We start from the raw sequence: 55,217 nt of genomic DNA on the forward strand, positions 1-55,217 counted from the left end.
TCGACCGGCAGCGAGAACACATAACCCTCGCTGCGCACGGTCTTGATGTAGGCCGGTTCGCGCGCATCATCGAGCAGACGCTGACGCAAACGGCTGACCAGCAAATCGATCGAGCGGTCGAACAGATCAGCGTCACGGCCCTGGGTCAGATTGAGCAGTTGATCGCGGCTGAGCACCCGTTGCGGGTGATCGAGAAACACTCGCAGTAAACGGTATTCGGCGCCGCTGAGGGCGACCATGGTGCCGTCCTTGTCCAGCAAGTGACGGGCCGAGGTGTCCAGTTGCCAACGGCCGAAAGCCAGCAAGCGACCGGCCTCGGTGACCACCAGATTCGGCGGCAGCATCCGCGTGCGGCGCAGCACGGCGTTGATCCGCGCGAGCAATTCGCGGGCAGCGAACGGCTTGGTCAGGTAATCGTCGGCGCCCATTTCCAGGCCGATGATGCGGTCGGTTTCATCGTTGCGCGCGGTCAGCATCAGTACCGGCGTGGCCTTGTGTTTGCCCACGCGCAGTTCGCGGCACAGCTGCAGGCCATCGTCGCCGGGCATCATGATGTCGAGCACGATCAGGTCAACGGTGTTGGCTTCGAGAAAGCTGCGCATCTGCCGGCCATCGGCGACCACCGTGGTGCGCAGGCCGTTTTTCTTCAGGTAGTTGCCCACCAGTTCACGGATCTCGCGGTCGTCGTCGACGATGAGAATGTGATCGACATGTTCCATCGGGTTCGAACCTCTATCAAAGGGGAATGCCGTGCAGTCTATCGAGCCTCGCGCGGCTCGCCTGCCTGCCTTTGTATTGCAGTGTATCTGCCGTGACAACGGATACATGAACACGCAAAAACGCAGTTTTTTCAGGGTTTTGTATCGCTGTGTATCCCCCGCCGACCGGGATACACAGCGATTGAAAGGTGGCTTTTCCTGACACAGACGCGATACCTCGCGAGCCTCAAATAGGCTCCATCGAGGCCCACACAGATCGCCTCGGCTCAAACCCCCTGAAGCCTTGAGGAAAACGCCATGAACAACAAATCCGTAATCGCCGCCTGCCTGTTTGCCGCGCTGAACATCTGCACGCTGTCGGCCCGCGCCGAAGCAGCTGTCACCCCGCAAACCTACACCTACGGCACCCACCTGGATATCCAGAAAGTGCTCTCGCTGAAACAGGACAACTCGGTGAATTGCGGGATCGTCGAGGCGCGCATGACCTACCTCGATTCGGCCGGTCAGACCCGCGTGCTCGATTACAGCAAATTTGCCGACGGCTGCAACAACGACAACTAAGTCATCACTCTTTATAGAAGGAAACAGCCATGAACAACGTATCGCGCTTTTTGACTGCCATCGTTTTCTCTCTCGCCGGCGTTGCCGCCCATGCCAATGCTGCGGTTGAACAGCATAGCTGCCACAGCAGCACCTGCTTCCAACTGACGCCAGTGGCCAAGCAGGGCAGCGATGGCTTGATTGCTGCGGACGGCTCCAGTCGCACGCCACAGGGCCAGATGGTTGCCGAGAACGGCGCCAGCCGTACGCCGCAGAGTCATTGGCTGGAAAGCCAGAGCGCCTGAACGGCTCATCACGTTCATTGATCAAGGGTGAATCACTATGTACCTCATCGCATTCCTCGGCGGTCTGCTGACCGTGCTCAGCCCCTGCATCCTGCCGGTGGTGCCGTTTCTGTTTGCCGGCGCCCAACGCAGCCGCACTTCGATTCTGCTCACACTCGGTGGCATGGCCCTGACCTTCGCGCTGATCTCAAGCCTCGCTGTGGTCAGTAGCGAATGGGTCATTCAGGCCAGCAACAGCAGCCGTTACATTGCGCTGATCGTGATGAGTGTGTTCGCCCTGTCGCTGATATCGGCGCGCATCGGTGACTGGCTGACACGTCCCTTTGTGATGCTGGGCAACCGCCTTGACCCGGATACTCGGAAAAAGACCGGGCCGATGGGTTCGATCATGCTCGGCGTGGCCACGGGGCTGCTGTGGGCACCGTGCGCCGGGCCGATCCTCGGCGTGATTCTCACCGGTGCCATGCTGCAAGGCGCCAACGCGCAGACCAGTCTGTTGCTGCTGGCCTACGGCGCCGGCAGTGCGCTGTCGCTGGGTACGTTGATTTTCACCGGACGCGGCTTGGTCAATCACCTGAAACCGTCGATCCCGTTCACCGGTTGGTTGCGTCGTGGTGCCGGAGTTGCGGTACTGGCGACGGCAGCGGTGATTGCTACTGGCTTCGACAAAACCTTGCTGGCGAACACCTCCTCTGAGGGTGTGGCGAGTGTCGAAAAAAGCGTTCTGGAAAATGTGCCGAAAGTGGTCGACTACTTCATCAGCAAAGTCCGCGCGGACTCGCCGATGGAGCAGGGCAAAGGCGCGATGCCATCACTGGCCGGTGCAATGCAATGGCTGAACTCGCCCGAGCTGAGCGCCGAGTCCCTGCGCGGCAAAGTGGTGCTGGTGGACTTCTGGACCTACGACTGCATCAACTGCCAGCACACCCTGCCGTACGTCAAAGACTGGGCGAAGAAATACGAGAAGGACGGTCTCGTGGTGATCGGCGTACACACCCCGGAATACGGCTATGAGCGGATCATCGACAACGTCAAGGATCAGGTGAAAAAGCTTGGCATCACCTACCCGGTGGCCATCGACAACAACTATGCGATCTGGCGCAACTTCGACAATCAGTACTGGCCGGCGCATTACCTGATAGACGCCAAGGGGCAGGTGCGTTACAGCCACTTCGGCGAAGGTCGCTACGAAGCGCAGGAGCAGATGATCCAGCAGTTGCTGCAAGAGGCAAAGGCGCCTGCGGCCTGATCAGCAACAGCAATGGCTCAGAGGTCGCGGACCATGAGCCATTGTTCGTTATCCCAGGCGCGAAAACGCTCCAGGACTTGCCAGCCGCGCTTGGCGTAGTAGTCCTGCTTGTTCTGCGTGTGCAGATACAGGCGCGCAAAGCCGCAGTCTTTCGCCTCCTGACAAATCCCTGCAATCAAACGTTCCGCCAGCCCTTGCCCGCGTGCTTCAAGGCTGACGAACACACAGGCCAGCCATGGGCCGAGGTCGGGACGCAGGTCGAGGTCATCGCGTGCCAGCGCGGCGCCGCCGAGCAGATGTTCACCGTCCATGGCGATCAGGCAGGACCAGTCGCCATTGCTTTGCCCCTCGGCAAATTCACGCTGCCATGCGGCCAGCGGGTGATCGACGTATTCGTAGGGGAATTGTTCGTGGATCCATTGAGCATAACGGTCGCTGTGGTGCAGGTGATGAGCGAGCCAATCGATTTGCAGTGACATCAGTCGAATCCGTTCCAGAAGCGAGAACGCATCAGAAACCAATCCCCGAACATTGGCAATCCTCAAGGTGTTCCAGACCCTTTACAGATTTCCACCGCTCATCGGCAAACCCCCGGTTTTACGGGGTTGCCAGACGATTGGCAGGGACGCCGAGCGGTCTCGGCGCGATAGTGCGTGAGCAGGGTCACTGCCGGCCTTGCCCCATAACAAGAGCGCGAGGTTGCCATGCCTAAATTCGTGATTGAACGCGAGATTCCAGGGGCCGGGAAGCTGTCGGAAGCAGAACTCAAAGCTGTGTCGCACAAGTCCTGTGACGTGTTGCGTGAACTCGGCCCGCAGGTGCAATGGCTGCAGAGCTATGTCACCGCAGACAAAATCTATTGCGTGTACATCGCGCCGGATGAAGAGCAGGTGCGTGAACACGCCAAGCTTGGTGGCTTTCCTGCCAACAGTGTGGCGCGTGTGATGACGGTCATTGACCCTACTACGGCCGAATAATCACTGATCCAATTTGTAGCGGAGCTCACTGTCATGAGTACCCCGATTGATCTGACTGCCCTGAAGGAACGCCAGAAAGTCGCCTGGGCCAGTGGCGACTACGCCGTGATCGGCACCACCCTGCAAATTGTCGGCGAAAACCTCGCCGAAACCTGCGACCTGCGTTGCGACGAGGAGGTGCTGGATGTCGCTGCCGGCAACGGTAATGCAACGCTGGCGGCGGCGCGGCGCGGTTGCCTGGTCACCTCGACCGATTACGTCGCAGCACTGCTGGAACGCGGCCAGGACCGTGCCCGTGCGGAGCATCTCGATGTGACGTTTCAGGTCGCCGATGCTGAGGCACTGCCGTTCGCCGACGAGAGCTATGACGCCGTGCTGTCGACCTTTGGCGTAATGTTCGCGCCGGATCAGGACAAGGCCGCTGCCGAACTGGGCCGGGTTTGTCGTCGTGGCGGGCGGATCGGTCTGGCCAACTGGACCCCGGAAGGTTTCGTTGGCCAGATGTTCAAGATTCTCGGCCGGCATCTGCCGCCACCTGCCGGTGCACAACCGCCGTCGAATTGGGGCTCCGATGCGTGGCTGCACAAGCATTTCGATGACCGCGATTTTCTGCTGCGCGTGACGCGGCGCGAGTTCAATTTTCGCTATCGCTCGGCCGCGCATTTCATCGATATTTTTCGCCATTGGTACGGGCCGGTGCACAAGGCCTTCGCGGCACTGCCGCCGGAGAGCGGGCAGGCGCTGGAAAATGATCTGGCGGATTTGCTCAACCGTTTGAACCGGGCGGGGGAGGCTTCGCTGGTGGTGCCGAGTGAGTATCTGGAGGTGGTGATCACCAAACGCTGAATGAAGATCCCTGTAGGAGTGAGCCTGCTCGCGATAGCGGTCTTTCAGTCAAAAATATTCAGCTGACAGACCGCTATCGCGAGCAGGCTCACTCCTACATTGGATGTGTGTTGGATTCTGGAGCCTATTTCACCTGCGGCCGATCAAACCACTCCAGCGCCGTGCGCCAGATGCAGATCCCCAGAAAGTACGCCGACATCAGTAACCACAAGCCCATCACCAACGGGTTGATCACCGGATGGTTGAGTACCAGCGACAAGCTGCACAGCAGCCAGATCGCCGTCACCGCAATGTTGATCGGCATGAACCGGCGTACCCGGAACGGGTGCAGGAACTTCATCCGCGTCACGGTCAGCAGCGCCAGACCAATCACCGTCAGAAAAGTGATCCACGGCCCCGGCCCGATGATGTAAAGGCACAGCGCGACCACATTCCACGCCGCCGGAAACCCGACAAAGTAGTTGTCCTTGCTCTTCATATTGACGTTGCAGAAGCAGAACAGCGACGACACCAGAATCAGCGACACGGTCAGCAGCAGGGTGTAATCGGGCAACGGAATGTAGCGATAGATGAACAGTGCCGGAATGAATACATACGTCAGGTAATCGATCACCAGATCAAGGATCGAACCGTCGAAGCTCGGCAGCACCGATTGCACGTTGACCTTGCGCGCCAGCGCGCCGTCAAGTCCGTCGACAATCAGCGCCACGCCCAGCCACATCAGGCAGTGGGTCGGCTGGTTTTCCAACAGGGCGAGGGTGGCCAGAAAAGCGGTGACCACGCCAGTCGCGGTAAAACCATGGGCGCCCCATGCTTTGAGCCTGGCGATGTGTACGGTCGATATCACGGGGGCGTTCTCCAGAAAGTGAAGCAAGCCGGGTATCACCCTTGGGCAACAAGGGCGCCGGCAAACCGAGTCGGGGTTGCAGCTATCGACCGGTCTGGCCGGGATAAGGTTCACCATTGATCAATCTTAGCTGGCCGGCGAAAAAATACGCGGGCGAAATCCGCCAAGGCCTTGAGTGTCAGCCAAACGGTGCTGGCGCTATGGCTTAAGGGGTCTATCGTTGCCAGACGCAGTCACTGCCAATGCTTGAGGATGACGTCATGAACACCAGCGATTTGCTTGAACAACTGCTGCGAGGCCAGGCCCCGGCAGGTCAACAATCTCCTGCGTCTGCCGGTTCGGGTCTGGGCGGCCTCGGTGGCTTGCTGGGCGGCCTGCTCGGTGGCGCGGATTCGACCGGTACACGCGGCGGCGCGCCGGCGGGCGGGTTGGGTGGATTAGGCGGTTTGCTCGGTGGTTTACTCGGCGGCGGTGCTGGTGGTGGCCTGGGTGGCGCGTTGGGTGGGGCGCTGGGCGGCGGGGGCGGTACGCAAAGTCGTTCCGGCGGCACCAATTATGCGGCGCTGGCATCGCTGGGAATGATGGCCTTTCAGGCGTATCAGGCCTGGCAACGCAGCCAGGCCAGTTCGGCACCGCAACAAACGCCGCAAACGGCTAACCTCCTTGCCGGCCCGGAAATCGAAGAACACAGCCACGCGGTGCTGCGTGCTTTGATCGCGGCGGCCAAGGCTGACGGTCGTATCGATGAATCCGAGAAACACCTGATCAGCAGCGAAATCGGCAAACACACTGATGATCCGCAGTTGCAGCAATGGCTCGACGCCGAAGTCGCCAAGCCGCTGGACCCCGCCGAAGTGGCACAGTCAGCCAATGGTGACCCCGCCGTCGCCGCCGAAATGTACCTGGCCAGCGTGATGCTGGTGGATGACCAGCAGGACGCCGAGCGCAGTTATCTGGATGAGTTGGCAGCCGCGTTGAATATCGACCCGCAGTTGCAGGTGCATCTGGAACAGCAGGCCAAAGGCCAGGCCTGAAAGAAAAATCAAAAGATCGCAGCCTTCGGCAGCTCCTACAGGGTGTACATCATTCCATGTAGGAGCTGCCGAAGGCTGCGATCTTTTGATCTTCAAAACCAGATGGCATCCCATAACGGGTAGTCCCCCACACGCCGAGCCAATCCGGCGCGCAACGGGTTCATGACGATGTATCGGGCCGCCGCTTTAAGGTCTTCATCACGACGCAACGCCCGGTCGTAGTAACCGCGTTGCCATAACCGTCCCTGACTGCCGCGCTTGAGATTGATCGAACGACAACTGCGCGATTTCACGCGGCACATGAGCGCTGCCAATGAACCTTGTTTCAATTCAATCAGCCAATGCAGATGATCCGGCATCACCACCCACGCCAGCGACTGAACCATTCCCTCGTCATTGGCTGCACGCATTTGCTCTACCAGCAGTCTTCCCAAACGCCAATCCGAAAACACTGACTGACGTTCGTAAACGACGGCGGTGAGCAGATAAATACGTCCAGCCTCGCTATAACGTCCCTTGCGCAATCCACACGCCTTCGCAGCAACAGGCATTCCTTTGCCCTCCCAAAAACATCGTTCCTGAACGTTAGCCATCCCTCACCGTTACGCGAACTCAACCCATTGCACGATGTAACCCCGTAGGAGCTGCCGAAGGCTGCGATCTTTTGATCTTGTTTTTAAAATCAAAAGATCGCAGCCTTCGGCAGCTCCTACACGGTTATTCAGTGCATTTGACGGCCGTCCGTCCGGGCAATTTTCACGTCGATTGAATTTTTCGCAGGCACCGCCTCTCTGCTGCTTTAGAGGCGTGTGGAACAGCGTCCTGCCAACCGACCGAGAATTTTGCCATGACTGTCCTGACACATCTGCAGGCTGCGCCTGCCCAACCGCATCTTATGAATGCCGCCGGGAACATCCGCCAGGTTTATGAAGCGTTGTTGCGCGATGACGATTCCCTGGACCTTGCGCAGGCGTTTTTGCAGGAGCAACTGCAACACGCCGCGCAAATTAGCGATGCGTTGCCTGAAGACCCGACAACGTGGCACGCCTGGGTGGCCGAACATTGCGCCGATGTCGCCCGGCAATACGCCGACTATCTGCAACAACGCAAGGCTGGCGGGCCTCGGCAATTCTTCCGTGGCAAGGCGCAGGCGCTGTATTTCCTGCAAGCGGTGGCACCGACCAAACTGGTCGACGGTGCGTGGCTCTATGGTCTGTTGCCACGCTGGCAGGACCCGCGTTTCCAGGGCCTGCTGCGAACATTTCTGGAAGAACTGGGCGAAGGCAATCCAGCGCAAAACCACGTGGTCATCTACCGCAAACTCCTCGCCGAGCATGACTTGCAGGACAGCAGCGCAATCGCTGATGAGCGCTACCTGCAAGGCGCGATACAACTGGCGCTCGGTGTCTGTGGCACTGATTACTTGCCCGAAGTGATCGGCTACAACCTCGGCTATGAACAGCTGCCGTTGCACTTGTTGATCAGCAGCTACGAACTCAGCGAACTGGGCATCGATCCGTACTATTTCACCCTGCATGTGACCATCGACAATGCCAGCACCGGCCATGCGCAAAAAGCCGTGCAGGCCGCGCTCGATCTGCTGCCGCTTGAGGCCGATCGCACCGAGTTTCTGCGCCGGGTCGCGCTGGGCTATCGGCTCAACGATCTGGGGCAGGGCAGTCGCGCGATCATCGAAGGTTTCGACCTTGAGCACGAGTTGCTGGCGATGCTTGAGCGCAAGTGTCCGTTCGCCCAGCACATGCATTCCGATTACTGCCGCTTCGAAGGGCAGACCGTCAATCAGTGGCTGGCTGCACCGGAGCAATTGCCCGGTTTTCTTCAGGCGCTGCAGAACAAAGGCTGGATCAAACGCCACGAAGACCCGCAGGCCAGCCGCTTTTGGCAACTGATCGCGGGCGACGGTGCGGCGATGTTCGGTGTGTTCAATGCCTACGAAAAACAACTGGTGCACGACTGGATTGCCGGCGACTGGACGTCGTCGGATAAAACCAGACCCGCTCGGCGGCACACTCAGACTGCCGCGGCCATTGAGGGGCTTGAACAGGATCCCGACGTACAGGCGCTCAACGCCGCGCTGCAAGGTCAGGATGCCTTGGCGCAGATGGCGATTCTGATCCCCTGGCTCGCCCCGGCCCGCCATGCACACCCGGCCGGGTTGCTCGCCACCCGGCGTTTTATCGAACTCAAATCCCGTTTGCCTTAAGGACCTTGCCGATGAATCAGGAAGAACAACTCTGCCCCAACGACCTCGTTCTGCTGCACCTCGGCCGGCGCTTGTTGGCAGACGGATATCGGTTCACCACGCCGACGCCGTTGACCCATCAACGGGTCAACCAGCGTGACGAGGGCCAGATGGCCGACTCTTTGCGCGATGTGTTCGGCTGGTCGCGGCCATTCGCGCCGGGGTTGTTGTCGGCCGATGAACAGCGGCAATTGCAAGATGCGCAGGTCATTGATAGTTACGAAGGTCAGCTGAAGAGTCGCGTGCGCTGGTCAAGCCTGGATGATTTGCTGTTCGTGCATTCGGCATTCCCCACCGAGGCGGCGGATGCGGTGTTTTTCGGCCCCGACACCTACCGTTTCGCGCAACTGATCCACGCCCACCTGCAGCAGAACTTCGCGCCGATCCAGCGTGCGGTGGATATTGGTTGTGGTGCTGGCGTCGGTGCGATTGTGATCGGCCTTGCCCGTCGCGAGGCGCAGGTGCTGGCGCTGGACATCAACCCTGCGGCGCTGCGTCTGACCGCGATCAATGCGGCGCTGGCAGAGGTCGCCAACGTCGAAGTCCGCGCCAGTGATCTGTTGCAGGGCGTCGATGGCGAGTTCGATCTGATCGTCGCCAACCCTCCGTACATGGCCGATACGGCTGAGCGCGCCTACCGCCATGGTGGCGGGACGCTGGGGGCAGGGCTTTCATTGCGCATCGTCGAACAGGCCTTGAATCGACTGGCGCCGGGCGGCTCGCTGCTGCTCTACACCGGCGTGGCGATGGTTGATGGTCGCGATCCGTTTCTCGACACCGTGCTGCCACGACTCGATGAACAGCGTTTTGGCTGGACGTACCGCGAACTCGATCCGGATGTCTTCGGCGAGGAGCTGCTCAACCCTGGTTATCAACGGGTCGACCGGATCGCCGTGGTGGCGTTGACCGTGACCCGGATAGGCTGAAGCAAGGCAGGTGCGCGATGAGCAGAAACCTTGACGACTACAACCGCATGCGCGACTTCTCGTCGACGTCCGAGCCGGCCGCCGTCAAGCGCTCCGGGCGTAAAGCCGCCACGGATCACGCGTTGCAGTTCTGCATCCAGAAGCACGACGCTTCGCACCTGCATTACGATTTTCGTCTGGAACTTGATGGCGCCTTGAAGAGCTGGGCGGTGCCGAAAGGGCCGTCGCTCGACCCCAAGGTCAAGCGTCTGGCGGTGCATGTTGAAGATCATCCGCTGGATTACGCGACGTTCGAGGGCAGCATCCCCGAAGGGCATTACGGTGCTGGCGATGTGATCGTCTGGGATCGCGGTGTGTGGATTCCGCTGGAAGATCCGCACAAGGCCTACGCCAAGGGCAAGCTCAAGTTTGAGCTGCAAGGCGAAAAGCTCGGCGGCATCTGGAATCTGGTGCGCACGCACATGCCGGGCAAGAAGGAGAACTGGTTTCTGATCAAACATCAGGACAGCGCCGCTCGCCCGCAAGATGATTACGATGTGTTGGTCGCCGAGCCGGACAGCGTGCTGAGCGAGCGAACCCTTGTAACCAAGCCCAAGTTGGCCGCGGAGCAAAGCAAACCGCCGAAAAAGGCCCCGGCCAAGGCGCGCAAGCAAGCGACCGGCAAGCTAACCGGCGCGCACAAGGCGAAACTGCCGACGCAGCTCAAGCCGGAACTGGCCACGCTGGTCGACAGCGCGCCCGAAGGGCAGTGGAGCTACGAGATCAAATTCGATGGCTACCGGATCATGGCGCGGATTGATCATGATCAGGTGAAACTGTTCACTCGCAACGGTCACGACTGGACGCACAAGTTGCCGCAACAGGCCGCAGCCCTGGCGGCGCTGGGATTGGAATCGGCGTGGCTGGACGGGGAAATGGTTGTCGCCAACGAACAGGGCGTGCCGGATTTTCAGGCCCTGCAAAATGCTTTTGAAGCGGGGCGTAGCGGCAACATTCTCTACTACCTGTTCGATCTGCCGTATCTGAACGGCGTCGACTTGCGCGAAGTGCCGGTCGAGGAACGTCGCGCGGCGCTGGCCACGGTGCTCGGCAGCCATGAACAACCGTTGCTGCGCTTCTCCGAAGCCTTCGACGAAACCCCGGATGCACTGCTCAACAGCGCCTGCCAGATGCAGATGGAAGGCCTGATCGGCAAACGTCTTGGCTCTCCCTATGTGTCGCGGCGCAGCGGCGACTGGATCAAGCTCAAGTGCCAACATCGCCAGGAGTTTGTGATCGTCGGTTACACCGATCCGAAAGGTTCGCGCAGTGCCTTCGGCGCATTGCTGTTGGGGCTGCACGATCGCGACAGTGGCGAATTACGCTACGCCGGCAAGGTCGGCACCGGTTTCAACGAGTCGACGTTGAAAAGCATTCTGGCCCAACTCAAACCGTTGCAAGTGAAGAAGGCTGCGGTGGTCAATCCACCCAGCGGGTTCGACGTCAAAGGTGTGCATTGGCTCAAGCCGAAACTGCTGGCAGAAGTCGCATTTGCCGAAATGACCAAGGACGGTTCGGTGCGCCACGCCGTGTTCCATGGATTGCGCGACGACAAGCCAGCCAAGAACATCACTGAGGAGCGAGCGAAACCGGTGAAGACCACAGAGAAGAAAACGCCTACCAAAAAACCAGCGAAAAAGGCCCCGGCGAGCAATGCCGAAACCGCGCCGTCTCAGCTCGGGCTGGCTAACGGCAAGGTGCGCATCACGCACCCGGATCGGGTCATCGATGCAGTCAGCGGTACTACCAAGATGCAACTGGCCGAGTACTACGCCAGCGTCGCCGAGTGGATTTTGCCGCAACTCAAGGAGCGGCCGGTGGCGCTGGTACGCGCGCCGGACGGCATCGCCGGTGAGTTATTCTTCCAGAAAAACGCCGAACGCCTGGCGATCCCCGGCATCACCACACTGGACAAAGACGTCACCGGGCAACCGGTGATGCTGATCAACAACGCCGAAGCGTTGATTGGCGCGGTGCAGATGAGCACCGTCGAACTGCACACCTGGAACGCCACTACGGTCGATCTGGACAAGCCCGATCGCTTTGTCCTCGACCTTGACCCGGATCCGGCATTGCCGTGGAAAAGCATGGTCGAAGCGACGGCGCTGACGTTGACTGTGCTCGATGAGTTGGGCCTTAAGGCGTTTCTCAAAACCAGTGGCGGCAAGGGCATCCACGTGGTGGTGCCGTTGACCCGCAAACTCGGTTGGGATGAGGTCAAGGATTTCAGCCACGCCATCGTCAGTCATATGGCCAAGCTGTTGCCGGACCGCTTTTCGGCGGTGTCCGGGCCGAAAAATCGCGTTGGGCGGATCTTCATTGATTACCTGCGCAACGGTCTGGGCGCCACCACCATTTGCGCCTATGCGGCGCGCACCCGCGAAGGGTTGCCGGTGTCGGTGCCGCTGTTTCGTGAAGAGGTCGCCGAAATCAAGGGCGGCAATCAGTGGAATGTGCACAACGTGCATGAGCGGCTGGCGGAGGTTGGCGACGAACCGTGGGCCGATATGAAGAAAACCCGCCAAAGCATCACGGCCGAGATGCGCAAACGGCTCGGTCTGAAAAAATGATCAGGTGTCGCGTAGCAAGTCGTGGGCGTTGAGCAGTTCGAAGGCGATTTCCGGGTGGTTTTCCAGTCCGCGGCGAATGGCGGCCGGGATGGCTGCGCGGGTCTTGCGGCACAGGCCCGGTAACTCGTCGATCTGAATGGCGATGCCGCGCATGGTGCGCACTTCGTTGAACCCGGGGGCGACTTCCACACGAATGCCCAACTGTTCGTACATGCGCTTCTGCAAGTGTTCGAGGTCGGCGAGGTCTTTGAGTTTTTCCAGCCGCGCGAGCAGGATTTTTTCTTCTTCGCGAGTCAGACGGAGGATGCGCAAATCCGCGCCGGGCATCTCCAGCAACGGATCGCGCCCGCAAATGCAGGCGCCGGGCGGGCAGGGGGAGCGCAAGGGCGCAGAAGTCGTCATGGCCTCCATCATAGAGGCCGTCGGACAGTTTTGCCTATTCGCCTTCAGCGGCCATCCATCGGCTGCCTTGTCCGTGATGGCTACTGATTCAAGCCTTCGTAATGCACCAGAATCGCATTGGCGAGGTCTTCATCACTGGCGTTGAGGCCAGGGTTGTTCTGGCGCACCTGTTGCAGTACCGATTCAAGATAAACCCCACGAATGGCCCCGCCACTGGCGACAAATGCAGACAAGTCGTCACGGGCCGGAATCACCATTTTGTGATCCTTGAAGGTCGAGTACAGCGACGCGGAGACACCGGCCGAGGTGGCGACATCTCCGGCATCGACTTTGGCCAGAGCGGAACCCACGGGCAGGCATAAGAGTAAAGAAGAAATGAGCACTAACTTGCGCATGACGGTGTTCCTCCACAAGCGCGAAGCAAAAAGGGAAGGATTACATAATGTGAGAGGGGCGCGCGCGGCGGGAGTTCCGTGGAGCGGGAAAGTCTGCGTTATTGCGAGACAGACGCGGGCAACGCCATGGCGGGCTGCCCGGGTTTATGTCATGAGGGTTCAGATCACCCCGCACGCCATGCGATCACCGCCACCGCCCAGCGGTTTGGGCATGTCGGCGTGGTTGTCGCCGCCGGCGTGAATCATCAGCGCGTGGCCCTTCACTTCGGAGATCTTTTTCAGGCGCGGAGCCAGTACCGGGTAGTTGGCGATGCCATCGGCAGTCACGTAAACCGCCGGAAGGTCTCCCAAATGACCATCAGCGTAGGGGCCGAGGTGCTTGCCGGTTTTCTGCGGGTCGAAATGACCGCCAGCGGCCAGTGCGGCGCCTTTGACGCCATCCTTCATGCCCGCTTCGCAACTGCCATTTTCATGCACGTGGAAGCCATGCACACCGGCCGGCAGGGATTTCAGATCGGGCGTGAACAACAGGCCATAGGCGGTTTCACTGATAGTGACCGAGCCGATCGCCTGCGGCGCGCCGTCAGCGCTGACCAGATTGATGGCGACTTTTTCCGTCGCCGCGTGTGCGGTACCGATGGCGAAGGTGCCGAGCAAACCCAACCACAATGCGCGTTTCATAGCGTTTCCTTTTGCTGCATGAGAATTCAGAACGACGGACTCAATAGCCTGCCGGCATTAACCGGCGATGAAAGCGTTGGCCGTGCGCGTTGAAAAGTGAGACTTGCCGCGCAATCCGAAAGTTTTGCGGCAGTCTGCCTGCATGCCGACACCTGCTGACACGCTCTGGCGCGGCAGACCCGTGCAAATAGGCTTAACTGAAGGCTGACAAGCGCTTACGGGCGTAACGAGAGAGGAAAATCCGGTGTCGATCAAACTGCGTTTAGTGTTGCTGATTGTGACAAGTCTGCTGACGGCGTTGATCGTGAGTCTCGTCAGTTACGTCGGCAACCAGCGGATGGCCTCGGCGGTCAGCGATAACGCGGTCAGCATGAGCGCGCTGCGCAACCATATGGAAGCCGACATGATGCACGACGCCCTGCGTGCCGATGTCTACTCGGCGATGCTGGTCGGGCTAGGCAAAAGCACCAGTACTGCGGGCGAGGTGCGTGATTCGATCAACGAACATGCCGGGCATTTTCGCGAGGTGCTTGAAGACAACCTCAAGTTGCCGATCAACCCGACATTGCGCACCGCGCTGGAGCAGATCAAGCCGAGTCTCGATACCTACATCAATACCGGCGAGCGGATCGTCGGGTTGGCGCTGGACAATCCTGATGCCGCTCAACAGGAACTAGGCACCTTCAACACGGCGTTTGGTCAGCTTGAAGAGCAAATGGCCGCGTTGAGCGAGTTGATCGAGTCCAATACGCTGCAGACCAGCGCAGCAACCGAATCAGCGATCCGCAGCGCCAACGGTGCGCTCGGCGTCGTGTTGATCGCCAGTCTTGTGTTGCTCTTGATACAGGGGCGCTGGGTCATTTTGAGCATCATGGGGCCATTGAAAACCGCCAGTCGCATCGCCGAAAGCATCGCCCATGGCAATCTCAGCGAGCCGATCGCCGAGCCGTCCGGCAAGGATGAGGCCAGTGTCCTGATTCGCACGCTGGCAACCATGCAGCGCGACTTGCGCAACATGATCGACGTGGTGCGGCGCAACGCGCACGGCGTCAGTGGCATGAGCGAGCAACTCAGCCAAGGCTGCCATCAGGTCGCCGATAGCAGCCAGCAACAAAGCGTGGCTGCCGGCACCATGGCCGCAGCCGCCAGCCAGATGACCGCGAGCATCGAGGAAATCACTCGCCACGCCGAACGTGCCCTGAGCATGGCCAGTCAAGCCGAAACTCTGGCCAAGGAGGGCGGTGGTGTGATTCATCAAGTGGTCAGCGACATGGACGATATCGCGCGCTCGGCGCAACAGTCGGCCCAGGTGATCCGCACGCTGGATCAGGAATCCGAAGCCATTTTCAACATCATTCAGGTGATCAAGAGCATTGCCGACCAGACCAACCTGCTGGCGCTCAATGCTGCCATTGAAGCGGCTCGGGCCGGCGAGCAGGGCCGGGGCTTTGCCGTGGTGGCTGACGAAGTGCGCAGTCTCGCGGCGCGCACCAGCGCCTCGACCCAGGAAATCGCCGCGATGGTCGCGCGCATTCAGCACAGCACCCGCGAGGCGGTCAGCAGCATGGAGGCGGGCGTCGCGCAGGTCGACAAGGGCATGGCGGTGACGGCGGATGTCGAGCGCGCTATTCGCGAGATACTTGAGGCGACGTTGAGCACGACACAACTGGTCAACGACATCACCCGCACGATTGGCGAGCAGAGTCAGGCCAGTAACGAAATTGCCCATCAGGTGGAAATGATTGCCGGCATGTCCGAGGGCAATAGCCGGGTGATCGGGCAAACGGCGAATACCACCGATGAGTTGTCGAGCCTGGCGGGGCAGTTGGCGCAGTCGGTGGATCGGTTTCGGCTGTAGTCAGGAAGATTTGTATTGTCAGGGCTACCGCCTTCGCGAGCAGGCTCGCTCCCCCCTTTGGAATGCGTTCCCTTGTGGGAGCGAGCCTGCTCGCGAAGAGGCCCGCTCGGCCAACGTTCATTCAGGCTAGATCATTACCTTCAGAACTTGAACGCCTGCCGCCCCACCAGCAACCACTTGCCATCCTGCTTCTGCCAGATCTGAAAATTCTCGATCTCGGTCGGTATCACCTCGGTCCCCTTCAACGCCTGTGCGGAAAAGTGGTGGCGCACCAGCGCGGTATCGCCGGACAGGGTGATGGTCTGGTTTTGCATTTCCAGGGTCTTGAACGCGCTCTTGCCGGTTTCGATATCGGCGATGAATTCCTTCTTGTCCTGAATCTTGCCGCTGGAGTGGCCGTAAGTCAGGTTGGGCGCGGTGAGCGCGTTCAGTTCGGCGATGTCCTTGTGCAGCATCGCCTGGGTCAGATGATCCACCGCTTGGGCGACATCTTTTTCCGCCGGGGCCGAGGCGGCCATGGCGTAACCGTTGAAGGCACAGAGAAAACCGATCAGCAGTCGGGTCTTGGTCATTGCGGTTGTTTCCTTGTTGTTATGGGGTTGATGACTTGTTTGTCAGTCGTCGTACAACCTAGCAGAAAATTCGTCAGTAAGGCACTGCCGAAAAGCGCTTGATCGCTGGCCAACTACACTTGAATGCAGGATGGTTTGAGTCGGCGCACTGATCGGAGGGTCATGTTCAGCGTCTGGCGGCCGATAAGTCCCTGAGCGGAAAAAGACTCTCAAGTCGGGAACAGACGCGCGGGTTTGCCCTGACGTGATATTCTTCGCGCCAACTTGGTTTGACCTTATTCAGTTTGCTTGCCTTTGGGCGAGCCGACGGAATCCCTGTCGCTCAAGTAGCTGAGCCAATAATGATAAGAAGTCAGTTCAGAAGGGACATTAACTGAGGTCGATGCAGCATGTCGGCCTTGTGTGCCCACCCGTCAAAATTGAAGTGTGCCGGAATCTGCGACGCTAGCCTGAGCGTCATCAAAGCGGATCGCATACAGATAACAGCGGCGGGCGGAAGGCGTTTTATCATAGGTGCAACAGATGTTTAAAAAAGTGAACACAGCCCTGCTGGGTCTGGCTTTGGCGATGGGGATGACATCCGCCAATGCTGACGAAGCAAAGAAAGTCGACGTCCTGCTGATCGGCGGCGGCATCATGAGCACCACCCTCGGTGTGTGGATCAATGAGCTGGAGCCAAGCTGGTCGATGGAAATGGTCGAGCGCCTCGACGGCGTCGCCCTGGAAAGCTCCAACGGCTGGAACAACGCCGGTACCGGTCACTCGGCGCTCGCTGAGCTGAACTACACCCCGGAAGACGACAAAGGCAACGTAACGATCCCGAAAGCCGTCGAGATCAACGAAGCGTTCCAGGTCTCCCGTCAGTTCTGGGCCTGGCAGGTTCAGCAAGGCGTTCTGAAGAACCCTCGCTCGTTCATCAACACCACGCCGCACATGAGCTTCGTGTGGGGCGATGACAACATCAAGTTCCTGAAAAAGCGCTACGAAGCCCTGCAAGCGAGCCCGCTGTTCGCCGGCATGCAGTACTCCGAAGACCCGGCTGTGATCAAGAAGTGGGTCCCGCTGATGATGGAAGGGCGTGACCCGAACCAGAAAATCGCGGCCACCTGGAGCCCGCTGGGCACCGACATGAACTTCGGCGAAATCACCCGCCAGTTCGCCACGTACCTGCAGACCAAGCCTAACTTCGATCTGAAACTGTCGAGCGAAGTCCAGGACATCACCAAGAATGCCGACGGCACTTGGCGCGTCAGCTACAAAAACCTGAAAGACGGCACTAAAACCGAAACCGACGCCAAGTTTGTGTTCATCGGCGCGGGCGGCGGTGCACTGCACCTGCTGCAGAAGTCGGGCATTCCTGAAGCCAAGGAATACGCTGGCTTCCCGGTAGGCGGCTCGTTCCTGGTGACCGATAACCCGGCCATCGCTGAACAGCACCTGGCCAAGGCCTACGGTAAAGCGTCGGTTGGCGCACCACCGATGTCCGTTCCGCACCTGGACACCCGTGTTCTGGACGGCAAGCGCGTCATCCTCTTTGGCCCATTCGCGACCTTCAGCACCAAGTTCCTGAAGGAAGGCTCGTACCTGGACCTGCTGACCAGCACCACCACCCACAACATCTGGCCTATGACCAAGGTCGGCATCAAGGAATACCCGCTGGTCGAGTACCTTGCTGGCCAACTGATGCTGTCGGATGAAGACCGTCTGAACGCGCTGAAGGAATACTTCCCGAACGCCAAAGCCGAAGACTGGCGCCTGTGGCAAGCCGGCCAACGCGTGCAAATCATCAAGCGTGATGAAGCCGCTGGCGGCGTGCTGAAACTGGGCACCGAAATCGTTGCTGCACAAGACGGCTCCATCGCCGGCCTGCTGGGCGCATCGCCGGGCGCGTCGACCGCTGCTCCGATCATGCTGAGCGTGCTGCAAAAAGTCTTCAAAGACAAAGTAGCAACGCCTGAGTGGCAGTCCAAGCTGCACCAGATCGTGCCAAGCTACGGCACTCAGCTGAACAGCGATCCAGCCAAAGTGGCTGCAGAGTGGGCCTACACCGCCAAGATCCTCGAACTGCCGACACCTCCAGTGATCGGTCAGGTGGCTGCTCCGGCCGCACCTGCAGCTGAAAAAGCTGAAGCTCCGAAGGAAAACGCTGCACGTGACATGGCGCTGTAACTAGCCGCCAGTTGCACAAAGCCCACTGAACCGGCGACGGTCAGTGGGTTTTTTTGTGGTAGACGGATAATCAATTCGACGGTAACTCTGGATAGGATCCTCCGACTTGACTGCACAGCAGGAGTGGGCATGTCCGGAAAATGTAAATTGTAGAGTGAAAAAAGTTTTTTATATCCCCTGTTGAGGATTTGTGAAGTGCAGCGGAGTTATACGGTATTGAAGTGCAGTCTCATAAGCTTCATTAAAGTATCTTGTCAAAGGACGTCTTTCAAATGACTCATGCTCTTTAATAATGTCGGTGTGGTCTGTATCGTTGAGCTTTAAGTTGTAATGAAGCCATCCGTATAGTTTTGGCGTAGTTTCTACTCGTAGAGCTAAAGTGTCTTCGGAAAATTTTCGAGCCAATTTCTCATCTGTCATAACCGCAATAGTGGATAGATTGTATGACATCGCTATGCATGATAGCTCTCCGCTGCTCAATTTTTTGGGAGCTTTAAGGGCGATTGTAATCAGATCCCTAAGGTCGCAGTGTTGAATAGATATCTGGTTTTTTGATAATGCTAAATTTAAGCGTTCTTTCAGTTGGTCTTGTTCCTTGGTTGGTTGTTTTCTTGTTTTGTATAGGCATTCATAATTTACCATTGGAGTAATTATAAAGTGCACGCCAGATGAAAATGCAGCTAGACTCAGTTTTTTTGCGGATAGTATGTTCCATATGGAGCAAGTGTCGACAGCTACTAATTTAGAGAAGTTCCTCGGGTCAAAAGCCATGTTTGATAGTCCATCCAAATAATTTTCCAATTTCAGAAAGATCTTGAAGCTCTACTCCGAGTAGTTCACACAAGCGATGGGTGCTGATCAAATTATTTTCATGTGCTTCGCAACATAGAGATACATAGTAGTCTGATAGTCCTTTTTCTAATAAATTTGTTCTTCTCTCTCGTTGTAGTTTTGTTAAGTTTTGAGGCGCTTCAGGGTCGACTTTTTCTGAGTTCGCCACTCTGGCGATTTTTAGCGCGTCTGCTTGTTGTGGAGTGATAATGCCTTCGTCTTTTAATGCTTTTGAGAGCGCAGAAGTACTAACTCGGAACTGTTGAGCCCAATGTACTATGGTGTTTTGGTCCCAGTGAGAAATGGATCTTAGCATTGCTGGAGGCATTAAGTAGTTTGAGGCAAAGCTGTTGGCTCGAATCTCAATAAGGTCTTTTTTTGAATACTTTGTGCTGCCAATATCGTAAGTGACTCTGACCTTTTCTTTGGAGTCAAAAATAGAGTGGGCTACTTCGTGAGCTACCGAGAAGCGCTGGCGATAGATGTCTTCATTATAATTTATTAGGATGCAATGTCCCGCTATAGGGTCTTGTATATATAGTCCGGAAATTTCACTGTTGCTCAGTTTTCGGCGAAAAATATGTATCCCAATTTCTCTGAAGTCAGAGTAAATATCTCGTTGTACGCTGTTGGAGGGAATCCCTAAATACTTTCTTAGCCAACTGGCAGCATCTGCTCCGTGCTTTTTGAAGAAGTCTCCCGTCCAAATAAAGTCTGGTTTTGTTTTTTTTCTTTTTAGAATTGTCTCCAATTCATTTTCACATTGACAAAAATATAAAAATTCTTGTACGGAACGGCGATCTTGCTTGTTGAAAGTATTTCCGAAACGGCGAAATAGAACTTCCGTAAGGGAGGAAGGCGCGGGGCGCTTTTCATCAAGTAGTTGTAGAAAGTCGCATTTGTACAAAGATGCGAGTATCAAAATTTCATCACCCGTTGGTGCAGACGAACCGAGTTCTAATTCCGTCAATCGTTCGCTTACGATGCCGCACGCATTGCTAACTTCGGAGAGGCTATACTCAAGGTTTTCTCTGCTGTTTTTTAATCGTTCGCTAATTAGTGTTAAGTCAACATTCATTTGATTTGCCTCTTTTGTTTGGTGTGCTGGATGTAAGAGGTCTTCAGGCATATGTGATTAATTGTCGTTTCTAGACGGCCACTCGACAATATTTTCTATGCTTGCTTTTTCCTTTTGAGAACTGAAGCTTGTGCGATTTCTTTCTTGGAGGTATCGCTGATTTTTTAGTACGGTTTTTGAAGTGTTTTCGATGAGAACGCTTGGTTTGTATTTGACAAGGTGTTGTTGATTTTTAATTTTTTCAGGTTTCGGAATTGAACGGCTGGAAGGAGGTTTGCTATTTTTTATTGTACTAGAAACTGCTGAGTTGAATTGGTTGTTTGATGTGGGTTTTGCCTTGCTAACTGAGTATTCCGCTGTGCTAATATTTTGTCCAGGTTTGTTATTGAACAGGTAGGTAGCGAAGGCTGCAGCGGTTGTAACTAATAAATAAGGGAGCAAATGACGTCGTGCATGCTTGGCGGCGCGCAGAGAAATCATAATTAAAGCTGATGTTTTCTTAATATTATGAGGGTCAAGTTTCACATAGGAGGAACTGTAAAGAATCGAGGCCGAACGGGGCTCTCTGGTTTTCTCGGATGCGGATGCGGATGCGGGTGGTGGTGGTGGTGGTGGTGGTGGTGGTGGTGGTGGTGGTGGTTTAACAGACGCGCGAACCTGCGCTTGCATCTTGAGAAGCTGCTCTCTCAGAAGTTGTTTTTTTCGAGTTTCGAGTTCGGCATCATGGTTTTTTCGAAGGTCGGCGTTAGATAGCACATGATGTGCTTCATTTATTTTTTGCATAAATTCTGCGGCTTTTGAATCACCAGGGTTTTTATCCGGATGATGCTTTTGAGAAAGCGTTTTATAGGCCGCTTTTATCACTTCAGGTGGTGCACTTTCTGAAACTTTCAGAATATCGTAGTGATTGATTATGTCTTGCATTCGGCAACTGCATCCTTGATTTGTCGATAGAGGATGATGGCACATAGCCTTCGCTCAGTCATCACAAACTAGGCTCCGATGGGAGCCTCCAGGAAAGCGCATCAAGGATGCCTTTTCAAAAAAAACCTCTGCATAGGTGGGTTCAGCAGATGCATTCAATAATGCCTAAATGAGGTGGTCGAAAATTAAGTTTTGGCCTTGGCCAGATAAGCGCCGAGTCGCCGCCCCATCTCTTCCCCCAATGCTTGCAACCCGCTCAGCGGCCGCACCATTACCTCAAACTCGACAATCTTGCCGTGCTCGTCAAAGCGAATCATGTCGATGCCCTTCAGCTCCTTCGAACCCACCTTGGCGCTGAACTCCAGAATCACATTCAAGCCATCGGCAGTCGCCAGCTCACGGTGATAGGTGAACTCTTCAAACACCTCGAACACGGTATTGAGGATCATCGACACCACTGGCGCGCCCGGATAAGGCGTGTGGGCCATCGGCGAGCGGAACACGGCTTGCGGGTCGAGCAGGCCGTGCAGGGCGCTGAGGTTGCCGGTGTGGATCATTTCGTGCCATTTGCCTAGCGATGCGGCGACGTTGGGTTGCAGGTTCAGGTCGGTCATGTTCACTCCAGGATTTTTCTTGTTGTTGTCGCGACGGCAATGACTCTAGATCAACCACGCGGAAATTGAACCCTTGTGCCGCGATCTGAATGTCGACCCATGGCCCATGCGGATCAGATGTGTATCTGATCCGTATTTTTTCACTGGATCTGCCTCTGTTACCAACTCAGTCATCCGCTCAAAATAGCCCCACGGTTCGGCACTCGCGGCAGTCCTTCATCCCGAAGCGCCCAGTGCACCGCAAGCTCAGCATTGAGGAGAGCAACATGAACAAGATGGCGATTTTTCTGGGTGGCTTTCTGACACTGACCATTCTGATCGGCCTGCTCGCAACGATTTCTCCGGTCTGAGGCGACCCTTTTCCAGTGACGTCCACGGGTGTGTCGCGCAAAGCATGTTTAAATGCCGCGCCCCACACCTGTAAATGGACTTCAGTCATGGCCGAACACCGCATTCGCGCGCTCGCACTTTGCGTTTTTCATCACAACGGAAAAATTCTGTTTAACGAATTTCGCGACCCGGTCAGCCAGCAAACCTGCTTTCGGCCCGTCGGCGGCGGTATCGAATTCGGCGAGACGAGCGCCGAAACCATCGTGCGTGAAGTGCAGGAGGAATTGGGGCTGTCCATGACGGACATGCGCCTGCTCGGCACACTCGAAAGTCTTTTCGTTTACAACGGCAAACCGGGTCATGAAATCGTTCAGGTGTATGACGCGACGTTTGTCGACCGTAGCGTTTACGCGCACCCACAGATTGAGGGTCATGAAAGCAACGGCGCTCCCTTTACCGCGCGTTGGCATGCCAGCTCAAGCTTCAGCGAGCTGGCGCCTTTGGTGCCGAAAGGCTTGCACGCTTTGCTGAAGAGCGCCGGACTGCTGGCTTGAGGGCTGGCGCCGCGCTCGACTCCCTGCATTTCCCACCCCCCTCAGATGCGTTGTGCCGCCGCCCTTCATTCCAGGTATTAGACTCAGCTGACAATTCAGTCGTTGGGGAATGATGGGCCATGGATTCGCTGATCAACGCTGCCGGCAGAGCGCTGTCCGCCGGTGACCCGCTAGGCGCGTTGAACTACGTCGCCCTGCGTGAAGATCCACCCGCGCTGGCCCTGCGCGCTATTGCCATGGCTCAGCTCGGTGATCTGCCCCGCGCCAAGGCGTTGTTACGGCGCGCAGTGAAGGCGTTCGGCAGCAATGAACCGCTGTCGCGGGCGCGTTGTGTGGTCGCCGAGGCCGAGGTCGCGCTGGTTGCGCGGGATCTGGGCTGGCCGGTGAAGGCGCTGGAGGCGGCGCGGCGGGTCTTGCAGGAGCACGGTGACGGCGTGAACGCGGCGCACGCGCGCTATTTGCAGATTCGCCGGTTGCTGTTGATTGGCGAACTGCAAAAGGCCGAAACGTTGCTGGGTGAAACTGACCCGGCGCCGCTGCCGCCGGCGCTGCGTACCGCTCATGAGTTGATTGCCGCCGGGATCGCCGTGCGCCGAGTGCAGGCGCACACGGCCAGTGCGGCGCTGGCTCGGGCGCAAATTGCGGCGCGACAGGCCGGGATCGCCGCACTGAGCGCCGAGGTCGATCACGCCAGTCACATGGTCGCTGCGCCGGCAGCGCGGTTGATCGTTACCGGTCAGGCGAAACTGGTGAATCTGGCGCAGGTTGAAGCTTTGTTCAACTCGTCGACACTGATCGTCGATGCCTGTCGCTACAGCGTGCGCGCTGCCGGCATGACGGTGCCGTTGGCCACGCGGCCGGTGCTGTTCAATCTTGCTCGATTACTTGCGCAAGCCTGGCCGGGCGATGTGGCGCGCGAAACACTGTTTGTCACAGCCTTTGGTTTTCCCCTCACGGATGAATCGCACCGTGCTCGCCTGCGGGTCGAAATCGGCCGATTGCGTGCAGCGTTGGCACCGCTGGCAAACATCAGCGCGACGCCAAAGGGGTTTGCGCTGATGGCCGAGGACTTGGCACTGCTGACACTGCCGATCGAAGACAAATACGCGGCGTTACTGGCTTTGCTCGCCGACGGCGAGGCCTGGTCGAGTTCAGCGTTGGCACTGGCCTTGGGCAACAGTCAGCGCCAGGTACAACGCGCCTTGGAGGCACTGGCGCAGGCGGACAAGGTGCAGGCGTTCGGCCTCGGCCGGGCGCGGCGCTGGATGACGCCACCGCTACCGGGTTTCGCGACGATCTTGTTACTCCCGGTGTCGCTGGGCAATGGCTAGGCTGGACCCACACATCCACGAGGAAGCCGACATGAAACACGCAAACGCAGAAATCCTTCGCGAGTACGGCCCGTTTGACGACATCAAAGGCATTCACGGCGTGACGTTCGATGGCCAGCAGGTCTGGTTTGCCAGCGACGGCCAGCTCAATGCACTCGACCCGGCCAGCGGCGAAACAGTGCGCACGCTCAAGGTCGGCGCCGACGGCGGCACCGCCTTCGATGGCCAGCATCTGTACCAGATTGCCGATCGCCACATCCACAAGATCGATCCGGCTACAGGTCGCGTACTCCACACCATTCCAGCTCCGGGCAATGGCGGTGACTCAGGCATGGCCTGGGCGGAAGGCTCGTTATGGGTGGGGCAGTATCGCGAGCGCAAGATTCATCAGATTGATCCGCAGACCGGCGAGATCCTGCGCACGCTGGAGTCGAATCGTTTTGTCACCGGGGTGACCTGGGTGGATGGTGCCTTGTGGCATGGCACTTGGGAGGGAGATGAAAGTGAGCTGCGACATATCGATGCGCAGGACGGCAAGGTCCTTGAGTCGCTGAAGATGCCGGCGGGGCAGGGCGTTTCGGGGCTGGAGGCTGATGGTGCGGATCGCTTTTATTGCGGTGGTGGCGACAGTGGCCGGGTGAGGGCGGTGCGTCGGCCTCAATGATCAAGATGTCTGCACCGGCCTCTTCGCGAGCAGGCTCGCTCCCACAGTGATTGCGGGTGACTACAAATTTTGTGACCAGCCTCAATCCGGGTGGGAGCGAGCCTGCTCGCGAAAACGGAGTATCAGGCACCGCTGTTGCGACGACGTTCAATACCCTCCGGGCCGCCGCTGTCCAGCAACCTTCTCTCCAGCAGGACATTCTCAAGGGCCTGACGCTCGACCGGCGCCATTTGGTGCTCACGCTTTTTCAGCTCCAGCAGAATCGGGCTGGACCAGGTGCGGTAGGTCTGTTCGATATTGCGACGCGACGTCATCAGTCTCTCCTTGATCAAGAGCCCGATATTGCGGGCAGGGGCTCAATCCGATGAGGTATTAACGTTAGACGACAAAGCTTGAAATCGCGAATGCACCGCGATCCCTGTAGGAGTGAGCCTGCTCGCGATAGCGGTGTGTCATTCAACGGATCTGCTGACTGACCCACCGCTATCGCGAGCAGGCTCACTCCTACAAAGGGATTTGTGCAGTTGCGAACATTTATGCTCGGCACGATCAGAAGTGGCCGCGGTCGTACTCTTCACATGGGCGTATCACTTGTGGAGATCCAATGAGCCAGGAAGTCCTGACCACCGAAACCAACCGCCGCCAGTTGCAGCAGATCATCGCCGGGCTGTCCGACGGGGTGATTTTGCTGGAGCTGGATCAGAGCATTCTCTGGGCCAACGAAGCCGCGCTGGCCATGCACGGTGTTAAACGCATCACCGATCTGGGCCACAATGCCGACGAGTACGCCAAGAAGTTCCACCTGCGCTATCGCAACAATCACTCGATCACCGCCGAAAACTATCCGATCAGCCGGGTGGCGCGCTGTGAGAGTTTCAATGACGTGCTGATTGAAGTGTCACCGGCCGACGACCCGGAGCGCATTTGGGTGCACAGCGTGCGCAGCATGATTCTCACGGATCGCGAAGGGCAGCCCGAGTCGTTGGTGTTGATCATGAGTGACGTCACTGACTGGGCCAACGCCGAGCAGCGTTTCGAAAAGACTTTCAATGCCAACCCGGCGCCGGCGGTGATCTGCCGTCTCAGCGACCTGCGTTACATCAAGGTCAATCCGGGGTTTCTCGAAATGACTGGCTACACCCGTGAGCAGGTGATCGGCACTTCGGCTTATGAAATCGACATCTTCGAGCAGGCCGAGAAAAAGGATCTGGCGATCCAGCGTCTGCGCGACGTCGCGACCATTCCACAAATGCAGGCCGAACTGCGTCTGCCCGATGGCGGTAGCAAGCAAGTGATCGTTGCCGGCCAGCCGCTGACGCTCAACGATGAGGATTGCATGCTGTTTTCCTTCGTCGACATGGAGCTGCGGCACAAGGCCGAGGTGGCGTTGCGTCAGAGTGAGGAGCGTTTTGCCAAGGCGTTTCGACTGACGCCAGTGCCGATCCTGATTTGCAGTGCCGATGAACAGCAAGTGATCGACGTCAATCAGGCCTTCCTCGAAACCCTCGCCTATGACAGCGAGGACGTGCTCGGCCAAACCGTGACGCAGCTGGATTTCATCGATGACAGCGGCGCACGTACGCGGTTGCTGGCCGCGCTTGAGAAAAACGGTCGGGTCGATCGGGTGGATGTGCGGGTGCGCAAGAAGGATGCGGACCTGCTCGAATGTGCGCTCTCGGCTGACACCGTGAATATTCAAGACACGTCCTGTTATTTGTTGGTGCTGATGGATATTACCGAGCGTAAACGTACCGAGCTTGAGCTGGTGGCGGCGATTGAGGAGGTGATGAAAGATGCTTCGTGGTTCAGTCGGACGCTTATCGAGAAACTGGCCAATGTGAAGAAGGTCAATTCGCCGCAACTGCCCAGCGTGTCGTTCACCGATCTGACGGCGCGCGAGCGTGATGTGCTCGGGTTGATCTGCGAAGGGCTGGCGGACAAGGAGATCGCGGCGCGGCTGAAACTGGCGCCGAACACCGTGCGTAATCATGTGGCGACGGTGTATTCCAAGCTGGATGTGCACAGTCGCAGCGAGGCGATTGTCTGGGCGCGTGAGCGTGGGCTGTTTGCCGGGGATTCGAGCATCAAGGGTCAGCGATAGGGTGCAAATGCACTAGTGGGTCTGGTGCAATTTGAGGTGTTGGCGGGCGGCGGCTGTTCTTAGTCTTGTGGGGTGCGGTGCAAGCCTTTTGGGTTTGTGGTCGCGTCCCTTCGAAGTAGCTAAAGGAACAACCGCAATGATGAATCTTGCGCAGTTGCGCGCGCAGCTTGAGCGTAGTTTTTCGCCGCTGGCGTGTGAGTGTTTGGTGGACGGTGATCATTCGCTGACCGTGAAGCTGTATCACCCGGTTTCGGGGCAGGTGGATCTGGTGATCAGTGGGTTGAAGCTTGATGCGTTGCGTACGCCTGAGTCGGTCGAGGCTTTGATTGAAGAATTGCGGTATGAGTTGGAGAGCAATTTTTTGCGTTCGTTTCGGGATCCGGATTTGGCTTAGGGCTTTTGGGCTTGGCGGCCTTTGGGCCGACCATGCTCTTGGGGTTTGGGGTGTATATCCGTTTTTTCGGGTGCTGCGGCTGGCGGTTTCGCTCTTACAGCGAGTCACTTTTGCAGACGCCCAAAAGTAACCAAAACGCTTTGCCCTGACGTTCGGCCCACTCGCTGGGGCTCGGGGTTCCTTCGTTCCGGGATCGATCCGGGGGCAGCGCCTACGGTTTGCTTCGCTGCACCTCCTCTCGCTGTGTTTGGCTTCGCCAAACGGTCGCTGCGCTCCCACCCCCGGATCAATCCCTCCACTCAGCCTGCCGACGGGCTTCCAGATCAAGATCAAAAGCCGCAGCCGAGCTAACGCTCATCCTGTTGAGTGGTGAAAAGCGGATGTGGTTTGCTTTTGCTTTTCTGTAGGAGCGAGCCTGCTCGCGATGGCGGCCTTACAGCCGACCAATATCTTCCAGATGTACATGATCCCTGTGGGAGCGAGCCTGCTCGCGAAGAGGCCCTGTCCGGCAATGCACATTCCAGTCTGCCAACCTTCTCAACCCCCCCCCAACGCAAAACCGACAGCCATAACAACCCCACATGGCGGTTTTACTGGCGCTTGCAAGGCACTCGGCTATAAAGAATGAGTGGTCAGGTCTTCCGTGGTCGGTTGGGTCGCGGAAGTTGCTCTTCCATTCATCGCGGGTCGTCCTATGAACCATCCTGGGAAACGCGTGTTGCCGCTGGCTTTTTTTGCTGTGTTGTTGGCTGGTTGCGCCAGTCCTCCACCCCCTCCGCCAGTGACGCCACCGCCACCGCCGGAACGCACGTGTCAGGTTCTCGAAAACACTGAAGTCGCCGGTGACATGTACGTCGACGGGCAGGTCACTCGACACATCACCACCACCCGTTGCGTCACGCAATAGCGCCGGCGGGGCGCAAGTCCCGGGTTGAGCGGATTGTGCTGGTGGCCGACCTGGCCGGTACGGCGGTGTTTGCCGTGGAAGGCGCCATTGCGGCGATGCGCAGTCAGCTCGACTTGCTCGGGGTGATGGTGATTGCGTTTATCGTCGCCCTCGGCGGCGGGGTCACCCGTGATCTGCTGATCGGTGCAACGCCACCCAATGCTGTGGCCGATTGGCGCTACCCGGCGCTGGCGTTTTTCATGGGTGGGCTGGCGTTTGTCTTTCATGAGCAAGTGCTGGGTTGGTCCGGTTCGACGCTGATCGTGCTGGACGCAGCGGGGTTGGCGTTGTTTGCCGTGGCGGGTGCGCAGAAGGCGTTGAATTTCGGCATTACGCCGTTTGTGGCGATGCTGATGGGCACGATCACGGGGGTTGGCGGCGGGGTGATTCGCGACATTGTGCTGGCGCGGGTGCCGGTGGTGTTGCAGGCGGATTTGTATGCGAGTTCGGCGTTTGTTGGCGCGGCGGTGTTGATCGTTGCGCGCAGGCTGGGCGTTTCCCCGGTAGCGGCGGCGTTGCTGGCGGGGGCGGCGTGTTTGCTGTTGCGTTTGCTGTCGGTGCATTTCGGCTGGCAATTGCCGAAAGTCATCGCCTGATACACAACCCTTGTAGGAGTGAGCCTGCTCGCGATAGCGGTGTGTCAGTCAACATTTATGTATTTGACACACCGCTATCGCGAGCAGGCTCACTCCTACAGGGGGTTATTTGTTTGCAATGGGGATCAGGACAGGAACCCACCGTCGACATTCAGCGCAACCCCGGTGGTGTAGCTCGACGCATCACTCGCCAGGTACAACACCGCACCGGCCATTTCACTCGGATCGGCCACACGCTTGAGCGGAATCTGCGTCAGCGCCTGCTTGAGGATCGCATCGTTCTTCACCAGTGCCGAGGCGAATTTGGTGTCGGTCAGGCCCGGTAGCAAGGCGTTGCAGCGGATGCCGAATTGCGCGCATTCCTTGGCGAAGACTTTGGTCATGTTGATCACCGCCGCTTTGGTCACCGAGTAGATGCCCTGGAAGATCCCCGGCGAAATGCCGTTGATCGACGCGACGTTGATGATGCTGCCGCCACCGTTTTCACGCATCAGCTTGCCGGCTTCGACCGACATGAAGAAGTAACCGCGAATGTTGACGTCGACGGTCTTCTGGAACGCGCCGAGATCGGTGTCCAGCACGTTGCAGAATTGCGGGTTGGTCGCGGCGTTGTTGACCAGAATGTCGAGGCGGCCGAACTGTTCCTTGATCCCGGCGAAGACTTGGCTGATCTGCTCCATTTCACCGATGTGGCAGGCCACGGCTGTAGCTTTGCCGCCAGCAGCAATGATCGCGTCGGCAACGTGTTGGCAGCCGTCGAGTTTGCGGCTCGAGACGATCACGTGGGCGCCTTGCTGGGCGAGCAGTTTGGCGATGGCTTCACCGATGCCACGGCTGGCGCCGGAGACGAAAGCGATCTTGCCTTCGAGGTCGAACAACTGAGTCTTGGACATAAGGGTTCCTGGGTGTGGGCCGTCAGAGGCTCGATTTCGCAATGACCTGCAAGCTCATCTGCTCCAGCAGTTTGTTCATGTGAATGAACTGCGCGAAGCGTTTGTCCTGGGTCTGGCCATGGTAGAAGCGGTAGTAGATCTGCTGCACGATGCCGGCCAGACGGAACAGGCCGTAGGTGTAGTAGAAGTCGAAATTGTCGATCTGGATGCCCGAACGTTCGGCGTAGTAATCGACGAACTCGCGGCGCGTGAGCATGCCCGGCGCGTGGCTCGGCTGGCGGCGCATCAGTTGCACTGGCGCCGGGTCGTCGGCTTGAATCCAATAGGCGAGGGTGTTGCCCAAATCCATCAGCGGATCGCCGAGGGTGGTCAGTTCCCAGTCGAGCACGCCGATGATCTGCATCGGGTTGTGCGGGTCGAGGATGACGTTATCGAAGCGATAGTCGTTGTGGACGATGCTCGAGGTCGGGTGGTCGGCCGGCATCTTGTCGTTGAGCCAGGCTTTGACCTGTTCCCAATGTGGCGCGTCCGGGGTCAGGGCTTTTTCGTAGCGTTCGCTCCAGCCTTTGATCTGGCGGGCGACGTAGCCTTCCGGTTTGCCCAGGTCGCCGAGACCGCAGGCGGTGTAGTCGACGCGGTGCAGTTCGACGAAACGGTCGATGAAGCTTTTGCACAAGGCTTCGGTTTTTGCCGAATCGAGGCCCAGTTCCGGCGGCAATTCCGAGCGCAGGATGATCCCGTTGACCCGTTCCATCACGTAGAACTCGGCGCCGATCACCGATTCGTCGGTGCAGTGCACGTAGGCCTTCGGGCAATACGGGAAACCGTCACGCAATTGATTGAGGATGCGGAATTCGCGGCCCATGTCGTGGGCGGATTTGGCCTTGTGGCCGAACGGCGGACGGCGCAGGACGAACTCCTGTTCCGGGTATTCCAGCAGGTAGGTCAGGTTCGACGCGCCGCCGGGAAACTGGCTGATCACAGGTGTGCCACTCAGGCCCGGAATGTGCGCCTTGAGGTACGGATCGATCAGGCTGGCATCAAGTTCTTCGCCGGAGCGGATACGGGTGGACTGGTCAGTAAGCGCCATGCTTATCCCTTCTGCTTATTTTGGAGGCCAGACATCATTGGCTAATCTAATGGTGCGCTCAGGTCGCCACAAGCGCGGGTCGGTCTTATAGGTTAGCGTGTTGCCGGATAATCACCTTTGGGAATGTGCGCGAAGGGCCGTGGCAGACTAAGGTTTAGCGGGTATGCCATGGGCAAAAAGGAGCTTTGAAATGGGCTGTCCGCAAGTCTGTGCCACGGCCACGCTGCAATGCAGCTTCGGCGCTGCGCCGTCGATGCTCAATGTGTTGCCAGTGAACCGCACGCTGACCGGCGGGATGCCGGCGGCGAACATCATGGATCACATCCCGTTGGTGAATATCCTGCCGTTTGGCGTGTGCATGAGCCTGGCCAACCCGATGGTCGCCGCTGCAACTGCCGCCGCGCTGGGGGTGTTGACGCCGATGCCGTGTATACCCGCGACGGCCACACCGTGGATTCCCGGCGGGGCGCCGACGTTGTTGCTGGGCGGGATGCCGGCGATCGATGCCAACTCGACGTTGATGTGCAACTGGGCGGGGGTGATCAAGATTGTGGTGCCGGGACAGATGCAGATGCTTATTCCGTGAGCCGCTGAACCCTCACCCCAGCCCTCTCCCTGAGGGAGAGGGGGCCGACCGAGGTGTCTGCCGAGATACATCGACCTGAACGACCGAGTCGATTACGGATTCACAGCAGGTCTTTCACGTCGGCGTGACTCGCCAATCTCCCCCGATCAGTTCCCTCCCACCCGGGGAGGGATGGGGAGCCGACCGAGGTGTTCCGAAAAAACTGTCGACCTGAACGACCGAGTCGATTATTAGCCCTGCGCATCGAATCGAGTCGATTATGGATTCACGGCATATCCTTCACGTCGGTGAACCTCTTCAATCTCCCCCAATCGGTCCCCTCTCCCTCTGGGAGAGGGCTAGGGTGAGGGGCTCTTCTGGGCTTTCAGGCCTGCTGCGGATCCGTCCACTGCCGATACCACCAGCGCACCCGCGAAATCGGCTTGCCGTCCGCGCCCAGCGGCCGCCCATCTTCGGCAAAGCCTTGCTCCGGCTCCAGCAATTGTCCGTTCACATAGCGCGCCTCCAACGCCGGTTTGCCATTCGGATGAAAGCGCTGATAACGCCCCTCACGCACGCCATCGCGATAAACCTCGGCTTCCGCCACTTGCCCATCCGGGAAGTAATTGAACGCCTGGCCATGCAACAACCCGCGCCGATAGGTTGCCTTGCGCTGTAGAAATCCCTCCGGCGCGTAAAAACTGGCCACGCCCTGCAACTTGTCACGCACAAACGGCATCTGCGCCGAGACCTTGCCGTTGGGGTGATAGAGCAGCGACGTGCCCTGTAACTCGCCCTGGCTGTAATGCAGATCCGCCTGCCTACGCCCGTCATTCTTGATGTTCAGCGGCCCATCAAGCTGACCGTCCTGCAATCGCCCCTTGAGCTGTTTGTCATCCTGCTGCAGATCCAGCGGTGTGATCGCCATGACTTTTCCTTGTTCAGTTGACCTGCACCAGACCGCCCTTGATGGTCAGCATGCCGCCACCATCGACGGTCTGCGAGGCGGCTCCCTTGTTGGTCAGGCTGATCCCGGCATCGTTGGTCAATGTGGTGCCGGCCTTGTTGTCCAGAGAAGTGCCGGCCTGATTGGTCAGCGCGGTGCCGGCCTTGTGCGTGATCGAAGTGCTGGCCGAGGTTGCCAGATCGGCGCCGCTCTTGATCGTGAAGCTGCCGCCACTTTGCAGGGTGAGGGTGCCGCTGACCTTGATCGTCAGGTTGCCATCCACCGTCAGGTTGTAATCGCCGGTGACCTTGTCGGTGTAATTGCCGCCGGTGCTGTGATTCTGGTCGGCACCGACTTTCACCGTACGGCTGTCCTTGACATCGAGGCTGTCGCTGCCGGTCTGAATCGTCACGCTGCGTTTGCCTTTTTCCAGGGTCACAGTCTCGTCACCGTCCTTGACCGTGCGGGTGCGGGCGTTCTGCACGGTGAGGGTTTCATCGTGACCGACGGTGGCCGTGGTGTCGTTGAGCACGTTGATATTCAGATCCTTTTGCGCCTGCAAAAACACTTCTTCGGCGTCTTTCTTGTCTTCGAAGCGCAACTCGTTGAAGCCACCGCCACCCTTGGAAGACTGGGTCTTGATTCCGGACTGGGTCTGATTGGCCGGCAGTGCATAGGGCAGGGCGTTGTCGCCGTTGTAGACGCAACCGGTCACCAGCGGCCGATCCGGATCACCGTCGATAAACGTGACGATGACTTCCTGACCGATGCGCGGAATGAACTGCATGCCAAAGCCCTTGCCGCTCCAGGGCAACACCACGCGCACCCAGCAGGAGCTGGTTTCGTCATTCTTGCCGTCGCGATCCCAAGGGAACTGCAACTTGATCCGCCCGTACTCGTCGGTCCAGATTTCCTCGCCGGACTTGCCCACCACGATCGCGGTCTGCGGGTGCATGCGCGGTTTTGGCGTGACCCGTTGCGGGCGATACGGTGTGGCCTTCGGGATCGCTTCGAAACGGTTGCGATAGCGCTCGTGGCTGACGTCGTGGGTGACCCGCGTCACTACCCAATCGATATTCAGACTGGCATCGTCGTGGCCTTCGAGGGTGAACCAGTGCCCCGGCACCAGCCACCGACAGTCGCTTTCGCCGAGAAAGCGTTTTTCCTCACTGCGCAAGCCGTCAACGCGTTGCTTGGTCAGTGTATCGCCGCGTGCCTTGGCGGTATAACCGCCCGGATGCTCGTACATCGACAGCGGCCCGGCCACCGCTTCAGCCTGCCCGTACAGTGAGGTGGTCGGTGTGGTGAATTCATAATCCGTCGCCCGATAGACCCCGGCCACTGCTTGCAGACAGACCTGCCCGGAGCGGATGCCATGCAGTTCACGCTCGCCAAGGCCCTGGCCCAGGTATTTGACTGTCGGCCCGTTGGGAATCGGTACGAAAGCGTCGTTGCTATCGCCCAGCACCAAGGTGTGCTTGCCTGCATCGTGGGTGTAAAACCAGAAAATCCCTTCCTCCTCCAACAAGCGCGAGACGAAGGCAAAATCGGTTTCAGCGTATTGCACGCAATATTCGCGTGGCGTGTAGCTACCGGTCAGCGATAACTGAAAGTCGCTGAAACCGTGGGCCTTGAAAATCGTCGTGACAATGTCCGAGGTGGCGAGGTTCTGGAACACGCGGTTGTTGCTGGCCAGGGTCAGCCACCACAGCCACGGGCGCAGCACCAGTTGATAGCGCTCGGCGGTCGCATCGGCGGGGAGTTGACGAATTTCGGCGACGAGGGCATCGAACGGGCGCAGCTGCGCGTCATTGTGCAGGGTGGTGGTGACGTGGGTGGCGACGGCGCTGGTCAGGGTGAGTGAGGTGCCGTCATTCAGCCCGTTGAGCGTTTGCGCGCTCAGACTGTTCAGCGCTTCGTCGCCGGAAAATGACTCAGGATAGAGCGCCGACAGCGAAGTGGCGGTGAGGGAAAGGCTGGTGTTGCTGTCGGTGGCGCGGGGCATTAATCACCCTCTGTTCTGCAGACAGATTCACACGCGGGCGGCTGCGCCACCAGACGTGAATCCGTGGTTAGTTTTTGGGGAAAAGCTCTTCTTCAAATGTCGCGCAATGAGGCGCATGAAAGGTCGGCACATTGACGGCACCACCGGCGTCGAAAATCATTTTTTTCACTGCTTCACCATGGTTGAGAAGCTTTATCTCGCTGTGAAAACAAACGCTGCTGATCGCCGACAAAGGCAGAGTAAGCAACAGCAGTTCGCGGTTTTTCTGCGTGCTGCCATCGGTGTGTGCCTTGCTTTCCTCGGCGGTGGCCTTTGCTTTCGCACCTTTGCGCACGACACCCCCTCCTTTGGCCCTGAGGTTGTAAGTGATCAGGCCTAACGTCGGGTTTTCTGCCGTGACGCGCTGGGCATCGAAGCAGTACAGATTAAGCAGCAGGAAATCCTCATGCTCCGGTATTCTGGCCAGATCCACTTGCAATAACACGCCGTCGAATCTGCCGAAACGGTACCCCTCGTTGCCATGCAATGCCTTCGGCGTCGACCCGAGCGGAAGGCCTCGCTGTACGGTGCTGCCGTCCTCCTGATTGACGAACGCCAGTTCACGAATGGACATGCGCGCATGGTCATTCACTGACTCGGCGAAATCGTACTTCTGCGCAACGCTTGCACTTTTTCTTCGCGGGTCGCCTTCCAGATCTGGCACATGCTTGCCCTTGAGGACCTGGTTTGTCAGGAGTATGTCGAAAACGTCCCAAGGTTTTTCCACATAGGCATAGCGCCGGGTAAAACGCAGGAAGTGGTCTTTTACATAGTGTTTTTCTTTCTCGGAGAGAATGCCGTGCTTCTTTACATAAACGGGTCGGAGCAGGCCTTCCTCGCCGACGATTTTTTCAAACGCGTTGTCCCCGGTCAGGATATGGAACATCTTTTCCTTGCTGCCGCCGAGACTGACATAGATGCCGTTCTCCTCGACAATCGCGATGTTGTGCATGCGTGCGCGCAACGTGGTGATCGTCACCCCGATCGTTTTGAGCTCCTGGGGATAGATATCGCGCAGATAGGTCTGGCGGGCCTTCTTGTTGTCCTCCATCACCAGGTGCTGGTAGACAAGCAGATTTTTTCTGGCTTCCAGTGCTGCCTTACGTGCTTTTTCAGTCGCCCTGATACTTATGATCAGGCGGCCGATGCTGGCTTGCAGGGGCTCTAATGAGGGTTTGACTTCGCAAGGGTGTATGGACAGCTGTTCGCCGTATGGCATGGGCGTACTCCTTTACTTGGCTCAAACGTTTTCGGTTGCCAGTTTGGGTTGATGTCCGTGCGGCGAGGCTGGCGGCTGTTTATTCCAGGACCCACTCCGCCAACTTCCCCGTCACCTGGGTCATCAAGACGTTTTCAACATCCCGCGCACCCGCCGCGCTGCACTTGGCGAGCACCGCTTTGACAATCCCGGAATCAAACTCGAACTGTTTGCCGGTCGCAGCTTTGTAGCGACCACGCAACTTCTCGAGCTTGGCCAAGACAATCCCTTCCAGCGTCGCCTCATCCAGCGGCCGATACGCGACCACGGTCATGCGCGCCAGAAACGCCGGGCGGAAGGCTTGCAGCAAGACCTTATGCAACGCCTCGTTGAAAGCCTCGGAACCAAGTTGTGCAACCGGCGTATCAAGTAAAAGCTCGGCGCCGACGTTGCTGGTGGCGAGCATCACGGTGTTCTTGAAGTCCACCACCAACCCGGTGCCGTCCTCCATCAGGCCTTTATCGAACACGTTGTAAAACGCCTCGAGCACATCCGGATGGGCCTTTTCGATCTCATCGAGCAGCACCACCGAATACGGTTTGCGCCGCACCGCTTCGGTCAGTACGCCGCCGCTGCCATAACCGACATAACCCGGTGGTGCGCCTTTGAGTTGGCTGACGGTGTGAGCTTCCTGATATTCCGAAAGATTGATGCTGATCAGGTTGCGTTCACCGCCGTACAACGCATCGGCCAGGGCATAAGCGGTTTCGGTTTTGCCCACGCCCGTGGGGCCGACCAACAGGAACACACCCACTGGTTTTTGTGGGTCGGTGAGTCCGGCGCGGTAGGCTTGCAAGCGTTGGGCAATCGTGTTCAGCGCCGTACTCTGGCCCATCACCCGCTGGCCCATACGCTGACCAAGGGTGCGCACGGCGTGGGCTTCGTCGGCGAGCATTTTGCCGACCGGGATGCCGGTCCAGCCGGCAATCACGGCGGCGACGGTTTTCGCGTCGACCTGTTCGGGCACCAACGGATCGTCCTGGCGGATCGCATCCAGCCCGGCCTCAAGGCGCAACAACTCGGCGGCCAGATGATCGATGCGGCTGTCGGTGGCTTCATCGGGCTTGTCGCTGTCGGCGCGCTCGCTCAGATCGAGCAGTTCGCGGCGCGTGTCGAGCAGCTCGCGCACGGCCACACGCTCTTCGCCCCAGCGGGTTTCCAGTTCGCGGATAGCCTGCACGTTATCGGTCGATTCGCTTTCCAGCAGGGTGATGCGCTCGCGATGATCCAGGCCTGTCGCCTGTTCGCGGCGCAAGCGTTCGACTTCATCCTTGAGGCTGTTCTGTCGGTGGCGCAGGCTTTCCAGGGGCGGCGGGGTATCGTGCTGGCCGAGGGCGACCCGGGCGCATGCAGTGTCGAGCACGCTGATGGCTTTATCCGGCAACTGGCGACCAGAGATGTAGCGGTGCGAGAGCTTCACCGCTTCATGGATCGCCGCGTCGAGCACTTGCACGCCGTGGTGCTGTTCGAGTTTGGCGGCGACGCCACGGAGCATTTCCACGGCAGTGGTTTCGTCCGGTTCCTCAACCTGCACGAGCTGGAAGCGGCGGGCGAGGGCCGGGTCTTTCTCGAAGTATTTCTTGTATTCCATCCAGGTGGTCGCGGCGAGGGTGCGCAACTCACCACGGGCCAGTGCCGGTTTCAGCAGGTTGGCCGCATCGCTGCCACCCTCGGCACCACCCGCGCCGATCAACGTATGCGCTTCGTCGATAAACAGGATGATCGGTTTGTCGGCGCTGCGTACCGCATCGATCACGCCTTTCAAACGCTGTTCGAATTCACCTTTGATCCCCGCGCCCGCCTGCAACAGACCCAGATCCAGCACGCGCAAACTGACTTCCTGCAATGATGGCGGTACGTCCCCGGCGGCAATGCGCAGGGCCAGGCCTTCGACCACGGCGGTTTTGCCAACACCTGGCGCGCCGACCAGAATTGGGTTGTTCTGTCGGCGGCGCAGCAGAATGTCGATGCATTGGCGAATCTCGCCGTCGCGGCCAACGATCGGATCAATGCGCCCGGCATGCGCGTCGGCGGTCAGGTCCTGGGTGTATTGATCGAGCACTGAGTCCTGGCGTGGTGCCGGGTTTGCAGAAGACACCGCGCGCGGGCCGACATGCTCGCGAGAGTTTTCCGTCCATTCCAGCAGGTTCGCGCGCAGTGCTTCTTTGGGAATCCGCAGCAACGACGAGGCACTGTTGAGCAATAAACTGCGGCGCTCATCGCGATCAACCAGCGCCAACAACAGCAACCCGGAACGAATGCTGTCGAGCCCCAGCACACTGGCCTGCACTACCGCGTCTTCGAGCAAACCCAAGGTGTGTGACGACAGTGCTGGCGTGCGCGTGCTGCCGGCCTTGAACAGATCCAGCGCCTTGTTGATCTCCGCCGTCAGGGCGTCACGTTCGAGGCCGAAGCGTGGCAACAGAAAAGCCAGATCGCCGCCCTCGATGTCGAGCAGTTCCAGCAACAGATGTTCGATCTCGACAAAGTGATGGCCACGCTGCAAGCACCGTTGCGCGGCGCGTTCAAGGGCGCGGCGGTTGTCCGGGTTGAGGCGTCCGATCAGGCTGGCCAGTTCCATTTCAGGTGATCTCCAACTGGCGAAGACGGGTTTCGATGCGCTGTACAGCGAGGCTGGCCTGCCGCTGCAGACCGCCGTTCCAGGTGACCTGCGCCGGCGTCTGACGATTGAGTTTCAGCGGTCCGGCTCCGCGTATCAGCAGCACCAGCGTCACGTCCAGATCCGGGCCGAAGTACAGCGCGGCGAGGCTGGCCAGCGCCGGATGCGCTTCGCCGTCCGGCAGGAACCGCCCGGCCTGCGTCGAGGGCAACGGTCCGAGCGTCAGACGAATGCCTGCATGTTCATCCCAGACCCGCGTGCCGGCGACGGCGTTGCGCCCCAGTTGCAGATTGCGCCCTCCCGGTTTGATGACGCTGCGACTCGCCGGCGGAATCTCGCGCCACGCACCTTGGTAAGCGCTCAACTCGACCGGCACGGCAAACTGCTCGCGCACAATCGCGGCGAACCCGGCCAATGAGCGGCGGCCATCGGCAAACAACGCGGTGCAGGCCAGCACCGCACAATCAGGAACCGCTTGGCGTTCCTGCAAAGACTTTGGCAACAAGCCGGTCAGCGCGCGCAGTTGCGCCTGTACCGGTGACGCGCCGGGGGTGACAAAACCGATGGCGATGCGGTGCTTGCGCATGACCTTGTAGAGCAAACTGAGCAGGCGATGCTGGAACAGATCGAGAAATTCGGCAGGCGCATGATCCTTGGCTCGCGCCCGTTGTTGCAGCCATTCCTGCCAAGCATAGGGCAGGGGGCCGTCGGGGCCGCCAAGGCCGAAGATCGGCGTGTCGAGGGTCAGCGATTCACCCGGCACCTCGCGCAGGCTTTCGATCTGGCTGGCGGCGAACATCGGCGTCAGAGGCCCGCGCAGTTTCAATGCTTCCGCTTGCGGCGAGGTGCCGCTGCCGAGTGATTGCGCCTGCGGCTGCTCGCGCTCGAGCAACAACAATGCCTGCAACCACTCGAACGCCTGCGGATCACGGCGCAGGCGCTGGCTCAGGGTCAGAGTGACAGGGGCATGCCGGCTTGGGGTTGCCATGCCTTGACCTCCTTGTCTTCCTGCATCAACACCGTGCGCACAAAGCGATTGGCCGTGGCGTACACCGAAAAGAACTGCGCCAGCACCGCCGAAAACAGCACCGCGCTGCTGCCGACAAAATGCTGTGGATCAAGTTGCAACTGCACTTCGAGACCATTGCGCCAACCGCGCCATGCATCGCCGCCGACATGGCCGATCACCCGCTCGCAACTGAGGCTCAGCAGGCCTTCGATCTGCCGTACCGCACTGGTTTCATCGCGCAGGTTATGCAGATGCAGGATATCTTTAAGAGCATCGAGCGCCTGCGGACCTTCGACCAGTGACAAATGGTTGAGAGTCAATTGCGACACCAGCCGCCAGCGTGAATCGCCATCCAGGCGCGGCAGACTTTGCGGGCTCGGCGGGTTGCGCAGGCGAGCCCATGCCACCGGGCCAGGGCGTTCGAAACCCAGCGGTGTCCCGGCGGGCAGGCTTTGGGCCAAGTGGCGGTTGGTACACAGCAACTCGGCCGTCAGGCTGTAGTCGGGCAGATCGGTTTGCGGTTCGAACCGGGTGTCGACCACGCTCACCAACAGGTCGCTGCCGAGCCGGTTCGCGGTCATGCCGCTGACCCGGCGCGCATGCCAGTAGCGTTGTTGATCGCCGCCGCTGTGCTGACTCCCGTAATAGGCTGGCAGCCGTTGCACGCCGGTACTGGAGCTGGCGCGCATGCCTCGGATGCTGTGAATCTCGACGCTGTTTTCGCGGTGGCTGTCGGCAATCAAGCGGTACTCGCTGCGGGTGCCGTCCGGGCGTAGCGGCTCGGAGGTGCGCGGGAACAGGTTGATCACTGGCGCGCAGCCCAGAGCGATGTCGCTGGCCTGCAAGTGCAGGCGGCAGCCCGGCGCCCGGTCGAACACGATGTACAGATAAAGCGTCTGACAGTCACTGGCGACACCGCCCAGCGGCAGATCGAAAAAGTGAAATTTGTCCGGGAAGGCGAAGTACTCGGCCAGCAAACGCATGCCCGGATGCACACCGTCTTCATCCGGCAACATGACTTCGTCATCACTGAAACCGACGGTTTTCGGCAGGCCTTTGAGTACGATCGGCACGCTGCCCGGCGACCCGGCCAGCACTTGCACCGCATGGGCGCCGAGCAAGTCATACAGGGCGGCATTCACCACTGGCGACGCGGCCAGATGGATGCGCAATTGCTCGATGCCAAGTTCCGCCCATTGGCTTTCGCCAAGGCAGCGCAAGCTCAGGCGCAGTGCCGAGCGCGATTGCGCGACACCGGTCAGCGCTTGCGCTTCATCACCGCCAAGCAACAGCACTTCGCTGACTTCGAGCGGCCACAGACACACAGCGGCCGAGGTGCGAAAGTGAATGCTTTCACCTTTGCCGGTGGTCACGAACAGGGGGGTGTCGCGGGGTAGGGGATAGCCCTCGTCGAGGTTGCCTTTGCCTGGATCAGGTTCGAACTGAACGATGGCGCAGGACGGCAACGGGCGCATGGCCAACGGGTAAAGCTGTTCAAGCAACGCATCGCTGAATTCGGCGTAATCGTCATCGAGCCGTCGTTGCAGACGTGCGGCCAGCAGGGCAAAACCTTCGAGCAACCGCTCGACATGTGGATCGGGGCATTCGCCGGGGGACAATTGCAGGCGCCGGGCGACTTTCGGATAACGTTCGGCAAACTGGCCGCCGGCATGCCGCAGCCAGGTCAGCTCTCGCTGGTAGTAATCGAGCAGTTGCGGGTCAATCGAGTCGCTCATGGCGCACCTCCAGCCCTTGCCCGCCGGGCTCGATGACAAATGCCACCGGCCAGTGTTGCTCGCCGCTGCGCAATTCGCCGATCAAGCGAATGCTCATTCGCTGCGGTTGTTCGGGCACAGGATTGACCTGAACTTCGCCGAGTTTCAGGCGCGGTTCGAAATGAGTGATGGCTTCGCGGATGTCCCGTGCCAGCCGCCGACGGTCATCGCTGCGTTGTTGTTGCAGTGCACTCCAGTCGGCGATGCCGTAATCGATCACGCTGGGCGGCTGGGTCAGTGTGCGCGGACCACGGCGGGTGTTGAACAGGCGCCCGAGCTCGGCGTGCACCGAGTCGAGCAGATCCTGCCGATCGAACTCCCGCGTGCTGTCGGCCTCGCTGGAGGCGAGGCGTTCGAGCAGCGGAGGTAGGATGCCGGTGCCAGCCATGGCCGGGGCGTCCGGTTAGCTGACAAGCTTGTTGGCGGCCATGTCCCAGGTCGACGCGGCGGTGCCTTCCTTGGTGCCATCGTCTTTCTGTGCGGTGAGTTCCCATTTGATCTTGGTGAAGTTCAGCGACAGGGTTTCCACCGGTTTGCCGCCGGTGCCGCCGCTGACGCTGACGTTGGAAATCACCACGTTGGTCAGGGTGTAGACGATGAAAGGCATCAACTGTCCGCTGCCCTCGGCGGCGTTGCGACCGATAGTGATGATGGCTTCGGGGATCGGTTTGCCGGCGCAGCAGTATTCGTTGAGTGACGGCGTCGAGCTGTCGATGAACTTGGTCAAGGTGAATTCGCCGACATGGGGTTTACCGGAGGTTCGCTCCGAGTTGCTGACATCGTTGGTCACTTGCATCGCCACATTGTGGCTGTAGGACATGACTTCGATCTTGTCCGCAAAACCTTCGAGCAGGCTGTCGCCTTTGATATCGCCGCCGAGGTCGAGAATGATTGCATCCATCGCTTGAAACTCCTGAAGGGTGTCGCGCTAGATAGAGAAAGCCCCCACCGCAGCTGCGGCGAGGGCAAAGCAGGTCAGGCAGCAACCGGTGGCGGCAAAGTCGCCACCAGGCGGATCGACGCGGTGAGCTCTTCGAGCTGGAAGTGCGGCCGCAGGAACACCGTCGCGCGGTAGGCGCCGGGCTTGCCGGCGACTTCGGTGACGTCCACGCGCGCTTCACGCAACGGGTACTGCGCCTTGATTTCCTGTGACGCGTTGTCGTTGATCAGCACGTAGTCGGCGATCCAGTTGTTGAGGTAGCTCTGCACGTTGTCGCGGGTCATGAAGCTGCCGACCTTGTCGCGCATGATCACCTTCAGGTAATGGGCGAAACGCGAGGCGGCAAGCACGTACGGCAGCATCGCCGAGATCCGCGCGTTGGCGTTGGCCTCATTGGTGTTGTAGACCTTGGATTTGTTGGTGGTCTGGCCGCCGAAGAACACCGCGACGTCGCTGTTTTTCTTGTGGCACAGGGCGATGAAACCGAGGTCGTTAAGCTCTTTCTCGCGACGATCGGTGATCGCCACTTCGGTCGGGCATTTCAGCGACAAATCGCCGGAGCTGGTGCGGAACGTATGCGCTGGCAGACCTTCCACCGCGCCGCCGCCTTCAGCGCCACGTATCGCCGCGCACCAGCCGTACTTGGCGAAGGCTTCGGTGATGCGTTGCGACAGCGCCCACGCGGCATTGCCCCACAGGTATTTGCTGTGGTCGGTGCCGTTGACGTCTTCGACGTAGTTGATGCCTTCCACCGGCGAGGTGTCGGGGCCGTAGGGCAGACGCAGGAGGAAATGCGGCAGCACCAGAGACACGTAGCGCGAATCTTCGCTCTCGCGGAACGAGCGCCACTTGATCAGCTCCTGGCTCTCGAACACCTTCGACAGATCACGCGGCACGGCCAGTTCGGTGAAGCTGTTCATGTCGAACAGGCGCGGGCTGGCGGCGGCGATGAACGGCGCATGCGCAGCAGCGGCAACGTTCGACAGTTTCTCCAGCAGGCCGATGTCCTGCGGGTGGCGGCCGAAGGTGTAGTCACCGACCAGCAGGCTGAACGGATGGCCACCGAAGGTGCCGTATTCTTCTTCGTAGATTTTTTTGAACAGCGCGCTCTGGTCGAATTCGACGGCTTTTTCCAGGTCGTTCTGCAACTCTTTCTGCGTGACATTGAGCAGGCGCAGTTTCAGCCGCGTGCTGGTTTCGGTGTTCTGCACCAGCATGTGCAGACCGCGCCACGAGGCTTCGAGTTTCTGCAGATCGGGGTGGTGCAACACCTCGTTGAGCTGGGCGCTGATCAATTCGTCGATCTGGCTGATACGGTCGTTGATCATCGCCACGGTGTCCTTGTCGATGGCCATGCCTTCGTCGAGGACCTGAGTGGCGAACTCCGCGAGCATGTCGCGGGCGTAATCCTGCTGACTGTCATCGTGGGCCATGCGGCCTTCGGCGATGATTCGGTCAAGCAGCGACAAAGTCTCGGCTGCGGCGTTGTCGCTGGCTTGTTTCTGAGCTGAAGCGGGCATGGCGAATTCTCCCCTCGATTAAGTGGACGATCAGGCTTGCGGTTCGGCCGGGGCCTCGGCGTCAGCGGCCGGGGTAGCGGTGTCCGGGCGGGCCGATTTGATTTCCTGCAGGCCTTCGGTGTTGGCGATCACGTCGCGCAACAGCTTGTCCAGGTCATCATTGCCGTCGAGTTTGGTTAGCAGATCGCGCAGGCGCTGGCGGGCCTCGAACAGGCGGCGCAGCGGGGTGACTTGCTCCACCACCTTGACAGGGTCGAAGTCATCGATGTGTTTGAAATTGAGCTCGATGTTGAGCTTGCTGTCGTCGCCGCTCAGGGTGTTGTTGACCTGCAGCGTGGCGCGCGGGCCGATCGAGGCGAGCACTTCGTTGAAGTTGTCGCGGTCGATTTCGGTAAAACGCCGGTCAGTCAGTTTTGCCAATGGCTCAAGTGGCTTGCCCGACAGATCGGCAAGAATCCCGACCACCAGTGGCAGTTCCTTTTTCTCGATGGCGTTGCCGATTTCGACGTCGTAAGTGATTTGCACTCGGGGCGGGCGCACCCGGTCGAGCTTGTGCTGAGTACTTTCTGCCATGACGGCGGACTCCGATGCGATGAGCGGGCGCAATGCATCGGGGAGGCCCGTTCATCGCTTTCCCTTGCTGGACCGTAGGTTAGAAAGGGAGGCAGATGACCTGTCGTTCCTTTGACAAACCTTCTTGATTCGGCTGTAGGAACCGAACTACCCAAGACGCTAGAACAGGTCTATAAAAAAGCAAGCAAAAACATTTTTTGACAGGCTCGTGAAAAGGAAAATTCATTTTGCGTAGACGACTTTTTCTAACACTGCTGTTTGCGTCCCTGGCCGGTTGCTCCCTCTTCGGGCCGAGGGTGGACCTCGACAGCCTGACCCTCGACGTCGCGCCCAAAGCCAACGACGACACGCCGATTGCCGTGGATTTCATCGCGGTCGCCGACCCTGATCTGCTCAAGCAATTGTCCGGTATCAGCGCCAGTCAGTGGTTCGCCGGGCGCGAGCAGTACCAGCGCGACTATCGTCAGTTGATGAGCGTGTGGGGACTGGAGCTGGTGCCGGGGCAATTCATCGACCGCCAACCCTTCCCGTTGGGGGGCAAGAAGGCCGCTGGACTTTTGGTCTTCGCCAGCTATAACACACCCGGAGCGCACCGATTACGCCTCGATGATCAACGCGAGGCATGGCTGAAATTCGACAGTCGCGAGATGAATCTGGTCAGCCGGGAAAATTGAAAACACCGCTCGCCGCCGGCTTGCGGCAGGGTCGAAAGGAGTCGTATGAGTCTGCTACCTGACGCGGTTTGCTGGCACGAAGGCATGCAATTGCTGCCGCAGCATTTTCAGTTGCAAGGGCTGCGGGCCGAAGCGCTCGGTGCGCATCTGGCGCAAGCCTGCAACCCGTGGTTCTGGGGTGTCAGCCACATGGAATTCGACCCTTCGGCGCTGAGTGCCGGGGTGGTGCGGGTGGTGTCGCTGCAAGGGACGATGCCCGACGGCTTGCCCGTGGATTTGCAGGCCGGGATCGGGCCGACGCTGGAACTGGATGTCGGCGCGGCGATTGATGCCACCGACGATGCCACCGTTACCGTTTACCTGGCAATCAGCCCGATGTGGCGTGCCGGGCAATTGCTGCCGCTCAAGGGCCGGATGCAGTCGGTAGTGGGGGAGGCGTTGCCGGATCTCACCAGCGGTGAATTTCCCGAATCAATTACCGTGTGGCGACCCAATCCGCGTTTGTGCACGCAACTGAACAAAGCCGATTCAATCTGCCTGCCGCTGCTGAAAATCCGCAAGGAGGGTGGTGGATTTCTGCCGTTGTCCTACACGCCACCGACGCCGATCCTGTTACCGGAATCCGCACTTGGCCGACGCATCGCCGGGCTCTGCGCGCGGGCACGGGAGAAATGCCTGTTTCTCGGCGGTCGCTTGCGTCAGGCGCAGCAGGCCGGCAATCAGGACGACGCGCTGGAAATTCGCCGTCAGTTGACCGCGTTATGGGCGCGCCTGTCGGAAGTCGAAGGCGCACTGAACAGCCGCATCGCCCATCCGCAAACCCTTTATGTGCATCTGCTCGGACTGGCGGGCGCGTGGTCGGCGCTCGATCCGCTGGCCGGTGTGCCGGCGTTTGCCCCGCTGGATTTTGTCGAATTGCAGCGCGGTTACGACGCGGTGCTGCAATGGCTGGAAACCACCCTGGAAATGATTCGGGCCGGTTATCGCAGCCTGCCGTTCGAACGCAGTGAGCAGAGCTTCTCGATTCAGTTGCCGGAGGAGCAGCCGAGTCAGCGTCTGGTCATCGGTCTGCGCATGCCCAACGGTGCCAGCGAGCAAGCCGCGATCGACTGGTTGCGTGGCGCGATCATCGCATCGGCGCCGCACATTGCGCTGCTCAGCCGTCAGCGCATGAGCGGGTTATCCCATCAGGCCATGAGCCGCAGTGAGCAGGTTGCCTACAGCGTCGGCGAAGACACGCGCCTGTTTGTGATCACTGCCGCAGGCGCGTGGTTCGATGCGCAACTGCCGCTGATGATTGCTGCGCCGGCGGCGAAGCTGACCAGCAGTCCATGGCAAGTGGTGCTGTTTATCGCCCAGAACAATGAAAGTGCCTGATCACACAAGGAACGCCGTATGTCGCAGGGAAGTGCCGCAAGCCTTGGGTTGCAGGACGCACCGTTGAGCAGCGCGTTCCGCCAGACCTGGCAGCAATGGCAACAGGATTGGGTGCAATTGCCCAAGGACAGCGAGGACGAAGCGGCGCTGGTCGAGACCGTTGTCGAACTCTCGACGCAGGCTTCGCAGCGATTGTGGCGCACGGCCTATTCGCGGGTCGGCGATTCGGCGACCGAACAGGTCAAGGCATTGGTATATGCATTTGTCGCGCTGGTCGACGAAACCCTGCTGTTCACGCCATGGCCCGGCCAAGCGGCGTGGCAGGAAAAACCCTTGGAGTCGCGTCTGTATTCCAGCCGTCAGGCGGGCGAACGAGTACCCGCAGCGATTCAAACCTTGCTCGAAGAACAGCAGCCGACCACTCGCGATCTGGCCAACGTGTACCTGCAGTGTCTGATCCTCGGTTTCCATGGCCGTCTGCGCGGTGAACACAGTCAGGCGCAATTGGAGAAATGGCGGTTGGCGCTGTACAACCTGGCCTGGCAAGACGAAGCCAGTTACGCCGATGTCAGTCAGCGCCTGGTGCAGCCCTCACAAACACCGGTGCTGCAACTGCCGGTGCGCACGGCGCTGCCGGATGGCTTTCGTCTGGCACTGGGTATTCTGGCGATGGTGCTGTTGTTGACCGCGCTGGGGCATTGGTTGTGGCGGGACATCGGCCAGGAGTTGGCGCCGGCACTGCAAAGCGGCGATAGGGTGAGTGCGCCGGAGCAAGCCTCATGAGCCCGCTGACGATCGTTGCGTGGGGTATCGCGTTGCTGTTGTTGCTGGTGATCATCGTGGTGGCGGTGTGGTGGTTGCGCACCCAGAGTGGCGCAGCGATCCGCAGTTTCTATGCCTCCGTGCGCCATATGGAGCGCGACCAGGGCAATCTCGACCGCTATCAGATGCCATGGTTGCTGATGCTCGGCGACGAAGTCCAAGGCACGCAACTGGTCACAGAATGGCGCCTGCAACCGACCGATAAACCGGCGTGGTTCGGTCGCTGGTGGTCGGACCCCGAAGGGGCTGTGCTGGTGGTGCCGCAAGCATTGTTTCTGCCGGACGACGGCATGCACTTGCAACGCGGCAGCTGGTGGCGGCTGCTCGGCCTGATCCTGCGGCTGCGCAGTAAACGGCCGCTGGACGCAGTGGTCTGGACGGTGCCAGTCAGTCGTCTAAGTAATCTCGAACAGGCAACTCAGTTGGGTCTGGCCGCGCGTCGGCGCTTTATCGACCTGCTGCAACGCTTCGGGCTTAGTGTCCCGGTGTATGTGATTGTCACCGGGCTTGAGGAATTGCCGGGGGTTCAGGATCTGATCAGCGCCTTGCCGCAAGAGGCGCGCGAAGCTACGTTGGGCTGGTCGTCACCCTATGCGCGCGATGCTGTCTGGCAAGGCCAGTGGAGCGATCAGGCGCTGGATCGTCTGCACCGTGCGGTGGCCGAAGCGGTGATTGAAATTGGCACCTTGTCCGGGCAGTTGAGTGCGGATCTGTATGCCTTGCCGGATCGTCTGGAAACCTTGCGGCGCGGTTTGCAGAACGTGTTGGAGCCGGTGTTTCAGGGCAATGCGCAAGGTGAGGCACCGTGTTTTCGTGGTGTGTATTTCACCGCCAATGTGGCCGGGGAGGATGCGCAGGACGGGTTTTCCGTGGATGACAGCGGCTTGCAGCGCAGCGCCTTTGCCCGACAGCTGTGGCGCCAGCGACTGGTCGGTGAGCGTGGTCTGGCGCACGGCGTACCGCGCCTGTTGCGTCTGCGTCAGCGTTGGCAGCGGCTGACTGCCGGGATCGCGCTGGTCGTCGGGGTGGTCTGGGCGGTGGCGATGCTGTGGGTCTGGCATGCGTCGGTCAAGGATGCTCACGAACTGGCGCGGCAGATGCAGGGCGCGCAAAAGGGCTACGTGGCGATCAGCGATGAAGCGCAGCGGGTCGACTCGACCCGGCGCAATGTGCAGACCTTCTGGCGCGTACTGGAACGCGCGCCGCACTGGAGCTTTGTCTCGCTGGTGTTCCCGACGTCGTGGTTTTCCTCGCTCGACAATCAGCTCGAGCAGGAAGTCTTGCAATCCACCCAGCGTCATATGGTGGTGCCGCTGCATGACCTGCTGAACGCGGAGCTTACGCAGATCAAGGCGATCCGCAGCACCGACCGGCGCAGCAGTGTCGAAAGCGACGACCCGGCGCAGTGGCAGAACTATCTGAAGGCGACCGATCTGGTGGATCGGGCACTGCGATTGGAGCAGCAGAATCAGCTGTTCAATCAGCTGCAAAACAATCAACGCGCGCCACTGGACGACCTGGTGCAACTGAGCAACACCGCGCTGTCGCTGAACCTCAACACCGGCACCTTGCCCTACGCGAACTTCTACAATCGGTTGCTGGTGACGGGCGAAGACGGCAGCTTGCCGGCACTCGACCTGAGCGTCGACCGGCCGCTGATCGTCAGCAACTTTTCCGGATTGACGCAACGCTGGCTGGATCAATATTTCCTCGCCGACAACTTTGTCAGCAAGGCCGGTTACCTCAAGTTGCACCTGGATCAACTGGAGGCCGGCAGTGGCAACAGCCTGGGCGAGCTCGAAGAGCTGACTGCGCTGGTCGACGATCTGCAAGCGGCGATTGCCCTGACCAATGCAACGTGGAGCCGTGGCAAAGGCCAGGAATTGGTGCCGGGTTATGGTGACTTTCTCGCCAAAGTGGGCAAGAGCACATTGTTGGGCGCGCAAGTCCAACAAGACCTCGACACGCAAGCGTCACGCTTGCAGCAGAGTTTCCGCGATCAATGGATCGCCCAGGTCGGCTCCCGGGACAATTTGCTGGTACAGCAAGTCAGCGGGCAATTGGCGTTGCAAGAGCAAGTGGTGAAACTCGATAACGCGATACAGGCGCTGTTCAAGCGCGACTTCGTTTCGGTCGCCCTGCGTGCCAGCGAAGACAACGTCAATATGCAAGGCCAGACCGTAGACGGTGATGACCTCAATGAATCGCTGAAATATTTCGCCGACTACAACAGCTACATCGCCGAAGAACTGCCTCGCATTCCACCGGACTATCGCGTTGCGGTGCTCAAAGCCGCCGAGCGTGCCGCCGCCCAGGCGATGTGGTTGAGCCTCAAGGATCACAACGATCAGGCGCATCCTTACGCTGTGTTCAATGTGCAGGCCGAGCAAGCCATGGCCCTGCAAAAGGCTTTCGTCGAGGTGCATCGCGCGGATCTCGCCACGCGTCTGCAAACGGCGCTCAACCGCCGCGCCATGGCGCAGCTTATTGGTGGTCTGGATGAAATCACCGCGCAACCACTGTTCGGCGGACGGGCCGAGATCAGCCAGTGGGACGGCTCGAAAAACCTCGGTCTGGAACTGTTCGGCGCCAGCGACGTGCAGGATCTGAAACTGAGCCTAAAGCAGCAGTTCAACACCATGCTCGGCATTACTGAGCGGCGGACGTCATCGTTGCAGTGGCTGACAACGCAGCAAGCCAATCTGTCGGCACTGGATTACGAGCGCGTGACGCAGTTCAGTGCGCTCAACGACGAACTGCGCAAATACAAAGAGGCCAACCCGGCCAGTTCGCCGGCACAGATCGAGCAACTGGTCAGCCGCGATTTCGTCGAGATGGACGTCAATTCCTGCCTGCAAATGTTGCAGACCGCCAACGTCGCCGGCGGACGCGGCACGTTGGCGATGCGCGCGGTTGAGTTGCAGCAGGAGGCCATGCAGCGTTGCCAGATGCTGCAAGTGCAACAGGCCGCTGCGGCGTGGAATGAGCTGGCCAACTACTTCAATCAATATCTGGCGGATCGTTTTCCGTTCGCCAACGGCGTGCAGATGCAGGATGCCGATCCGGCGCGGGTTGAATATTTTCTGCAACTGATCGACAAGAAACTGCCGGTCGCGCAGGCCGGCCTTGCCACCAACCAGACCCCGGAGCGCCTGGCCGCGACGGACTTTCTCAATCGCCTGAAGCAGGCCAGCACTTGGCTGACACCGCTGTTCGTGCGTGACAAGAGCGGCATCCTTGGCGTCGAGCTGGACGTGCGCTGGCGCACCGATCGCGATGATGAACTGGGCGCCGATCAGGTGATTGCCTGGGGCTTGCTCGCCGGCAATCAGCAAATCAACTATCCGGCAGCCGAGCAGCCGAACCTGCGCTGGATGGTCGGCCAGCCTGTCCGCCTGACCCTGCGCTGGGCGCGTAACGGCAAGGAGCGGCCGGTCAATGATCCACTGCAACCGAATCTGGTGGTGCGTGATCTGGAGGCCGGTTGGGAGTACGGCGGGCCATGGTCATTGCTGCGCCTGATGCGCGCGCATTTCTCGGTGCAACGTCAGCCAAACGTGGATTACACCGATTTCCCGCTGACGTTGCGTTTACCCGTGACCGGGGCGCCGGACAGCGTCACCAGCGACTTCACGCGAATGTTCGTGCGCCTGTCGCTGATGAGCCAGGGCTCGAAACTGCCGCTGTCGATCGCGCCGTTGCCAACCCGCGCGCCGCGTTCGCCGTTTCAGGTGACCGGCAGCACCGCCGCCCTTGAATCGCAGAAGGAAGACTTGTGAGCCTGCCATCGACCACGTTGCCGGACTTGATTGACCAACTGCTCACACCGCTCAGCGCGGATGCGCCGTGCGGCGTCGATCTGCGCTATGAACGTGAGTTCGACCAGTTGCGCGACCTGCGTCGCGAAGACGACGCCAGTCTGCCGACCGGGGTCTGGCAATCGACGCTCAAGCGCGCGAACTGGCCCGACGTCGAAAAACTCACGACGACGTTATTGCTCGAACGCAGCAAGGACCTGATGCTCAGCGCCTGGCTCGGCGAGGCGTGGCTGCACTTGCAAGCGCTGGACGGCTTGCCTGGGAGTCTGGCGCTGGTCGCCGGGTTGTGTGAGCGCTTTCCCGAGCATCTGCACCCGCAGGCCGAGGACGGCGACCAGTCGTGGCGGGTGATTCCGCTGGAATGGCTGGTGCGCCGGTACAGTGAAATATTGCTCACGCGGGTGCCGTTGTTTGGTAGCCGCAACAGCGATTTCGAGGCTTACACGCTGGAAGTCTGGCGGCGCTTGCAGGTGCAGCAAGTGCAGACCAACGACAGCAAGAACGCCAAGACCTCGGCGGAAACCGCACGCAATGAACAGAAGAAGCTCAACGAACAAATCCGCGCCACGCCGCTGGCATTCTGGCTGCGCACTCAGGGCAATCTGCTCCTGAGCCTGCAACACTTGCAACGGCTCAACACCTGGAGTGATGGCTATCTGGGGGATCAGGCGCCCGGATTGCGCCCCTTGCAGGACACTATCCAGGCGCTGCTGAAACTGGTTCAGGAGTTTATCGCCATGCACCCACAACAACCGGCACCGCCACCGCCGCCGGTCGAAGCCCCCGTCGCCGTTGCGCAGCCGGAAGAACCCGCACCGGTAGCCTTGGCCTTTCGTGAGCCGGCCAATCGCGAAGAGGCGTATCGCCAACTGCTGCTGATCGCCGAATACCTCGCCCGTACCGAACCCCACAGCCCGGTGCCGTACCTGATCCGGCGCGGGGTCGAGTGGGGCAACAAGCCGCTGAGCGAATTGCTCGGTGAATTGATCAGCGCCGACGCTGAATCGCGGCGTTTGTGGACGTTGCTAGGCGTGCTTTAGTGCACGCGCTGGTTGTTGAGTTTTGGTGGCAGCGCGATGGGCGTCAGCACCGGTTCGCCGGAGAAGAACGCGACGAGGTTTTTGCCCACCAACTCCACCGTGCCTTGCGTGGCTTCCGGTGACAGGCCGGCAACATGTGGTGTCAGCAACACGTTGCTCAGGGTTTTCAGCCCATCCGGCACTTGCGGCTCGTGGTCGAACACATCCAGTGCGGCACCGGCGATCCTGCGTTGTTCAAGCGCGGTGATCAGATCCGACGTGGCGATCACACTGGCGCGGGCAATATTGACGATAAACCCTTTCGGACCGAGCGCATCGAGCACTGCGCGGGTAACCAGATGCTGTGTGCCGATGCCGCCGGGCGTGGCGACGATCAGGAAGTCCGACGCTCGCGCCAGTTCGGTCGGCGTCGAGCAGAACGCGTACGGCACATCGTTGCGCACCTGACGGCTGTGATAGCTGATCTGCATGTCGAAGCCGAGGTTCGCGCGTTTGGCGATCGCCATGCCCACTGCGCCGAGCCCGAGAATCCCCAGGCGTTTGTCGGCCAGTGACGGGCGCATGATCTTCGGCCACTCCCCACGGCGTACGGCAGCGTCGCAACGCGGGATGTCACGGACCAGCGCCAGCAGCATCGCCATCGCATGGTCGGCCACCGATGAGGCATTTACCCCGGCGCCGTTGGTGACGGTGATGCCGCGGTTGCTCGCGGCTTGCAGGTCGACATGCTCGTACCCGGCACCGATCACCGTGATGATTTTCAGCGCGGGCAGGGCGGCGATTTCATCGGCGCTGAGGCCCAAAGGGCCACGGGTCAGCACTGCGTCGATGCGACTACCGTGGGTGGCGATGGCTTGCGCACGTTCGGCGGGTGTGGGGGCGAGAATCAGGTGGAAGCCCTGATGTTCGAGGATCGGCAAATAGTCATTGATGGTTTCAACCAGTACCAGAACGGTTGCGGGCATTGCGCGGCTCCTGTGAACGTCTGCGGGGTGGTCGCGAAAGTTGTTTCAGAGTGCTGAATCCGCAGCGACTTGGCAATCGTTGTCATTCGCGCAGTAGTGCTTTGATTCTGGACGGCTTCGGACAAGAAGCAAGGCTGGCAGCACACCGGTGATCCGGTGTGCTGTCGGTATCATTGAGCCGCTTGGGCTTTGGCTTGTTCAGCCATCGCGAGTGGCTTGATATCGTAGGTCGGATAGAACTCGGTTCGGTAACTGCCCCATGCGGTGTTTTCCAGCGCCAGGTTCACTTCCGCCAGACGCGAGACAGGAAAGCGCACGGTCACGACCTGGCCGATCCCCATCATGATGTTCCAGCTCACCACTTCGACTCCGGCCGGGGGGAACGTTTTATGGAAACCCTGTTGCGCGAGCTGGGCCTTGAGTTCGCTTAACGGGCGGGTTTGATCATGTTTCAGAAACACGGTCAGCATCATTGCGTTGTCGGCAGTGGCGACGGCATTTTTTGCGGGCTGGGTGGCAGCTTGTGCGCTGACCCCGGCGCAATAGACAGAAGAAATCAGTAACGTCGACATCAGCAGGGTTTTAAGTGGCTTTTGCATAGCGAACTCCTGGTTTTATTGTTTGATGGCGGACTTGGTTTCTATTGTTCCGGTATAGGGCGCATGAACGACATGAATGCGCACGAGAGGATTGTTGTCGACCATGTCGCGGGGGACTTCACGAGAATAAGTGAACTCACGGTCGTTCAATGTTTCCAGGCGCCTGACAACTGTTTTGCTCGGGCCGATATCCGGCACAAGAATGTGCTGTTGCTGATCGCCGGTGACAAAGAAATAACCGCCACCACCGTTGTTGTACTTTGATTCGCCGGTATCGGCGTAAAAGAACTCGTATCGATTACGCTCGGGATCCCACGTCGATATACCAACGACGCCGGGGTACTTCGCTTTGACGTCGGTTTCCGGGGCGCCGTCGATGTAGACCTTGGTGGTCAGCCATCGCGGCGAAGAAGCCAGCTCGCGGACGTCGGCATTGGCGTTGGCGAGCGGGGCAAGCAGTGCGGCCAACAGCAGGCCGGTCATCATGTTCTTTTGCATGCTGCGTCCTCTTGATCACACTTCAATTATTGGTCTTCGAATTCAGGGCGATAAAAATATAGACCTGCCGTGGAACATTGTTCAATGGCTGGGTAGTTGTTTGTAACAAATGGCTGGTATTGGGTTTTTAGTAATGTTTTGTTGTGAATGTTTTTGGCTGTTTAAGTTGTAGGAATATTCTGAAAGGTTGTTGGTTGATTCACTTGTTTGTTGGTGTTTTCTGTAGTTGCCGTCGCTGTTGTAAGTGACTAATTACACGATGCTGTAGGACAAGGGACGCCGTAATAAATGTCTGGGTTGACGCAACCGCAGCAAGTCAGGTTGCGTCAATTGCAGGGGAGGCTTCCTTAGAACGTCACTTCAGAGCTGTCGACTAATCGTGCGAAGGCGGCACCGAGGGTGGCGTTGTGATGTTTGATGATCGCTTCGGCGGATAGCCCGGCAGTGTCCATGCAAGTGTGGGCATCGGCGACCAGCAAGGGGGTGAAGCCCAGATCGGCAGCGCTGCGACAGGTGCTGTCGATGCAGAACTGACTTTTCATGCCGACCACATAGAGCTCTTCTACCTGTGCGGCCAGGAGTTGCCGCGCAAGGTCAGTGCCATGGAAAGCATTGGGTCGGAATTTATCGAAGAGGGTGTCGATTTCAGCGTCCAGTTCAAGCGCTGGCAGCAGTTGCCAGAATGGACTGCCGGCGGCAATCGGTGAGCCCTGCGGGCCAGTGTGGCGCACCGCGAAGATCGGTACTTGATTCGTGCGGGCCTGAGCGACCAGGCGCTGGATGTTGGCCAGAACCCGGTCGCCCTGGTAGGGCTTTTCCGGTCCGTGGAACAGACCGACCTGCATATCGATGATCAACAGTGCTGCGGACATGGTGTTTCTCCTTGGGTGCTGCAGATGCCGCACGGACGGGAGAAACAACAAGGCCCCGTCCATTGCTGGCGGGGCCTGGGGTTTGCTGCGCTGGGTTTACCTCAGACAGAAACACCACGACCCGCCGGTGGCGGTCGTGGTGGTACGGGTGAGTTGCAGCGCGCGAATGTTCATGGGCCGATCATGCTGGCCCCGGTATCGGGCTGTCAACGAGCGGATCAAGTGACGTACTGCGCGATGCCATTGCCGAATGACCAGTTCTCTTTCTTGACCTCGACCAGATTGATGAACACGTCCTCCAGGCGCACCGCCAACTGTGTGTGCAGGCTTTCGGCGATGGTTTTGAACAGCAACTGCTTTTTCTCCACCGTGCGTCCTTCGCTGATGGTGATCTGAATGAACACCACGCCATCGCTGCGCTGGATCCCCAGATACTGCGGGTCGTAGACGAAGTGCTGGCTGTCGTGCTCGGTGAGGATCTGGAAGTTGTCGTGCTCGGGCACATCGATACAACTGCGCAGGGCAGCGTAGATGTGCTCGCCGATACGTTTGGCGAAATCGGGG

Annotated in this window: 55 protein-coding genes and 1 pseudogene (2 of these 56 only partly in view); 26 read left to right on the plus strand and 30 right to left on the minus strand. The window is 59.2% G+C overall.

What is annotated here, in order from left to right:
- Positions 1-719, minus strand: the 5' portion of a protein-coding gene (locus HU718_RS11905; protein ID WP_102902756.1) for a response regulator. 22 nt of this gene lie to the left of the window's left edge; only the first 719 of its 741 coding nucleotides appear in the window; its start codon is at positions 717-719; its stop codon lies beyond the left edge, outside the window.
- Positions 720-1,016: 297 nt separating this feature from the next.
- On the opposite strand from HU718_RS11905, the gene HU718_RS11910 reads away from it, so the two are divergent.
- Genes HU718_RS11910 through HU718_RS11920 form a run of 3 tightly spaced genes read left to right on the plus strand, consistent with a single transcriptional unit; the run spans position 1,017 to position 2,813 of the window.
- Positions 1,017-1,280 (plus strand): DUF2790 domain-containing protein, encoded by a 264-nt coding sequence (locus HU718_RS11910; RefSeq protein WP_102902755.1) that lies wholly within the window; start codon positions 1,017-1,019, stop codon positions 1,278-1,280.
- Positions 1,281-1,309: 29 nt separating this feature from the next.
- The gene (locus tag HU718_RS11915; protein ID WP_150729969.1) at positions 1,310-1,564 is read left to right on the plus strand and encodes a hypothetical protein; all 255 of its coding nucleotides are present in this window, start codon (positions 1,310-1,312) and stop codon (positions 1,562-1,564) included.
- A 37-nt stretch (positions 1,565-1,601) separates the two neighbouring features.
- The gene (locus tag HU718_RS11920) at positions 1,602-2,813 is read left to right on the plus strand and encodes a cytochrome c biogenesis protein DipZ (RefSeq protein ID WP_186614207.1); all 1,212 of its coding nucleotides are present in this window, start codon (positions 1,602-1,604) and stop codon (positions 2,811-2,813) included.
- A 17-nt stretch (positions 2,814-2,830) separates the two neighbouring features.
- Here the strand turns inward: HU718_RS11920 and HU718_RS11925 are convergent, their stop codons facing one another.
- On the minus strand, positions 2,831-3,292 hold the full coding sequence (locus tag HU718_RS11925; RefSeq protein WP_186614209.1) for a GNAT family N-acetyltransferase: 462 nt from the start codon (positions 3,290-3,292) through the stop codon (positions 2,831-2,833).
- 225 nt (positions 3,293-3,517) lie between these two features.
- Here HU718_RS11925 and HU718_RS11930 point away from each other — a divergent pair, with 225 nt between their 5' ends.
- Both HU718_RS11930 and HU718_RS11935 read left to right on the plus strand, forming a co-directional pair.
- Entirely contained in the window at positions 3,518-3,790 is a 273-nt protein-coding gene (locus HU718_RS11930; RefSeq protein ID WP_186614212.1) for a DUF4242 domain-containing protein, read from the plus strand.
- A gap of 33 nt (positions 3,791-3,823) precedes the next feature.
- The gene (locus tag HU718_RS11935; RefSeq protein ID WP_186614214.1) at positions 3,824-4,636 is read left to right on the plus strand and encodes a class I SAM-dependent methyltransferase; all 813 of its coding nucleotides are present in this window, start codon (positions 3,824-3,826) and stop codon (positions 4,634-4,636) included.
- 124 nt (positions 4,637-4,760) lie between these two features.
- Here the strand turns inward: HU718_RS11935 and pcsA are convergent, their stop codons facing one another.
- Complete coding sequence (gene pcsA, locus HU718_RS11940; RefSeq protein ID WP_007919592.1) at positions 4,761-5,483, minus strand: phosphatidylcholine synthase; 723 nt, start codon at positions 5,481-5,483, stop codon at positions 4,761-4,763.
- A 260-nt stretch (positions 5,484-5,743) separates the two neighbouring features.
- On the opposite strand from pcsA, the gene HU718_RS11945 reads away from it, so the two are divergent.
- Positions 5,744-6,517: a tellurite resistance TerB family protein gene (locus tag HU718_RS11945; RefSeq protein ID WP_186614215.1), complete on the plus strand. Its 774-nt coding sequence runs from the start codon at positions 5,744-5,746 to the stop codon at positions 6,515-6,517.
- 92 nt (positions 6,518-6,609) lie between these two features.
- Here HU718_RS11945 and HU718_RS11950 read toward each other — a convergent pair whose 3' ends face one another.
- A complete protein-coding gene (locus HU718_RS11950; protein ID WP_186614217.1) occupies positions 6,610-7,068 on the minus strand; it encodes an REP-associated tyrosine transposase in 459 nt (152 codons plus the stop codon).
- A gap of 296 nt (positions 7,069-7,364) precedes the next feature.
- Here HU718_RS11950 and HU718_RS11955 point away from each other — a divergent pair, with 296 nt between their 5' ends.
- Genes HU718_RS11955 through ligD form a run of 3 tightly spaced genes read left to right on the plus strand, consistent with a single transcriptional unit; the run spans position 7,365 to position 12,315 of the window.
- Positions 7,365-8,741, plus strand: a complete 1,377-nt coding sequence (locus HU718_RS11955; protein WP_186614220.1) for an iron-containing redox enzyme family protein — start codon at positions 7,365-7,367, stop codon at positions 8,739-8,741.
- An 11-nt stretch (positions 8,742-8,752) separates the two neighbouring features.
- Positions 8,753-9,706 carry a methyltransferase gene (locus HU718_RS11960; protein ID WP_186614222.1) on the plus strand — a complete coding sequence of 318 codons (954 nt, stop codon included), beginning with the start codon at positions 8,753-8,755 and terminating at the stop codon, positions 9,704-9,706.
- A 17-nt stretch (positions 9,707-9,723) separates the two neighbouring features.
- A complete protein-coding gene (gene ligD, locus HU718_RS11965) occupies positions 9,724-12,315 on the plus strand; it encodes a DNA ligase D (RefSeq protein ID WP_186614224.1) in 2,592 nt (863 codons plus the stop codon).
- On the opposite strand, the gene HU718_RS11970 is transcribed toward ligD, so the two are convergent.
- The 3 genes from HU718_RS11970 to sodC all read right to left on the minus strand — a co-directional run bounded on the left by HU718_RS11970 (position 12,316) and on the right by sodC (position 13,793).
- Positions 12,316-12,717: a hypothetical protein gene (locus HU718_RS11970; RefSeq protein WP_180988189.1), complete on the minus strand. Its 402-nt coding sequence runs from the start codon at positions 12,715-12,717 to the stop codon at positions 12,316-12,318.
- 80 nt (positions 12,718-12,797) lie between these two features.
- Positions 12,798-13,112: a DUF2388 domain-containing protein gene (locus HU718_RS11975; protein WP_102902741.1), complete on the minus strand. Its 315-nt coding sequence runs from the start codon at positions 13,110-13,112 to the stop codon at positions 12,798-12,800.
- 159 nt (positions 13,113-13,271) lie between these two features.
- Positions 13,272-13,793, minus strand: a complete 522-nt coding sequence (gene sodC / locus HU718_RS11980) for a superoxide dismutase family protein (RefSeq protein ID WP_095120251.1) — start codon at positions 13,791-13,793, stop codon at positions 13,272-13,274.
- A gap of 244 nt (positions 13,794-14,037) precedes the next feature.
- On the opposite strand from sodC, the pseudogene HU718_RS29975 reads away from it, so the two are divergent.
- Together HU718_RS29975 and HU718_RS29980 are read left to right on the plus strand one after the other, a co-directional pair.
- Positions 14,038-14,793: pseudogene (locus HU718_RS29975) on the plus strand (MCP four helix bundle domain-containing protein); the annotation flags it as partial.
- Positions 14,794-14,925: 132 nt separating this feature from the next.
- Complete coding sequence (locus tag HU718_RS29980; RefSeq protein WP_371850956.1) at positions 14,926-15,651, plus strand: methyl-accepting chemotaxis protein; 726 nt, start codon at positions 14,926-14,928, stop codon at positions 15,649-15,651.
- Positions 15,652-15,791: 140 nt separating this feature from the next.
- On the opposite strand, the gene HU718_RS11990 is transcribed toward HU718_RS29980, so the two are convergent.
- Entirely contained in the window at positions 15,792-16,223 is a 432-nt protein-coding gene (locus HU718_RS11990) for a nuclear transport factor 2 family protein (protein ID WP_095120253.1), read from the minus strand.
- Between the two features lie 522 nt (positions 16,224-16,745).
- Here HU718_RS11990 and mqo point away from each other — a divergent pair.
- A complete protein-coding gene (mqo, locus tag HU718_RS11995; protein ID WP_102902737.1) occupies positions 16,746-18,392 on the plus strand; it encodes a malate dehydrogenase (quinone) in 1,647 nt (548 codons plus the stop codon).
- Positions 18,393-18,560: 168 nt separating this feature from the next.
- On the opposite strand, the gene HU718_RS12000 is transcribed toward mqo, so the two are convergent.
- From HU718_RS12000 to HU718_RS12015, 4 genes are all read right to left on the minus strand, one after another.
- Entirely contained in the window at positions 18,561-19,163 is a 603-nt protein-coding gene (locus tag HU718_RS12000) for a PIN domain-containing protein (RefSeq protein WP_186614228.1), read from the minus strand.
- Positions 19,153-20,352 (minus strand): helix-turn-helix domain-containing protein, encoded by a 1,200-nt coding sequence (locus tag HU718_RS12005; protein WP_186614230.1) that lies wholly within the window; start codon positions 20,350-20,352, stop codon positions 19,153-19,155. The genes HU718_RS12000 and HU718_RS12005 overlap by 11 nt, the downstream gene beginning before the upstream one ends.
- A gap of 6 nt (positions 20,353-20,358) precedes the next feature.
- On the minus strand, positions 20,359-21,225 hold the full coding sequence (locus HU718_RS12010) for a J domain-containing protein (RefSeq protein WP_186614232.1): 867 nt from the start codon (positions 21,223-21,225) through the stop codon (positions 20,359-20,361).
- 185 nt (positions 21,226-21,410) lie between these two features.
- Positions 21,411-21,839: a nuclear transport factor 2 family protein gene (locus HU718_RS12015; protein WP_186614234.1), complete on the minus strand. Its 429-nt coding sequence runs from the start codon at positions 21,837-21,839 to the stop codon at positions 21,411-21,413.
- 119 nt (positions 21,840-21,958) lie between these two features.
- On the opposite strand from HU718_RS12015, the gene HU718_RS12020 reads away from it, so the two are divergent.
- The 4 genes from HU718_RS12020 (at position 21,959) to HU718_RS12035 (ending at position 24,718) form a co-directional block, all read left to right on the plus strand.
- A complete protein-coding gene (locus HU718_RS12020; RefSeq protein WP_225936853.1) occupies positions 21,959-22,189 on the plus strand; it encodes a hypothetical protein in 231 nt (76 codons plus the stop codon).
- A gap of 87 nt (positions 22,190-22,276) precedes the next feature.
- Positions 22,277-22,723, plus strand: a complete 447-nt coding sequence (locus HU718_RS12025) for an NUDIX hydrolase (protein WP_186614236.1) — start codon at positions 22,277-22,279, stop codon at positions 22,721-22,723.
- A gap of 119 nt (positions 22,724-22,842) precedes the next feature.
- Entirely contained in the window at positions 22,843-24,054 is a 1,212-nt protein-coding gene (locus tag HU718_RS12030; RefSeq protein ID WP_186614238.1) for a helix-turn-helix domain-containing protein, read from the plus strand.
- Positions 24,055-24,085: 31 nt separating this feature from the next.
- Positions 24,086-24,718, plus strand: coding sequence for a Vgb family protein (locus HU718_RS12035; RefSeq protein WP_186614240.1), 633 nt, complete (start codon positions 24,086-24,088; stop codon positions 24,716-24,718).
- A gap of 122 nt (positions 24,719-24,840) precedes the next feature.
- Here HU718_RS12035 and HU718_RS12040 read toward each other — a convergent pair whose 3' ends face one another.
- Complete coding sequence (locus tag HU718_RS12040; protein WP_186614242.1) at positions 24,841-25,032, minus strand: hypothetical protein; 192 nt, start codon at positions 25,030-25,032, stop codon at positions 24,841-24,843.
- A 290-nt stretch (positions 25,033-25,322) separates the two neighbouring features.
- On the opposite strand from HU718_RS12040, the gene HU718_RS12045 reads away from it, so the two are divergent.
- The 4 genes from HU718_RS12045 to HU718_RS12060 all read left to right on the plus strand — a co-directional run bounded on the left by HU718_RS12045 (position 25,323) and on the right by HU718_RS12060 (position 28,755).
- Positions 25,323-26,819 carry a helix-turn-helix transcriptional regulator gene (locus tag HU718_RS12045; RefSeq protein ID WP_150729979.1) on the plus strand — a complete coding sequence of 499 codons (1,497 nt, stop codon included), beginning with the start codon at positions 25,323-25,325 and terminating at the stop codon, positions 26,817-26,819.
- Between the two features lie 136 nt (positions 26,820-26,955).
- Positions 26,956-27,213, plus strand: coding sequence for a DUF1652 domain-containing protein (locus HU718_RS12050; protein WP_034152480.1), 258 nt, complete (start codon positions 26,956-26,958; stop codon positions 27,211-27,213).
- A 694-nt stretch (positions 27,214-27,907) separates the two neighbouring features.
- Complete coding sequence (locus tag HU718_RS12055) at positions 27,908-28,120, plus strand: hypothetical protein (RefSeq protein WP_186614244.1); 213 nt, start codon at positions 27,908-27,910, stop codon at positions 28,118-28,120.
- Positions 28,105-28,755 (plus strand): trimeric intracellular cation channel family protein, encoded by a 651-nt coding sequence (locus HU718_RS12060; protein ID WP_189683948.1) that lies wholly within the window; start codon positions 28,105-28,107, stop codon positions 28,753-28,755. The genes HU718_RS12055 and HU718_RS12060 overlap by 16 nt, the downstream gene beginning before the upstream one ends.
- A 125-nt stretch (positions 28,756-28,880) precedes the next feature.
- Here HU718_RS12060 and HU718_RS12065 read toward each other — a convergent pair whose 3' ends face one another.
- Both HU718_RS12065 and HU718_RS12070 read right to left on the minus strand, forming a co-directional pair.
- Positions 28,881-29,648, minus strand: a complete 768-nt coding sequence (locus tag HU718_RS12065; RefSeq protein ID WP_102902013.1) for an SDR family oxidoreductase — start codon at positions 29,646-29,648, stop codon at positions 28,881-28,883.
- A gap of 22 nt (positions 29,649-29,670) precedes the next feature.
- Positions 29,671-30,738 carry a phosphotransferase family protein gene (locus HU718_RS12070; protein WP_102902014.1) on the minus strand — a complete coding sequence of 356 codons (1,068 nt, stop codon included), beginning with the start codon at positions 30,736-30,738 and terminating at the stop codon, positions 29,671-29,673.
- Between the two features lie 190 nt (positions 30,739-30,928).
- Here HU718_RS12070 and HU718_RS12075 point away from each other — a divergent pair, with 190 nt between their 5' ends.
- A complete protein-coding gene (locus tag HU718_RS12075; RefSeq protein ID WP_016985257.1) occupies positions 30,929-31,324 on the plus strand; it encodes a DUF4280 domain-containing protein in 396 nt (131 codons plus the stop codon).
- Positions 31,325-31,688: 364 nt separating this feature from the next.
- On the opposite strand, the gene HU718_RS12080 is transcribed toward HU718_RS12075, so the two are convergent.
- The 10 genes from HU718_RS12080 to tssB all read right to left on the minus strand — a co-directional run bounded on the left by HU718_RS12080 (position 31,689) and on the right by tssB (position 43,988).
- Entirely contained in the window at positions 31,689-32,231 is a 543-nt protein-coding gene (locus HU718_RS12080; RefSeq protein ID WP_150708382.1) for a toxin-antitoxin system YwqK family antitoxin, read from the minus strand.
- 13 nt (positions 32,232-32,244) lie between these two features.
- Positions 32,245-34,254: a type VI secretion system Vgr family protein gene (locus HU718_RS12085; protein ID WP_186614246.1), complete on the minus strand. Its 2,010-nt coding sequence runs from the start codon at positions 34,252-34,254 to the stop codon at positions 32,245-32,247.
- Between the two features lie 67 nt (positions 34,255-34,321).
- The gene (locus HU718_RS12090; RefSeq protein ID WP_186614248.1) at positions 34,322-35,512 is read right to left on the minus strand and encodes a hypothetical protein; all 1,191 of its coding nucleotides are present in this window, start codon (positions 35,510-35,512) and stop codon (positions 34,322-34,324) included.
- 79 nt (positions 35,513-35,591) lie between these two features.
- A complete protein-coding gene (tssH, locus tag HU718_RS12095) occupies positions 35,592-38,132 on the minus strand; it encodes a type VI secretion system ATPase TssH (RefSeq protein WP_186614250.1) in 2,541 nt (846 codons plus the stop codon).
- A gap of 1 nt (position 38,133) precedes the next feature.
- Entirely contained in the window at positions 38,134-39,159 is a 1,026-nt protein-coding gene (tssG, locus tag HU718_RS12100) for a type VI secretion system baseplate subunit TssG (RefSeq protein ID WP_186614252.1), read from the minus strand.
- Entirely contained in the window at positions 39,123-40,916 is a 1,794-nt protein-coding gene (tssF, locus tag HU718_RS12105) for a type VI secretion system baseplate subunit TssF (RefSeq protein WP_186614254.1), read from the minus strand. Before tssF ends, tssG begins: the two co-directional genes overlap by 37 nt.
- Positions 40,900-41,343 (minus strand): type VI secretion system baseplate subunit TssE, encoded by a 444-nt coding sequence (tssE, locus tag HU718_RS12110; RefSeq protein ID WP_150708388.1) that lies wholly within the window; start codon positions 41,341-41,343, stop codon positions 40,900-40,902. Before tssE ends, tssF begins: the two co-directional genes overlap by 17 nt.
- A gap of 15 nt (positions 41,344-41,358) precedes the next feature.
- Positions 41,359-41,856 (minus strand): Hcp family type VI secretion system effector, encoded by a 498-nt coding sequence (locus tag HU718_RS12115; RefSeq protein ID WP_016982930.1) that lies wholly within the window; start codon positions 41,854-41,856, stop codon positions 41,359-41,361.
- Positions 41,857-41,930: 74 nt separating this feature from the next.
- Complete coding sequence (gene tssC, locus HU718_RS12120; RefSeq protein ID WP_186614256.1) at positions 41,931-43,415, minus strand: type VI secretion system contractile sheath large subunit; 1,485 nt, start codon at positions 43,413-43,415, stop codon at positions 41,931-41,933.
- Between the two features lie 30 nt (positions 43,416-43,445).
- Positions 43,446-43,988, minus strand: coding sequence for a type VI secretion system contractile sheath small subunit (tssB, locus tag HU718_RS12125; protein ID WP_102902022.1), 543 nt, complete (start codon positions 43,986-43,988; stop codon positions 43,446-43,448).
- A gap of 227 nt (positions 43,989-44,215) precedes the next feature.
- Between tssB and HU718_RS12130 the strand changes: the two genes are divergently transcribed.
- From HU718_RS12130 to tssA, 5 genes are read left to right on the plus strand one after another with little or no spacing between them, the layout of a single operon-like run.
- Entirely contained in the window at positions 44,216-44,662 is a 447-nt protein-coding gene (locus HU718_RS12130) for a type VI secretion protein (protein ID WP_150794700.1), read from the plus strand.
- Between the two features lie 45 nt (positions 44,663-44,707).
- Positions 44,708-46,039, plus strand: a complete 1,332-nt coding sequence (gene tssK / locus HU718_RS12135) for a type VI secretion system baseplate subunit TssK (RefSeq protein WP_186614258.1) — start codon at positions 44,708-44,710, stop codon at positions 46,037-46,039.
- Between the two features lie 18 nt (positions 46,040-46,057).
- Complete coding sequence (locus tag HU718_RS12140) at positions 46,058-46,822, plus strand: DotU/TssL family secretion system protein (protein ID WP_186614261.1); 765 nt, start codon at positions 46,058-46,060, stop codon at positions 46,820-46,822.
- A complete protein-coding gene (locus tag HU718_RS12145) occupies positions 46,819-50,640 on the plus strand; it encodes a type VI secretion system protein (protein WP_186614263.1) in 3,822 nt (1,273 codons plus the stop codon). Before HU718_RS12140 ends, HU718_RS12145 begins: the two co-directional genes overlap by 4 nt.
- A complete protein-coding gene (gene tssA / locus HU718_RS12150) occupies positions 50,637-51,719 on the plus strand; it encodes a type VI secretion system protein TssA (protein ID WP_150729990.1) in 1,083 nt (360 codons plus the stop codon). The genes HU718_RS12145 and tssA overlap by 4 nt, the downstream gene beginning before the upstream one ends.
- Here tssA and HU718_RS12155 read toward each other — a convergent pair.
- The 5 genes from HU718_RS12155 to HU718_RS12175 form a co-directional block, all read right to left on the minus strand.
- Positions 51,716-52,684, minus strand: a complete 969-nt coding sequence (locus tag HU718_RS12155; protein WP_186614265.1) for a 2-hydroxyacid dehydrogenase — start codon at positions 52,682-52,684, stop codon at positions 51,716-51,718. The two genes, tssA and HU718_RS12155, sit on opposite strands and share 4 nt — an antisense overlap.
- Positions 52,685-52,854: 170 nt before the next feature.
- Complete coding sequence (locus HU718_RS12160) at positions 52,855-53,283, minus strand: hypothetical protein (RefSeq protein WP_150708393.1); 429 nt, start codon at positions 53,281-53,283, stop codon at positions 52,855-52,857.
- 15 nt (positions 53,284-53,298) lie between these two features.
- Entirely contained in the window at positions 53,299-53,781 is a 483-nt protein-coding gene (locus HU718_RS12165; RefSeq protein ID WP_102902029.1) for a DUF4822 domain-containing protein, read from the minus strand.
- Between the two features lie 347 nt (positions 53,782-54,128).
- Positions 54,129-54,653 carry a cysteine hydrolase family protein gene (locus HU718_RS12170; protein ID WP_150708395.1) on the minus strand — a complete coding sequence of 175 codons (525 nt, stop codon included), beginning with the start codon at positions 54,651-54,653 and terminating at the stop codon, positions 54,129-54,131.
- Positions 54,654-54,871: 218 nt separating this feature from the next.
- On the minus strand, positions 54,872-55,217 hold the 3' portion of the coding sequence (locus tag HU718_RS12175; protein WP_150708396.1) for a tautomerase family protein. Its footprint extends 38 nt past the window's final position; the window shows 346 of its 384 coding nt (coding positions 39-384); the start codon falls outside the window, past its right edge — the gene reads right to left on this strand; the stop codon is at positions 54,872-54,874.

Origin of the sequence: Pseudomonas tensinigenes (assembly GCF_014268445.2) — a bacterium.
Taxonomy (GTDB): domain Bacteria; phylum Pseudomonadota; class Gammaproteobacteria; order Pseudomonadales; family Pseudomonadaceae; genus Aquipseudomonas; species Aquipseudomonas tensinigenes.

What these genes read in the sequence shown, in the direction of transcription:
- tssK (WP_186614258.1), top strand. Translation starts at nt 44,708, where the DNA reads ATGAGTCTGCTACCTGACGCGGTTTGCTGGCACGAAGGCATGCAATTG.
- tssC (WP_186614256.1), bottom strand. Translation starts at nt 43,415, where the DNA reads ATGCCCGCTTCAGCTCAGAAACAAGCCAGCGACAACGCCGCAGCCGAG.
- HU718_RS11945 (WP_186614215.1), top strand. Translation starts at nt 5,744, where the DNA reads ATGAACACCAGCGATTTGCTTGAACAACTGCTGCGAGGCCAGGCCCCG.
- HU718_RS11950 (WP_186614217.1), bottom strand. Translation starts at nt 7,068, where the DNA reads ATGCCTGTTGCTGCGAAGGCGTGTGGATTGCGCAAGGGACGTTATAGC.
- sodC (WP_095120251.1), bottom strand. Translation starts at nt 13,793, where the DNA reads ATGAAACGCGCATTGTGGTTGGGTTTGCTCGGCACCTTCGCCATCGGT.
- HU718_RS11915 (WP_150729969.1), top strand. Translation starts at nt 1,310, where the DNA reads ATGAACAACGTATCGCGCTTTTTGACTGCCATCGTTTTCTCTCTCGCC.
- HU718_RS11930 (WP_186614212.1), top strand. Translation starts at nt 3,518, where the DNA reads ATGCCTAAATTCGTGATTGAACGCGAGATTCCAGGGGCCGGGAAGCTG.
- HU718_RS12115 (WP_016982930.1), bottom strand. Translation starts at nt 41,856, where the DNA reads ATGGATGCAATCATTCTCGACCTCGGCGGCGATATCAAAGGCGACAGC.
- HU718_RS12075 (WP_016985257.1), top strand. Translation starts at nt 30,929, where the DNA reads ATGGGCTGTCCGCAAGTCTGTGCCACGGCCACGCTGCAATGCAGCTTC.
- HU718_RS12080 (WP_150708382.1), bottom strand. Translation starts at nt 32,231, where the DNA reads ATGGCGATCACACCGCTGGATCTGCAGCAGGATGACAAACAGCTCAAG.
- HU718_RS12055 (WP_186614244.1), top strand. Translation starts at nt 27,908, where the DNA reads ATGAACCATCCTGGGAAACGCGTGTTGCCGCTGGCTTTTTTTGCTGTG.
- mqo (WP_102902737.1), top strand. Translation starts at nt 16,746, where the DNA reads ATGTTTAAAAAAGTGAACACAGCCCTGCTGGGTCTGGCTTTGGCGATG.
- HU718_RS12090 (WP_186614248.1), bottom strand. Translation starts at nt 35,512, where the DNA reads ATGCCATACGGCGAACAGCTGTCCATACACCCTTGCGAAGTCAAACCC.
- HU718_RS29980 (WP_371850956.1), top strand. Translation starts at nt 14,926, where the DNA reads ATGGCCGCAGCCGCCAGCCAGATGACCGCGAGCATCGAGGAAATCACT.
- HU718_RS12165 (WP_102902029.1), bottom strand. Translation starts at nt 53,781, where the DNA reads ATGCAAAAGAACATGATGACCGGCCTGCTGTTGGCCGCACTGCTTGCC.
- HU718_RS11920 (WP_186614207.1), top strand. Translation starts at nt 1,602, where the DNA reads ATGTACCTCATCGCATTCCTCGGCGGTCTGCTGACCGTGCTCAGCCCC.
- tssB (WP_102902022.1), bottom strand. Translation starts at nt 43,988, where the DNA reads ATGGCAGAAAGTACTCAGCACAAGCTCGACCGGGTGCGCCCGCCCCGA.
- HU718_RS12085 (WP_186614246.1), bottom strand. Translation starts at nt 34,254, where the DNA reads ATGCCCCGCGCCACCGACAGCAACACCAGCCTTTCCCTCACCGCCACT.
- tssH (WP_186614250.1), bottom strand. Translation starts at nt 38,132, where the DNA reads ATGGAACTGGCCAGCCTGATCGGACGCCTCAACCCGGACAACCGCCGC.
- HU718_RS12005 (WP_186614230.1), bottom strand. Translation starts at nt 20,352, where the DNA reads ATGCCTGAAGACCTCTTACATCCAGCACACCAAACAAAAGAGGCAAAT.
- HU718_RS12000 (WP_186614228.1), bottom strand. Translation starts at nt 19,163, where the DNA reads ATGGCTTTTGACCCGAGGAACTTCTCTAAATTAGTAGCTGTCGACACT.
- HU718_RS12050 (WP_034152480.1), top strand. Translation starts at nt 26,956, where the DNA reads ATGATGAATCTTGCGCAGTTGCGCGCGCAGCTTGAGCGTAGTTTTTCG.
- HU718_RS11970 (WP_180988189.1), bottom strand. Translation starts at nt 12,717, where the DNA reads ATGACGACTTCTGCGCCCTTGCGCTCCCCCTGCCCGCCCGGCGCCTGC.
- HU718_RS11955 (WP_186614220.1), top strand. Translation starts at nt 7,365, where the DNA reads ATGACTGTCCTGACACATCTGCAGGCTGCGCCTGCCCAACCGCATCTT.
- tssF (WP_186614254.1), bottom strand. Translation starts at nt 40,916, where the DNA reads ATGAGCGACTCGATTGACCCGCAACTGCTCGATTACTACCAGCGAGAG.
- HU718_RS12140 (WP_186614261.1), top strand. Translation starts at nt 46,058, where the DNA reads ATGTCGCAGGGAAGTGCCGCAAGCCTTGGGTTGCAGGACGCACCGTTG.
- HU718_RS11910 (WP_102902755.1), top strand. Translation starts at nt 1,017, where the DNA reads ATGAACAACAAATCCGTAATCGCCGCCTGCCTGTTTGCCGCGCTGAAC.
- HU718_RS12170 (WP_150708395.1), bottom strand. Translation starts at nt 54,653, where the DNA reads ATGTCCGCAGCACTGTTGATCATCGATATGCAGGTCGGTCTGTTCCAC.
- HU718_RS11960 (WP_186614222.1), top strand. Translation starts at nt 8,753, where the DNA reads ATGAATCAGGAAGAACAACTCTGCCCCAACGACCTCGTTCTGCTGCAC.
- HU718_RS12145 (WP_186614263.1), top strand. Translation starts at nt 46,819, where the DNA reads ATGAGCCCGCTGACGATCGTTGCGTGGGGTATCGCGTTGCTGTTGTTG.
- HU718_RS12035 (WP_186614240.1), top strand. Translation starts at nt 24,086, where the DNA reads ATGAAACACGCAAACGCAGAAATCCTTCGCGAGTACGGCCCGTTTGAC.
- HU718_RS12040 (WP_186614242.1), bottom strand. Translation starts at nt 25,032, where the DNA reads ATGACGTCGCGTCGCAATATCGAACAGACCTACCGCACCTGGTCCAGC.
- HU718_RS12045 (WP_150729979.1), top strand. Translation starts at nt 25,323, where the DNA reads ATGAGCCAGGAAGTCCTGACCACCGAAACCAACCGCCGCCAGTTGCAG.
- HU718_RS12030 (WP_186614238.1), top strand. Translation starts at nt 22,843, where the DNA reads ATGGATTCGCTGATCAACGCTGCCGGCAGAGCGCTGTCCGCCGGTGAC.
- HU718_RS11990 (WP_095120253.1), bottom strand. Translation starts at nt 16,223, where the DNA reads ATGACCAAGACCCGACTGCTGATCGGTTTTCTCTGTGCCTTCAACGGT.
- HU718_RS11935 (WP_186614214.1), top strand. Translation starts at nt 3,824, where the DNA reads ATGAGTACCCCGATTGATCTGACTGCCCTGAAGGAACGCCAGAAAGTC.
- HU718_RS12015 (WP_186614234.1), bottom strand. Translation starts at nt 21,839, where the DNA reads ATGACCGACCTGAACCTGCAACCCAACGTCGCCGCATCGCTAGGCAAA.
- HU718_RS12155 (WP_186614265.1), bottom strand. Translation starts at nt 52,684, where the DNA reads ATGCCCGCAACCGTTCTGGTACTGGTTGAAACCATCAATGACTATTTG.
- HU718_RS12065 (WP_102902013.1), bottom strand. Translation starts at nt 29,648, where the DNA reads ATGTCCAAGACTCAGTTGTTCGACCTCGAAGGCAAGATCGCTTTCGTC.
- HU718_RS12025 (WP_186614236.1), top strand. Translation starts at nt 22,277, where the DNA reads ATGGCCGAACACCGCATTCGCGCGCTCGCACTTTGCGTTTTTCATCAC.
- HU718_RS11975 (WP_102902741.1), bottom strand. Translation starts at nt 13,112, where the DNA reads ATGCGCAAGTTAGTGCTCATTTCTTCTTTACTCTTATGCCTGCCCGTG.
- tssE (WP_150708388.1), bottom strand. Translation starts at nt 41,343, where the DNA reads ATGGCTGGCACCGGCATCCTACCTCCGCTGCTCGAACGCCTCGCCTCC.
- HU718_RS12070 (WP_102902014.1), bottom strand. Translation starts at nt 30,738, where the DNA reads ATGGCGCTTACTGACCAGTCCACCCGTATCCGCTCCGGCGAAGAACTT.
- HU718_RS12160 (WP_150708393.1), bottom strand. Translation starts at nt 53,283, where the DNA reads ATGCAAAAGCCACTTAAAACCCTGCTGATGTCGACGTTACTGATTTCT.
- ligD (WP_186614224.1), top strand. Translation starts at nt 9,724, where the DNA reads ATGAGCAGAAACCTTGACGACTACAACCGCATGCGCGACTTCTCGTCG.
- HU718_RS11925 (WP_186614209.1), bottom strand. Translation starts at nt 3,292, where the DNA reads ATGTCACTGCAAATCGATTGGCTCGCTCATCACCTGCACCACAGCGAC.
- tssG (WP_186614252.1), bottom strand. Translation starts at nt 39,159, where the DNA reads ATGGCAACCCCAAGCCGGCATGCCCCTGTCACTCTGACCCTGAGCCAG.
- HU718_RS12010 (WP_186614232.1), bottom strand. Translation starts at nt 21,225, where the DNA reads ATGCAAGACATAATCAATCACTACGATATTCTGAAAGTTTCAGAAAGT.